Source organism: Stenotrophomonas sp. YJH_SMC_14-1, from assembly GCF_059372275.1.
In genome coordinates this window covers 57672-114271 of the sequence record NZ_JCAFVK010000008.1, presented here as the reverse complement: position 1 = coordinate 114271, position 56600 = coordinate 57672, and the positions used below count along the sequence as shown (strand labels likewise).

Annotated in this window: 52 protein-coding genes (2 of these 52 cut by a window edge); 14 read left to right on the top strand and 38 right to left on the bottom strand. The window is 67.9% G+C overall.

Annotated elements, in window-relative coordinates; all coding sequences use genetic code 11:
• Positions 1–643, top strand: the end of a protein-coding gene (locus AC5P9P_RS16665; RefSeq protein WP_024958519.1) for a methyl-accepting chemotaxis protein. The gene continues 1478 nt to the left of window position 1, outside the view; 643 of the gene's 2121 nt are visible here — the last part of the coding sequence; the start codon falls outside the window, past its left edge; it ends in the stop codon at positions 641–643.
• Positions 644–726: 83 nt separating this feature from the next.
• Here the strand turns inward: AC5P9P_RS16665 and AC5P9P_RS16660 are convergent, their stop codons facing one another.
• Positions 727–1629, bottom strand: a complete 903-nt coding sequence (locus AC5P9P_RS16660; protein WP_161771987.1) for a LysR family transcriptional regulator — start codon at positions 1627–1629, stop codon at positions 727–729.
• A 105-nt stretch (positions 1630–1734) separates the two neighbouring features.
• On the opposite strand from AC5P9P_RS16660, the gene AC5P9P_RS16655 reads away from it, so the two are divergent.
• Both AC5P9P_RS16655 and dkgB read left to right on the top strand, forming a co-directional pair.
• Positions 1735–2949, top strand: a complete 1215-nt coding sequence (locus tag AC5P9P_RS16655) for an MFS transporter (protein WP_005411585.1) — start codon at positions 1735–1737, stop codon at positions 2947–2949.
• Between the two features lie 114 nt (positions 2950–3063).
• Positions 3064–3873 (top strand): 2,5-didehydrogluconate reductase DkgB, encoded by an 810-nt coding sequence (gene dkgB, locus AC5P9P_RS16650; RefSeq protein WP_012481584.1) that lies wholly within the window; start codon positions 3064–3066, stop codon positions 3871–3873.
• A gap of 119 nt (positions 3874–3992) precedes the next feature.
• Here the strand turns inward: dkgB and AC5P9P_RS16645 are convergent, their stop codons facing one another.
• A complete protein-coding gene (locus AC5P9P_RS16645; RefSeq protein WP_033833843.1) occupies positions 3993–4694 on the bottom strand; it encodes an alpha/beta fold hydrolase in 702 nt (233 codons plus the stop codon).
• 131 nt (positions 4695–4825) lie between these two features.
• On the opposite strand from AC5P9P_RS16645, the gene AC5P9P_RS16640 reads away from it, so the two are divergent.
• Entirely contained in the window at positions 4826–5206 is a 381-nt protein-coding gene (locus AC5P9P_RS16640; protein WP_033833807.1) for a YbjQ family protein, read from the top strand.
• Between the two features lie 62 nt (positions 5207–5268).
• On the opposite strand, the gene AC5P9P_RS16635 is transcribed toward AC5P9P_RS16640, so the two are convergent.
• Together AC5P9P_RS16635 and mgtE are read right to left on the bottom strand one after the other, a co-directional pair.
• Entirely contained in the window at positions 5269–7989 is a 2721-nt protein-coding gene (locus tag AC5P9P_RS16635) for a bifunctional acetate--CoA ligase family protein/GNAT family N-acetyltransferase (protein ID WP_495232971.1), read from the bottom strand.
• 178 nt (positions 7990–8167) lie between these two features.
• A complete protein-coding gene (mgtE, locus tag AC5P9P_RS16630; RefSeq protein ID WP_049403655.1) occupies positions 8168–9538 on the bottom strand; it encodes a magnesium transporter in 1371 nt (456 codons plus the stop codon).
• A 345-nt stretch (positions 9539–9883) separates the two neighbouring features.
• Here mgtE and AC5P9P_RS16625 point away from each other — a divergent pair, with 345 nt between their 5' ends.
• Positions 9884–11662 (top strand): monovalent cation:proton antiporter-2 (CPA2) family protein, encoded by a 1779-nt coding sequence (locus AC5P9P_RS16625; protein ID WP_033833810.1) that lies wholly within the window; start codon positions 9884–9886, stop codon positions 11660–11662.
• Positions 11663–11879: 217 nt separating this feature from the next.
• Here AC5P9P_RS16625 and AC5P9P_RS16620 read toward each other — a convergent pair whose 3' ends face one another.
• From AC5P9P_RS16620 to AC5P9P_RS16495, 26 genes are all read right to left on the bottom strand, one after another.
• On the bottom strand, positions 11880–15218 hold the full coding sequence (locus AC5P9P_RS16620; protein WP_033833811.1) for an ankyrin repeat domain-containing protein: 3339 nt from the start codon (positions 15216–15218) through the stop codon (positions 11880–11882).
• The gene (locus AC5P9P_RS16615; protein WP_005411593.1) at positions 15211–15471 is read right to left on the bottom strand and encodes a YcgL domain-containing protein; all 261 of its coding nucleotides are present in this window, start codon (positions 15469–15471) and stop codon (positions 15211–15213) included. The genes AC5P9P_RS16620 and AC5P9P_RS16615 overlap by 8 nt, the downstream gene beginning before the upstream one ends.
• A 160-nt stretch (positions 15472–15631) precedes the next feature.
• Positions 15632–16072 carry a hypothetical protein gene (locus tag AC5P9P_RS16610; protein WP_005411594.1) on the bottom strand — a complete coding sequence of 147 codons (441 nt, stop codon included), beginning with the start codon at positions 16070–16072 and terminating at the stop codon, positions 15632–15634.
• A 62-nt stretch (positions 16073–16134) separates the two neighbouring features.
• Complete coding sequence (locus tag AC5P9P_RS16605; protein WP_049454941.1) at positions 16135–17373, bottom strand: beta-ketoacyl-ACP synthase; 1239 nt, start codon at positions 17371–17373, stop codon at positions 16135–16137.
• The gene (locus tag AC5P9P_RS16600) at positions 17373–18104 is read right to left on the bottom strand and encodes a 3-ketoacyl-ACP reductase FabG2 (RefSeq protein ID WP_033833812.1); all 732 of its coding nucleotides are present in this window, start codon (positions 18102–18104) and stop codon (positions 17373–17375) included. The genes AC5P9P_RS16605 and AC5P9P_RS16600 overlap by 1 nt, the downstream gene beginning before the upstream one ends.
• Positions 18101–18556, bottom strand: coding sequence for a hotdog family protein (locus tag AC5P9P_RS16595; protein ID WP_005411597.1), 456 nt, complete (start codon positions 18554–18556; stop codon positions 18101–18103). The genes AC5P9P_RS16600 and AC5P9P_RS16595 overlap by 4 nt, the downstream gene beginning before the upstream one ends.
• Positions 18553–19737: a beta-ketoacyl-[acyl-carrier-protein] synthase family protein gene (locus tag AC5P9P_RS16590; RefSeq protein WP_005411598.1), complete on the bottom strand. Its 1185-nt coding sequence runs from the start codon at positions 19735–19737 to the stop codon at positions 18553–18555. Before AC5P9P_RS16590 ends, AC5P9P_RS16595 begins: the two co-directional genes overlap by 4 nt.
• Positions 19734–20291: a DUF3261 domain-containing protein gene (locus AC5P9P_RS16585; protein WP_005414865.1), complete on the bottom strand. Its 558-nt coding sequence runs from the start codon at positions 20289–20291 to the stop codon at positions 19734–19736. Before AC5P9P_RS16585 ends, AC5P9P_RS16590 begins: the two co-directional genes overlap by 4 nt.
• Complete coding sequence (locus tag AC5P9P_RS16580; RefSeq protein WP_495232970.1) at positions 20279–21529, bottom strand: NAD(P)/FAD-dependent oxidoreductase; 1251 nt, start codon at positions 21527–21529, stop codon at positions 20279–20281. The genes AC5P9P_RS16585 and AC5P9P_RS16580 overlap by 13 nt, the downstream gene beginning before the upstream one ends.
• A 52-nt stretch (positions 21530–21581) precedes the next feature.
• Positions 21582–23957 (bottom strand): MMPL family transporter, encoded by a 2376-nt coding sequence (locus tag AC5P9P_RS16575; protein WP_495232969.1) that lies wholly within the window; start codon positions 23955–23957, stop codon positions 21582–21584.
• Complete coding sequence (locus tag AC5P9P_RS16570; protein WP_495232968.1) at positions 23929–24558, bottom strand: outer membrane lipoprotein carrier protein LolA; 630 nt, start codon at positions 24556–24558, stop codon at positions 23929–23931. Before AC5P9P_RS16570 ends, AC5P9P_RS16575 begins: the two co-directional genes overlap by 29 nt.
• On the bottom strand, positions 24555–24986 hold the full coding sequence (locus tag AC5P9P_RS16565) for an acyl-CoA thioesterase (protein ID WP_005411603.1): 432 nt from the start codon (positions 24984–24986) through the stop codon (positions 24555–24557). The genes AC5P9P_RS16570 and AC5P9P_RS16565 overlap by 4 nt, the downstream gene beginning before the upstream one ends.
• On the bottom strand, positions 24973–26523 hold the full coding sequence (locus AC5P9P_RS16560; RefSeq protein WP_495232967.1) for an HAL/PAL/TAL family ammonia-lyase: 1551 nt from the start codon (positions 26521–26523) through the stop codon (positions 24973–24975). The genes AC5P9P_RS16565 and AC5P9P_RS16560 overlap by 14 nt, the downstream gene beginning before the upstream one ends.
• Positions 26513–27454 carry a lysophospholipid acyltransferase family protein gene (locus AC5P9P_RS16555; RefSeq protein WP_033833818.1) on the bottom strand — a complete coding sequence of 314 codons (942 nt, stop codon included), beginning with the start codon at positions 27452–27454 and terminating at the stop codon, positions 26513–26515. Before AC5P9P_RS16555 ends, AC5P9P_RS16560 begins: the two co-directional genes overlap by 11 nt.
• A gap of 1 nt (position 27455) precedes the next feature.
• Positions 27456–28226 (bottom strand): glycosyltransferase family 2 protein, encoded by a 771-nt coding sequence (locus AC5P9P_RS16550; protein ID WP_111109179.1) that lies wholly within the window; start codon positions 28224–28226, stop codon positions 27456–27458.
• Positions 28216–29901 (bottom strand): ApeI family dehydratase, encoded by a 1686-nt coding sequence (locus AC5P9P_RS16545; RefSeq protein WP_329772527.1) that lies wholly within the window; start codon positions 29899–29901, stop codon positions 28216–28218. The genes AC5P9P_RS16550 and AC5P9P_RS16545 overlap by 11 nt, the downstream gene beginning before the upstream one ends.
• The gene (locus AC5P9P_RS16540) at positions 29894–30445 is read right to left on the bottom strand and encodes a COG4648 family protein (RefSeq protein WP_005414874.1); all 552 of its coding nucleotides are present in this window, start codon (positions 30443–30445) and stop codon (positions 29894–29896) included. The genes AC5P9P_RS16545 and AC5P9P_RS16540 overlap by 8 nt, the downstream gene beginning before the upstream one ends.
• 22 nt (positions 30446–30467) lie before the next feature.
• Positions 30468–30725 (bottom strand): acyl carrier protein, encoded by a 258-nt coding sequence (locus AC5P9P_RS16535; protein WP_005411609.1) that lies wholly within the window; start codon positions 30723–30725, stop codon positions 30468–30470.
• 17 nt (positions 30726–30742) lie between these two features.
• Complete coding sequence (locus AC5P9P_RS16530) at positions 30743–31000, bottom strand: phosphopantetheine-binding protein (RefSeq protein WP_005411610.1); 258 nt, start codon at positions 30998–31000, stop codon at positions 30743–30745.
• Positions 30987–31784 carry a lysophospholipid acyltransferase family protein gene (locus AC5P9P_RS16525; RefSeq protein ID WP_005414875.1) on the bottom strand — a complete coding sequence of 266 codons (798 nt, stop codon included), beginning with the start codon at positions 31782–31784 and terminating at the stop codon, positions 30987–30989. The genes AC5P9P_RS16530 and AC5P9P_RS16525 overlap by 14 nt, the downstream gene beginning before the upstream one ends.
• Complete coding sequence (locus AC5P9P_RS16520; RefSeq protein WP_043034440.1) at positions 31777–32520, bottom strand: beta-ketoacyl synthase chain length factor; 744 nt, start codon at positions 32518–32520, stop codon at positions 31777–31779. The genes AC5P9P_RS16525 and AC5P9P_RS16520 overlap by 8 nt, the downstream gene beginning before the upstream one ends.
• A 217-nt stretch (positions 32521–32737) precedes the next feature.
• Positions 32738–33751, bottom strand: coding sequence for a cytochrome d ubiquinol oxidase subunit II (gene cydB / locus AC5P9P_RS16515; protein WP_005414876.1), 1014 nt, complete (start codon positions 33749–33751; stop codon positions 32738–32740).
• Between the two features lies 1 nt (position 33752).
• Positions 33753–35150 (bottom strand): cytochrome ubiquinol oxidase subunit I, encoded by a 1398-nt coding sequence (locus AC5P9P_RS16510; protein WP_288418896.1) that lies wholly within the window; start codon positions 35148–35150, stop codon positions 33753–33755.
• 213 nt (positions 35151–35363) lie between these two features.
• A complete protein-coding gene (locus AC5P9P_RS16505; protein WP_049433077.1) occupies positions 35364–35579 on the bottom strand; it encodes a hypothetical protein in 216 nt (71 codons plus the stop codon).
• Positions 35576–36229: an RNA polymerase sigma factor gene (locus AC5P9P_RS16500; protein ID WP_049403641.1), complete on the bottom strand. Its 654-nt coding sequence runs from the start codon at positions 36227–36229 to the stop codon at positions 35576–35578. Before AC5P9P_RS16500 ends, AC5P9P_RS16505 begins: the two co-directional genes overlap by 4 nt.
• A 36-nt stretch (positions 36230–36265) precedes the next feature.
• The gene (locus tag AC5P9P_RS16495) at positions 36266–36595 is read right to left on the bottom strand and encodes a hypothetical protein (RefSeq protein WP_005411618.1); all 330 of its coding nucleotides are present in this window, start codon (positions 36593–36595) and stop codon (positions 36266–36268) included.
• A gap of 168 nt (positions 36596–36763) precedes the next feature.
• On the opposite strand from AC5P9P_RS16495, the gene AC5P9P_RS16490 reads away from it, so the two are divergent.
• The 7 genes from AC5P9P_RS16490 (at position 36764) to AC5P9P_RS16460 (ending at position 45176) form a co-directional block, all read left to right on the top strand.
• Positions 36764–39136, top strand: a complete 2373-nt coding sequence (locus AC5P9P_RS16490) for a S9 family peptidase (RefSeq protein WP_033833827.1) — start codon at positions 36764–36766, stop codon at positions 39134–39136.
• Entirely contained in the window at positions 39133–39552 is a 420-nt protein-coding gene (locus AC5P9P_RS16485; protein ID WP_495232966.1) for an NUDIX hydrolase, read from the top strand. The genes AC5P9P_RS16490 and AC5P9P_RS16485 overlap by 4 nt, the downstream gene beginning before the upstream one ends.
• 30 nt (positions 39553–39582) lie before the next feature.
• Positions 39583–40143 (top strand): hypothetical protein, encoded by a 561-nt coding sequence (locus AC5P9P_RS16480; protein WP_049448203.1) that lies wholly within the window; start codon positions 39583–39585, stop codon positions 40141–40143.
• A gap of 35 nt (positions 40144–40178) precedes the next feature.
• The gene (locus AC5P9P_RS16475; RefSeq protein ID WP_495232965.1) at positions 40179–41315 is read left to right on the top strand and encodes a hypothetical protein; all 1137 of its coding nucleotides are present in this window, start codon (positions 40179–40181) and stop codon (positions 41313–41315) included.
• A 37-nt stretch (positions 41316–41352) separates the two neighbouring features.
• The gene (locus tag AC5P9P_RS16470; protein ID WP_111109177.1) at positions 41353–42966 is read left to right on the top strand and encodes a hypothetical protein; all 1614 of its coding nucleotides are present in this window, start codon (positions 41353–41355) and stop codon (positions 42964–42966) included.
• Positions 42967–43020: 54 nt separating this feature from the next.
• A complete protein-coding gene (gene hemF / locus AC5P9P_RS16465) occupies positions 43021–43917 on the top strand; it encodes an oxygen-dependent coproporphyrinogen oxidase (protein ID WP_049454926.1) in 897 nt (298 codons plus the stop codon).
• 95 nt (positions 43918–44012) lie between these two features.
• Positions 44013–45176 (top strand): hypothetical protein, encoded by a 1164-nt coding sequence (locus AC5P9P_RS16460; protein WP_495232964.1) that lies wholly within the window; start codon positions 44013–44015, stop codon positions 45174–45176.
• A gap of 42 nt (positions 45177–45218) precedes the next feature.
• Here the strand turns inward: AC5P9P_RS16460 and AC5P9P_RS16455 are convergent, their stop codons facing one another.
• Together AC5P9P_RS16455 and polA are read right to left on the bottom strand one after the other, a co-directional pair.
• Positions 45219–45698 carry a DUF421 domain-containing protein gene (locus tag AC5P9P_RS16455; protein ID WP_024957711.1) on the bottom strand — a complete coding sequence of 160 codons (480 nt, stop codon included), beginning with the start codon at positions 45696–45698 and terminating at the stop codon, positions 45219–45221.
• A 340-nt stretch (positions 45699–46038) separates the two neighbouring features.
• Entirely contained in the window at positions 46039–48813 is a 2775-nt protein-coding gene (gene polA / locus AC5P9P_RS16450; RefSeq protein ID WP_033833834.1) for a DNA polymerase I, read from the bottom strand.
• A 98-nt stretch (positions 48814–48911) separates the two neighbouring features.
• Between polA and AC5P9P_RS16445 the strand changes: the two genes are divergently transcribed.
• Positions 48912–49196 carry a DUF2782 domain-containing protein gene (locus AC5P9P_RS16445; RefSeq protein ID WP_005411628.1) on the top strand — a complete coding sequence of 95 codons (285 nt, stop codon included), beginning with the start codon at positions 48912–48914 and terminating at the stop codon, positions 49194–49196.
• A gap of 169 nt (positions 49197–49365) precedes the next feature.
• Here AC5P9P_RS16445 and AC5P9P_RS16440 read toward each other — a convergent pair whose 3' ends face one another.
• From AC5P9P_RS16440 to AC5P9P_RS16430, 3 genes are all read right to left on the bottom strand, one after another.
• Positions 49366–49812: a universal stress protein gene (locus tag AC5P9P_RS16440; RefSeq protein ID WP_005411629.1), complete on the bottom strand. Its 447-nt coding sequence runs from the start codon at positions 49810–49812 to the stop codon at positions 49366–49368.
• 229 nt (positions 49813–50041) lie between these two features.
• Positions 50042–50596, bottom strand: coding sequence for a hypothetical protein (locus AC5P9P_RS16435; protein ID WP_033833835.1), 555 nt, complete (start codon positions 50594–50596; stop codon positions 50042–50044).
• 88 nt (positions 50597–50684) lie between these two features.
• Positions 50685–51011, bottom strand: a complete 327-nt coding sequence (locus tag AC5P9P_RS16430) for a low molecular weight protein tyrosine phosphatase family protein (protein WP_033833837.1) — start codon at positions 51009–51011, stop codon at positions 50685–50687.
• Between the two features lie 138 nt (positions 51012–51149).
• Between AC5P9P_RS16430 and AC5P9P_RS16425 the strand changes: the two genes are divergently transcribed.
• Positions 51150–51860, top strand: a complete 711-nt coding sequence (locus AC5P9P_RS16425; protein ID WP_033833844.1) for a hypothetical protein — start codon at positions 51150–51152, stop codon at positions 51858–51860.
• Between the two features lie 176 nt (positions 51861–52036).
• Here the strand turns inward: AC5P9P_RS16425 and uvrD are convergent, their stop codons facing one another.
• The 3 genes in view from uvrD to cls are tightly spaced (at most 45 nt apart) and all read right to left on the bottom strand, a layout consistent with a single transcriptional unit that may run on beyond the window.
• Positions 52037–54229, bottom strand: coding sequence for a DNA helicase II (uvrD, locus tag AC5P9P_RS16420; protein WP_049454917.1), 2193 nt, complete (start codon positions 54227–54229; stop codon positions 52037–52039).
• Between the two features lie 9 nt (positions 54230–54238).
• On the bottom strand, positions 54239–55660 hold the full coding sequence (locus AC5P9P_RS16415) for an FAD/NAD(P)-binding protein (RefSeq protein WP_495232963.1): 1422 nt from the start codon (positions 55658–55660) through the stop codon (positions 54239–54241).
• 45 nt (positions 55661–55705) lie between these two features.
• On the bottom strand, positions 55706–56600 hold the 3' portion of the coding sequence (gene cls / locus AC5P9P_RS16410; RefSeq protein ID WP_005414897.1) for a cardiolipin synthase. 524 nt of this gene lie beyond the right edge of the window; 895 of the gene's 1419 nt are visible here — the last part of the coding sequence; its start codon lies beyond the right edge, outside the window; the stop codon is at positions 55706–55708.

Sequence of the window (56600 nt, the reverse complement as noted above, 5' to 3'; positions counted from 1 at the left end):
GAACGCCGAGCATGCGCGCCAGGCCAACCAGCTGGCGATCGGCGCGCACACCGTTGCCTCTCACGGCGGCAGCGTGGTCGGCCAGGTGGTGACGACGATGGGCGCGATCGAAACCTCGTCGCGGCAGATCGCCGAGATCATCAGCGTGATCGACGGGATCGCCTTCCAGACCAACATCCTGGCGCTGAACGCCGCGGTGGAAGCGGCACGCGCCGGCGAGCAGGGCCGCGGCTTCGCGGTGGTTGCCAGCGAAGTGCGCACCCTGGCACAGCGTTCGGCGGCAGCCGCGAAGGAGATCAAGGCGTTGATCGAAGCGTCGGTGGAACAGGTCGGCCACGGTGCACGGCGCGTGCGCGAGGCCGGTGACACCATGGCCGAGATCGTGGCGTCGGTGCAGCGCGTCACCGACATCATGGCCGAGATCTCCGCCGCATCGCAGGAGCAGAGCGCGGGCATCGAACAGGTCAGCCAGACCGTGATCCAGATGGACGGCACCACCCAGCAGAATGCCGCGTTGGTGGAGGAAGCCAGCGCCGCCGCGCGCAGCCTGGAGCAGCAGGCGAACCGGTTGATCGACGCGGTGGATGTGTTCGATCTGTCGACCACCGCCGCAGCGAAGGACGCGCTGGCGCGCGCGGCCTGATTGATCCGGTTGCCGGCCAGCGGCCGGCACTACCCCGCGATGAACGGTAGTGCCGGCCGCTGCCCGGCAACCCCACCACGACCTCAGCGCAGGTAATCGCTCCGCGCCATCGCTTCAGCCAGGTAATCCAGGAACGAGCTGATCCGCGCCGACACCGCCGTGTTGCGGTAATACACCGCGTGGATCGGCTGGTACACATCCAGCGTCTGCGTCGCCAGCACCGGCACCAGAGTGCCGGCGGCGCGGTCGCGGTCGGTCACGAAGTCGGACAGGCAGGTGATGCCCACGCCTTCCACCGCCAGTCGGCGTAGTGTTTCGCCGCTGGACACCGCGATATCCGGACGCACCCGCAGCAGGCCATCGGCATCGCCCGGCAGCGGCCAGTGATTCAACGATTCCGGTTCGTTGAAGCTGAGCAGGGTGTGCTGGCCCAGCGCGGCGACGCTGGCCGGTTCGCCGTGTGCCGCCAGGTAGGCCGGACTGGCCACCAGCCGCAGCTGGCAGCGACCCAACGGCCGCGCATGCAGGGTGGAGTCGGCCAGCGGCCCGATCCGGATCGCCAGGTCGGTGCGCCGTTCCAGCAGGTCGATGTAGCGCTCGGAGCTGTTCAACTCCAGCTGCACCTCCGGGTAGCGCGCGCGGTACCCGGCCACCAGCGGCGCGATCACGTGCAGCACGAACGGCATCGCCGCATCCACGCGCAGGCGCCCGGCCGGGCGCTCGCGGCGGGCGGCCATCTGTTCCTCGGCGGACTCCACCGCATCGATGATCGCCCGTGCATGGCGCAGATAGGCCTCGCCCTCTGCGGTCAGGTGCAGGCGGCGGGTGGTACGGGTCAACAGGGTGGTGCCGAGCTTGTCTTCCAGACGCCCCAGCGCCCGGCTCACGCCCGACGGCGTCTGCCCCAGCTGTTCGGCGGCAGCACTGATCGACCCGCTGTCTATCACCGCGAGGAAGGCCTGCATTTCATCGAGAGTGGTCTTCATGCCGCCATTATTGACTGGACGGCAATAGTGATTGGCGTGAAGACCGGTTTTTCGGCAAAGGTGCGCCGCGCACACTGCGCGCCTTCCTTCCCTCCGGAGCCGGTCATGATCCGTGGCATTCCCCTCGCCCTGCTGGCGCTGACCCTCGGTGCCTTCGCCATCGGCACCACCGAGTTCGTCATCGTCGGCCTGATTCCCACCATTGCCGCCGACCTTCAGGTCAGCCTGCCCTCGGCCGGCCTGCTGGTCTCGCTGTATGCCCTCGGCGTGGCCATCGGTGCGCCGGTGCTGACCGCGCTCACCGGCCGCGTACCGCGCAAGTCGCTGCTGGTGGCGCTGATGGTGCTGTTCACCCTCGGCAACGTCATCGCCTTCCTGGCGCCGGGCTACACCTCGCTGATCGTCGCCCGCATCCTCACCGGCCTCGCCCACGGTGTGTTCTTCTCGATCGGTTCGATCATCGCCACCGCGGTGGTGCCGAAGGAGAAGGCCGCCAGCGCGATCGCCATCATGTTCACCGGCCTCACCGTGGCGCTGGTGACCGGTGTACCGCTGGGCACCTTCATCGGCCAGCACCTGGGCTGGCGCGCCACCTTCCTGGCGGTGGCCGCGCTGGGCGTGATCGCCCTGCTCGGCGCGCTGCTGTTCGTGCCGCGCAGCGTGCCGCAGAGTGCGCCGGCCAGCTTCCGCCAGCAGCTGGCCGTACTCGCCCAACCCCGCCTGCTGCTGGTCTATGCGATGACCGCGCTGGGCTACGGCGGCACCTTCCTGGCCTTCACCTATCTGGCGCCGATCCTGCAGGACGTCACTGGTTTCTCGGCAAACGCAGTCAGCCTGGTGCTGCTGGTGTACGGCGTGTCGGTGGCGATCGGCAACCTGTGGGGCGGGCGCATGGCCGACCGCATGGGCCCGGTGCCCGCACTGAAGCGCATCTTCGCCCTGTTGGCCGTCGTGCTGTTCGTGCTCACCTTCACCGCCTACAACACCTGGCTGATGCTGCTGACGGTACTGGCACTGGGTGCGGTGGCGTTCGGCAACGTGCCCGGCCTGCAGGTGTATGTGGTCAAGCAGGCTCAGCGCTATGCGCCGCAGGCCACCGACGTCGCATCGGGGCTGAACATCGCCGCCTTCAACATCGGCATCGCGCTGGGCGCCTCGCTCGGCGGCCTGGTGGTGGAGAACATCGGCCTGATGCACACGCCGTGGCTGGGCGCGCTGGTGGTGGTGGGTGCGTATGCATTGACCGTGCTCAGCGGCCGCCTGGACCGCCGCGACGGCATCGATGACCGCGCCGATGGCATCGCCGTGGCCACGCATTGAGATAGGTCATGCCCTGCCGGTACGGTGGTGCAATGCACCGTTGCCGGCACGCATGCGGCCACTGGCCTACCCTTTGCTGGATATTCGCATCCCTCCCCTCTGCTGGAGCTCCCCATGACTGTCCCCGCCTTCGGTCTCGGCACCTTCCGCCTGAAAGACCAGACCGTGATCGACTCGGTGCGCAATGCGCTGGATGTCGGCTACCGCGCCATCGATACCGCGCAGATCTACGGCAATGAAGCCGAGGTCGGCCAGGCCATCGCCGATTCCGGCGTGCCGCGCGAAGAGATCTACCTGACCACCAAGGTCTGGATCACCGCGTTCAAGCGCGAAGCGCTGCTGGCCAGCCTGCGTACCAGTCTGGAAAAGCTGCGCACCGATCATGTGGACCTGACGCTGATCCACTGGCCGTCGCCGAACGACAAGGTCGACGTGCCGATGGAGGAGTACCTGCCGGCGCTGGCCGAGGCCAAGGCACAGGGCCTGACGAAGGCGATCGGCATCTCCAACTTCACCATCGCCCAGACCCGCAAGGCCATCGAGATCCTTGGCGCCGATGCCATCGCCACCAACCAGATCGAGATCCATCCCTACCTGCAGAACCGCCTGCTGGTGAAGTTCCTGCAGGACAACGGCATCCACGTCACCGCCTACATGAGCCTGGCCTATGGCGAGGTGATCAAGGACCCGGTGATCCAGGCCATTGCCGGCCGCCACCAGGCCACTCCGGCGCAGATCGCGCTGGCCTGGGCGCTGCAGCAGGGCTTCTCGGTGATCCCGTCGTCGACCAAGCGCGAGAACCTGTCGAGCAACCTGGAAGCGGCAGCGATCCGCCTGACCGACGAAGACATGGCGCAGATCGCCAAGCTGGACCGTGGCCATCGCCTGGCGAATCCGGAAGGGATTGCACCCGCCTGGGATTGATCCCGACCGCGGTTGCGGATCGGAATCGGTAGGTGCCGCCCTTGGTCGGCACTGACCTCTGATGGATCATTGAAACACCGTGCGGACCAAGGTCCGCACCCACCAGAAGCGGCTTTGGCCTAGCCCTGCAGCAACCACCCGCGCATCGCCACACTGACCTCGTCCGGCTTCTCCATCGGGGCCAGGTGCCCGCAGTCCGGCACCACCACCAGCTGCGAGTGCGGCACCAGGGCGTGCATTTCCTCGCTGACCGCGAGTGGCGTAATGCGGTCGTTGGCCCCGCAGATGATCAACAGCGGATCGCGGTAGCCAGCCAGCACGTCATGGCCGTCACGGCGTTCCAGCGCACTCTGGCGCAGGAACACGTCCGCGCCCAGGCGGGCGGTCATGTCACGCACACGTTGCACCAGCACGTAATCATCCAGCCGCGAGGCATCGATGTAGCTGCGCATCAGCACATCGCCGAAGCCATGGAACTTGCCGGGCAGGCGCACGCTGGCGCGCTGGCTGCGGCGCTGTTCGGCACGTTCCGGTGAATCGGCGTGGATCGAGGTATCGACCAGCGCCAGCTGCAGCACGCGTTCCGGCGCGATGCGCAGGATCTGCTGGGCGACGAAGCCACCCAGCGAGAAACCGGCGAGGGCGAAGCGTTCCGGCGCCTGCGCCAGCACGTCCTCGGCCACCGCCTGCAGGGTCTCGCCGCGAGTCTGGTCGCCTACCGTGCAATCGGCGATGTCGGCCAGATCGGCCAACTGCGCGCGCCACAGTTCGGCATCGTTGAGCAGGCCAGGCAGCAGCAGCAGGGGGATACGGTCGGTCATGCGGGTATTGTCGCGCCGGTGCGGTGGCAAGGACATGCCGTGGCTGGCCCTGTGCGTTGCAGAACCGGCCCAGCAGCGCGACGACACGCTAGGATGCAGCCCTCGACCCTACCCGTTCCAAGGATGCGGCCATGGCAGACCCTTACAACAGCGGCAACCCGACGACCTCGCTGACACGTTTCGACGATTCACTGGTCACCACCGCCTTCGAGTTGCCCGGCCATCGCGTGGTGCGCAACCTGGGCGTGGTGCGCGGCATCACCGTGCGCTCGCGCTCGATCGTCGGCAATTTCCTCGGCGGCATCCAGACCCTGTTCGGTGGCAACATCACCATCTACACCGAGCTGTGCGAACAGGCCCGCGAGGAAACCTACCGCGACATGGTCAAGCACGCGCGGCAGCTGGGCGCCAACGCGATCATCGGCATGCGCTACGACGCCACCGATGTGATGACCGGGCTGACCGAAGTGCTGTGCTACGGCACGGCAGTGGTGGTGGAACCGATGCGGTAGCCTGGTCGTAGAGTCGAGCTTGCTCGACTGCTTTCGATGGCAACAGTCGAGCGAGCTCGACTCTACAGCGGTGCCGCCGGCACCTCGACCTGCTGCACCGGCAGGGTCACCATCATCACCGTCGGGTCATCCGGGTCCAGCTTCGTCTTGAAGCCCAGGCTCTGGCACATCGCCAGCATGGTGCTGTTCTCGCGCAGTACCTGGCCCTCGACCACGTCCAGGCCCAGCCACTTGGCGTACTCGATCATGATCGCCATCAGCCGCCAGCCGATGCCGTGCCCCTTCAGGTCCGAGCGGATCAGGATGCCGTACTCGCCACGGTGGTAATCGGCATCGGCGTGCAGGCGCACCGCGCCGAGCATTTCGCCACTGCGCGGTTCGATCGCCACCAGTGCGATCGAGCGTGCGTAATCGAGCTGGGTCAGGCGCGCGATGAACTCGTGGCTGAAGTGCTTCACCGACTGGAAGAAGCGCAGGCGCAGGTCCTCGTCGCTGACGCGGGCGAAGAACGCACGGAACAACGCGTCATCCTCCGGCCGCACCGGACGCACGAAGGCGCGGCCGCCATCGGACAGTTCGATGGTGCGCTCCCACTCCTTCGGGTACGGGAACACCGAAAAACGCGGATGACCACGGCCCTTGTGCAGGATGCGCGACGGCGCCACCGCCACGCGTGCGTCGAGGGCGAGGATGCCCTTGCCGTCGACCAGCAGCGGATTGATGTCCAGCGTACGCACTTCGGGAATGTCGGCGGCCAGCTGCGCCAGCTTGACCAGCGCCAACGCCAGTGCGCGCTCGTCGGCGGCAGGCACATCGCCATAGGCCTTGAGGATGCGCGAGGCGCGGGTCTGGCCGATCAGCTCGTGGGCCAGGCGCAGGTCCAGCGGCGGCAGCGCCAACGCCTTGTCATTGATCACTTCAACCGCGGTACCGCCACGGCCGACCACGATCACCGGGCCGAACGTCGCGTCATCGGCAATGCCGACGATCAACTCGCGCGCCTTCGGGCGAACGATGGTCGGCTGCACCAGCAGGCCATCGATGCGCGCATCCGGCCGCAGCTGGCGTGCGCGCGACAGGATCGCGTTGGCCGCGCTCTGCACCGCCGGCAGCGTGGACAGGTTCAGGCGCACGCCGTCCACTTCCGACTTGTGCGGAATGTCCGGGGACAGGATCTTCAGCGCCACGCTGGCGCCACGCTCCAGCAACGGCTGCGCCAGGTCCATTGCCTCGTGCGCATCGCGCGCGTGCATCACCGGCGCGGAGGGAATGCCGTAGGCCTTGAGCAGTTCGTGGGTGGCCAACGGGTCCAGCCATTGCTGGCCGTTGGCCAATGCCGCATCGACCAGCGCGCGTGCGGCCGCAGCGTCGACACTGAAGTCCTGCGGCAGGCTGGGTGGTGTTTCCATCAGGGCGTTCTGCGCTTCGCGGTAACGCACCAGATGCTGGAAGCCGCGCACCGCTTCGGCCTCGGTCGGATAGGTCGGCACCCGTGCCGCGTTGAGCGTGGCGGTGGCCTGGTCATCGTTGCCCAGCCACACCGCGAATACCGGCTTGTCGCGGTGATGGCGCGGGCGCAGTCCGAGCGTGCGGGTAAGCGCCTGTGCGGCGTCTGCGGATGAAGTGAATGCGGTCGGCACGTTGACCACCATCACCGCATCATTCTCGTTGTCAGCCAGCAGCGCCTCGATGGCGGCGGCATAGCGGTCACCATCGGCGTCGACCACGATGTCGACCGGGTTGCTGCGCGACCAGCCCTGCGGCAGCACGGCGTCGAGTTTCTCGACCGTGCTGTCGGACAGGTTGGCCAGCGTGCCACGCAGTGCAATGAGCTGGTCCACGGCCAGGCGGCCGACACCGCCACCATTGCTGAGAATGGCCAGGCGACGACCGGGGAAGGTCCCCAACCGGCCCAGCGATTCGGCGGCCGTGAACAGTTCGTCCAGCGCGCCCACGCGCAGCAGGCCGGCGCGGTTGAACGCGGCGCCATACACGTCGTCGGCGCGGGCCAGGGCCTGCACATGGGTATCGCGGCTGCCCGGCTGCACGCGCTCGGCGCGGCCGGACTTCACCACCACCACCGGCTTGGCGCGGGCGGCGGCACGCGCGGCCGACATGAACTTGCGCGCATCCTTGATCTGCTCGACGTAGAGCAGGATGGCGCGGGTGCGGTAGTCGGTGGCGAAGTAGTCGAGCAGGTCACCGAAGTCGACGTCCATCGTGTCGCCCAGCGAGACCACCGCGGAAAACCCGACCGAGCGGGCCACGCCCCACTCCACCAGCGCGGCGGCAATGGCCGAGGATTCGGAGATCAACGCAAGATCACCGGCCTGCGGGAAGTGCGCGGCGATGCTGGCATTGAGCCGTGCGTGCGGTGCAATCACACCCAGGCAGTGTGGGCCGAGGATGCGCAGGCCATGCTTGCGCGCCACCGCCTCCACCTGCGCCGACAGCGAGCTCGGGCCTTCACCCAGGTGCGCGGTGAGGATGATTGCCGCCTGCACGCCGCGTTCGGCAGCGGTGCGCACCACCTGCGGCACGATCGACGCCGGCGCAGTGATCACCACCAGATCCGGCACCCAGTCCAGGTCCTTCAGCCGCTTCACGGTGCGGATGCCATCGATTTCGGCATGCCGCGGGTTGATCCACGCCACCTTGCCGGGGAAGCCGGTGCCGCGCAGGTTGCGCATCACCGCACGTCCGGCCGAGCGCTGACGTGGGCTGCCGCCGATCACCGCGACCGACTGCGGACGGAACACGGACTGCAGGTGGTAGGTACTCATGCGCCTACGGTAACCAAATTCCATGGCGATGGGGTCAGATCCCTTTCCCCAGGAAAGGGATCTGACCCTTGCGTGACCCTTGCGTGTCGACCAAGGTCGGCAACTACCGGAGCACGCTGCTTCAGGGGTCCGAGCCCTTCGCTGCGCGAAGGGATCCGACCCAGTAAACGACCCCGGCCTACAACAGCGTGCCGTGCAGGATCATCGCGGCGATGCTGAAATAGATCACCAGCCCGGTCACGTCCACCAGCGTGGCCACGAACGGGGCCGAGGCACTGGCCGGGTCGAAGCCGAGCCGCTTCAGGATGAACGGCAGCATCGATCCGGACAGCGAGCCGAACGTGACGATGCCGACCAGCGCCGCACCGATGGTGATCGCCAGCAGGATCCAGTGCTCGCCGTAGTCATGCAGGCCACCCAGCTGCCAGATGACGATGCGCACGATGGCCAGGCAGCCGAGGATCGCGCCCAGCACCATGCCGGTGGGCACTTCGCGCAGGGCCACCTTCCACCAGTCGCGCAGGCGCAGTTCGCGCAGCGCCAGGCTGCGGATCAGCAGCGAGGTGGCCTGCGAACCGGAGTTGCCGCCCGAACTCATGATGAGCGGAATGAACAGGGTCAGCACCACCGCGCGCGCCAGTTCGTCTTCATAGTGCTGCATCGCGCTGGCGGTCAGCATCTCGCCCAGGAACAGCACGCTCAGCCAGCCGGCGCGCTTGCGCAGCATCTCGAAGAAGCCGATCTGCATGTACGGCTTGTCCAGTGCTTCCATGCCGCCGAACTTGTGCGCGTCCTCGGTGGATTCCTCGATCAGCGCATCGAGCACGTCGTCCACGGTGACGATGCCGAGCATCTGCTGCTGCGCATCGACCACCGGGATCGCCAGCAGGTCGTGGCGACGGATCAGCCGTGCCACTTCTTCCTGGTCCATCAGTGCGTCCACCGTCACCGGTGGATTGACCTGGGCCACGTCCAGGATCGACTCCTCCGGCAGGCCGGTGATCAGCCGGCGCATGGTCACCACCTGCTGCAGCTGCTGGCTGTCCGGGTCCAGCACGTAGATCGCGTACACCGTTTCACGGGTGCGCTCGACCTGGCGGATGTGCTGCAGGGTCTGCGCCACGGTCCAGCTGGCGGGTACCGCCACGTACTCGGTGGTCATCAGCGCGCCGGCGGTGTTCGGCGGGTAGCTGAGCAGCTTCTGGATGGCCTGGCGGGCGTCGGTGCCCAGCAGCGGGATCAACCGCGCGCGTTCTTCCTCATCCAGCTCATGGACGATGTCGGTGGCGCGGTCGTCGGCCATCAAGCCGAGCAGGGCGGCAGCGCGCGCCGGCGGCAGCGCAGCCACCAGTTCGCCGCTGCGGTGCAGTTCCGGCGCTTCCAGCATTTTCACTGCACGCGGCAACGGCAGCGCAGCCAGCGTTTCCGCGGCGCGGGTCAATTCCAGCGTGTTGAGGAATTCCACCGCATCGGCGGTGTTGAAGTTCGCCAGCGGCGCGGCCAGTGCGGCGGCATCGGCCACCGGGCGCAGCAATTGCTTCTGGTTCATCGGGTTTGCCTTGTGGGGTGCGACCTCGCGCAACGCCAACGCAGGCAAACCGTCCCGATGTCAGGCGGTGGCCATCGCTGGCGTCGAACGAGGTCGACTTCTACTGTCGCTGGACATGGGTTGGGGACTCCGGGATGCGTGTGCCGACGGACGCGCCGCCAGCGGCGGGCAGTCTGGACCCGTGGACCATGCAGGTCAACCCGGCCGCTGTGCGCAGGGCGCCTGCCCGGCAGGTTGTTCTCGTGCATACACAGGCCGGCGCGCATAATGACGCGGTGGCACTCGCCACCCCTTCCCCCACCCGAATGGACGCACAGCGGGCTCCGCCGATGACCAGGTATTCCCATGCATAGCGGTGGTCTGGAACTGGCCCTGGTGCTGCTGCTGGCGGCGGTCATCGCCGTGCCGGTGTTCAAGAAGTTCGGCTTCGGCGCGGTACTGGGCTACCTGGCGGCGGGCGTGGTGCTCGGCCCGGACGGGCTGGGCTTCGTGCAGGACGCCGACCGCATCCTCGGCGCCGCCGAGATCGGCGTGGTGATGCTGCTGTTCGTGATCGGCCTGGAGCTGTCGCCGGCACGCCTGAAGGTGATGCGGCGCTCGGTGTTCGGTGCCGGTGCGGCGCAGGTGGCGCTGTCCGGGCTGGTGCTGGGCGGCCTGCTGCTGCTCGACCACTTCCAGTGGAAGAGCGCGCTGGTGGTAGGCGTGGCGCTGGCGCTGTCATCCACGGCGGTGGGCCTGCAGCTGCTGTCCGAGCACAAGGCGATCAACAGCGACCACGGCCGGTTGGGCTTTGCCATCCTGCTGTTCCAGGACCTGATCGCGATCCCGCTGCTGGCGGCCATCCCGCTGCTGGGCGGGGTCAAGAACGAGACCCTGCGCTGGGAAGATGCGGCCGTGGCGCTGGGTGCGCTGTCGGTGGTGATCCTGTGCGGACGACCGGTGCTGCGCAAGGTGTTCAGCATCATTGCGCGCACCCGCAGCCCGGAAGTATTCACTGCCACCGCCCTGCTGGTGGTGCTGGGCACCGCCTGGTTCATGCAGGAAGCCGGCCTCAGCCCCAGCCTCGGCGCGTTCCTGGCCGGCGTGCTGCTGTCCGATTCGGAGTTCCGGCATGAGCTGGAAGCGCAGATCGAGCCGTTCAAGGGGCTGCTGCTGGGCCTGTTCTTCATCGCGGTGGGCATGGGCATCGACCTGGACCGCATCGCCGCCGAGCCGTGGCTGATCGCCGCAGGTGTCGGCATCCTGCTGGTGGTCAAGTTCAGCCTGCTCTACGCGGTTGGACGTGTCGCCCGGCTCAGCTCGCGGCAATCGCTGCTGCTGGGCAGCGTCCTGTGGCTGGGCGGTGAGTTCGCCTTCGTGGTGTTCAACGAGGCACAGCGCGCGCACCTGCTGGGCAACGCCAACCACGACCGGCTGGTGGCGATCGTCGGCCTGTCAATGGCGATCACGCCGCTGTTGATGATCGCGCTGCTGAAACTGCTCGGCCAGGAGAAAGCCACTCCGCGCGAGCCGGCCGAGGCCGACAAGGTGGCGCCGGACAACCGGCCCAAGGTGCTGATCGCCGGCATGGGCCGCTTCGGCCAGGTGATCGCGCGCCTGCTGACCGCGCAGAAGGTGCCGTTCGTGGCGCTGGAGGCGAACCCGGATACCGTGGCCGACCTGCGCCGATTCGGCAACCAGCTGTATTACGGCGACCCGACCCGGCCGGAGATGCTGCGCGCGGCCGGGGGCGAGCACATCGATGTGTTCGTGATCACCGTGGATGACCCGGAAACCAACCTGCGCGCGGTGCGCATGGTGCGCCGGCTGTACCCGGACGCGACGGTGCTGGCGCGTGCACGCAACCGCCAGCATGCGTGGCGCCTGATGGACATGTCGGCCGAGCCGTTCCGCGAAGTGTTCGGCACCAGCCTGGAGATGAGCGGCCGCGTGCTGACCGCGCTGGGCGTGGCACCGGACGTGGCCGAGCGCCACGTGCAGCGCTTCCGCGAGCACGATGAGCAGCTGCTGCGCGACCAGTACCTGGTGTACGACGACGAGGCAGCGGTGATCCAGACCTCGCGCGACGCACGCAACGACCTGATGCATCTGTTCGAGGCCGACGCGGAAAGCGACGGCAAGTAGGCGTGCCGACCAACGGTCGGCACCCACCCGATGGCTGATGGACCCGGTAGTGCCGGCCGCTGGCCGGCAGCCTCGTGATCCCGAAGGTTTCAGGAGGTTGCCGGCCAGCGGCCGGCACTACCCACTGCGGATTCCAGCAGTGGATCCACGCCATGCGTGGATGACGCGATGCCGGGGTCAGAGCCCTTTCCGTGGGAAAGGGATCCGACCCCGGTGCTCAACCGTTGTCGCGCAGGAACCGCGCCATCGACGAGACACCCGGCACGCGCGGTTCGAACTCGCCGGCCACGTCGATGAAGCCACGCATCACCGCGATCTCGCGTGGGCTGCGGTTGAGGCTGTCGCGCGCCTCCGGATCGGCACCAGCGCGCAGCAGGCGCTGCACCAGCAGCGGCAGGCCGTGCAGGGCCGCGAGGTGCAGCGGTCCGAAGCCGCGCGGATCACGCACCTCAAGGCTCACGTCTTCGTCCAGCAGACGTTCCACCGCAGCCATCACCACCTGTTCGTCGCAGGCGGTGCCGGGCTCGGCGCGTGCGCCCAGCAGCAGCAGCAGCGGCGTGACCGCACCGGCCGCGGCCTGGTCCGGTTCGGCACCGGCCAGCAGCAGGGTGTCGAGCAGGGCGAGCAGGCGCGAGCGGTCGCGGGCACTGAAGCCATACAGCGCGGCACAGTGCAGAGGGCCCAGCTGCTGGGCGTCACCGGCGTGCACGTCGGCACCGGCGGTGAGCAGGCGCGCAACGATGTCCGGCAGGCCCAGCGCGGACGCCAGCATCAGCACGGTCACGCCGCCCGGCAGGCGGTGTTCCAGCTTGGCGCCAGCGTCGAGCAGGGCCGAGACGATGTCCACCTGGCGCATGCTGACCGCCGCCGACAGCGGCGTGGCACCACTGGCCGCTGCATGCTGCGGATCAGCGCCACGCGCCAGCAACAGGTCGGTCACCGCCAGATGGCCACCGCCGGCGGCGCGCAGCAGCGCGGTGCAGCCCTGCGCATCAACCGCATCGACGGCGAAGCCCAGATCGATCAGGCGGCGTACCGCATCCACGTCACCGGCCATTGCGGCGGCCGGCAGATCGGACTCGCGCAGGGTGCGGCGCGGCAACGGCCACACCCGCCAGTCCAGCCAGTCGGCCAGATCGCGGCGACCAATCGACAGCGCCACGCCCAGCGGCGTCTGGCCATCGGCGGCGCGTGCTTCCGGCGAGGCACCGTGCTGCACCAGCAGCTTCAGCGCGCCTTCGCGGGCCAATGCGGTGGCCAGATGCAATGCGGTCATGCCATGGCTGTCGCGCGCTTCACGATCGACGCCCGCCTTGAGCAGCGCCTGCTGCAGGCGCAGCCAGCCCAGGCGCACCGCCAGTGACAACGGCGGATCACCGGCCGGCGAAGCCGCGAACGGATCGGCGCCACGCTCCAGCAATTCCAGCGCCAGCTGTTCCAGGCCACGGGCGGCCTGGTCGTGCTGCGCACAGGCCGCCAGGAAGCGCGCCAGGCCACCGCGTCCGGCCGGCGACAAGCCACGCTGCAACATCACCTGCAACGCCGGCACCGCATCAATGCCGCGCGACAGCAACGCGAACATGGGGGTATCGGAACAGGCGTCGCGCACGTAGGGATCGGCGCCGTGGCCCAGCAGCCAATCCACCGCGCGCGGCTCCAGCGCCAGCTCGGGGTCGAGCAGCAGGCCGCCCAGTTCTTCCGGCTGGCACAGCTTGGCCAGCGCGGCCATGCCTTCGGTGTTGCCGAAGCCCAGCGCTTCGCGCAGCAGGGTCAGCGGCGGGCGGTCCGGCAGCAGGCCGCTGGCACTGGCGGCTTCGCCACGCTCGGCCAGGCCGTCACTGACCGCGGCCGGCAATGGATAGGACGGATCCAGCAACGCGACAATCGCCCAGCGCCCGGCTTCGGCAGCGTAGTCCACTGCACGGCGACCGACCGGATCGGTCGCGTCGGCGGCGATGCCCAGCTCCACCAGGCGCTTGACCAGCAACGGCGAGACATCCTCTGCCATCACCGCCAGCTGCACTGCGTTGCGCCCTTCGCCGTCGACGGCAACCAGGTCCGGCTTGTGCGGCAGCAAGTGTTCGACCACCGCGGCACGCCCGGCACGGGCGGCTTCCAGCCAGGGCGTACGCCCCAGTGCATCGCGTGCTTCCAGGTTGGCACCGGCGGCCAGCAGCACGCCGATGATTTCAACGTGGCCGGCCAGCGCCGCCTCGTGCAGCGCGCTGCGGCGCTGGCGATCACGCGCGTCGGCACGCGCCTTGTGCTTGAGCAGCAGCTGCACGCCAGCCGGATCGTCGTCTTCGGTGGCGGCGGCGGCCAGCAGCACCGGAGTGCCCTCTGCCGGTTCGCTGCGCGCACCGCGTTCGAGCAGGAAGCGGGCCAGGCGCCAGTTGCCGACCTGGCAGGCCACGGCCAGCGGCGACCAGCCCTCGTTGTTCAGCGCATCGACTTCGGCGGCGGCATCGCGCAGCAGCGCGGCCACGCCTGGGTCGGAACTGCGCGCGGCATGGTGCAGCGGGGTGTTGCCATCGCTGTCGGTGGCACGCGAATCGGCACCGTTGGCGAGCAGGGTCATCACGGCTTCGGGGCGGCCATGCCAGCTGTCGCGGGTGGCGGCCAGCAGCGGGGTCATGCCCCGGTGCGGCGCGTTCACGTCAACGCCGCGGGCAATCAGTTCGCGCAGCAGGCGCAGGTCCGGCAGCACCGCCGCCAGCACCGCCAGGCTGCGCTGGTCGCGCCAGTTCGGGTCGGGCAGCGCATACGGATCGGCGCCGGCCTGCAGCAGCTGCAGGCCGCGGTCGATGCGGCCGTGGCGGGCGGCTTCATACAGGGCCGGGGTCAGCTCCTGCGGTGCCATCGCCTCCAGCGGCGCGGTCTCGGCCGCGGCAGCGAACATCGGTTCGTGTTCTGCGCAGGACGTCGCCATCGGGCTGGGTCGCAACGACACCAGCGGCGCCGGCGCGACCCGCTGCAGCAGCAGGTGCAGCACGGGAGACACCACCACCACGGCCAGCGCAGCGGGCCAGCGCGCGCTCTCCGGCAGCAGTCCGGGCCAGGCCGGCAGCACCACCAGCGCGGCCAGCGCGATCACCAGCGCCGCCACGCCGAGACCGCGCCAGGCGGTCAGGTCGCGACCGGCCAGCGCCTGCCAATGATGGGCCAGGCGGCCATCAAGCCGTTCGACATCGTTCCACAACGGCCAGGTGCGCCAGGCAGCGAGCAGGCCGGCACTGACCAGCACGCTCAGGCCCAGCACCGCCGCAAGGCTGCCGCTGTCACGCAGCGCCGCCAGCGGCCAGGCCAGCAGCAGCGCCAGCAGCAGCGGTGCGGCCGCCCACAGTGCCAGCAGCGCCGGCAGGTCCTGGCGTGCAACCACCTTCAGCGGCAGCAGCGCACGGCTGCGCCGCCACCACGATACGCCCAGCGCGAACGCCGGTTGCGCCAGGGCGGCGAGGATGGCACCGGCAACGCCGCCCACGGCAGCACCCAGTGCCAGCAAGGCGCCCACGGCGAAGGCGATCGACAGGGCGCGCGGACGGGAGACGTCAGTCATAGTGGCGCGGCATCAGGCTGGCCACCGACGGCGGCACCTGCAGGTAGAACCCGCGCTCGCTCATGTCACTGCGAACCTTGTCCGGGTCGGCCTGGGCCAGGCGACGCTGGGCATCCAGGGCCACGTCCAGGACGAAGGTGAGCGCACCCAGCGAGGTGAGCAGCGGCGCAGGCAGCGCGCTGAAATCATCGCGTCGGGGAACGTAGACGTAGGTGTCAGGCTTGAGTTGGCTTTTATAGACGTAGGCGTGCATGTCCGCGGGACGATAACCCGGGAAGAGCCATGATTGTGTCGGAAAGCCGACACCGGGGAAAGCCGTCGGCCGACGATGGCGGCGTGATCGACGGCGTTTCCCCGACGGGGTTCAGCAATGTGGCGGCGGCGTTCAGGCAACGCCGCTGCCCTGCGGTCGCTTACTTGACCTTGGCGTAGGTGCCCTTCAGCGCCACGCCAGCGAGGATCGTACCGGCATAGCATTCGTAGTTGGTGCTGCTCTTGAACTCGTTCTTCTTGTAGTAGCTGACGATGTCGACCACCGCGTTGGCACCGCGCGACTTGGCGCCGTCCTGCAGTGCGCGCAGCGCAGACAGCGCGACCCAGCGGCAGGCCTCGGCATCGCTCTTGTTGGCGGCGTTGGTCTTCTTGTTGGTCACGTCCTCGCCCAGGCGCTGCTGCACGCTGACCGGCTGGCCGGCCAGGTAGAAGCGCACGCTGCCGTCGATGCCGGCGTCCCGGGCGGCCTGCGAGGTGACCAGCTCCTGCAGGGACTGCTCAACGCGGGTGTCGCGGGCGGAGGCGGTGGAGGTCAGGGCCAGCAGTGCAGTGGCCGTGGCGATCATCAGGGTGCGGCGCATCGGAACATCTCCTTGTCGGTGGTGCGGGTGGGTTGAGGAAAAAGGCGGGATGGGACGGTGGATCATTCGCTCCAGCGGCGGAACACCAGCGAGGTGTTGATGCCGCCGAAGGCGAAGTTGTTGCTCATCACGTACTCGGCCTGCAATTCGCGGCCCTGCCCGGTGATGAAGTCGAGCTGGCCGCAGCGCGGGTCAACCTCGGCCAGGTTCAGCGTGGGGGCGAACCAGCCGGCACGCATCATCTCGATGCTCAGCCAGGCCTCGAACGCACCGCAGGCACCGAGCATGTGGCCGACGTAGCTCTTCAGCGAGCTGATCGGTACGCGGCTGCCGAACACCTGCGCGGTGGCCTGGGTCTCGGCGATGTCGCCGTGATCGGTGGCGGTGCCGTGGGCGTTGACGTAGTCGATCTGCGCCGCCTCCAGGCCCGCATCATCCAGCGCCAGGCGCATGGCCTGGGCCATGGTGTCGGCGCTGGGCTGGGTGACGTGCTGGCCGTCGCTGTTGGTGCCGTAGCCGACCACCTCGGCAAGGATGGTGGCACCGCGCGCCTGCGCGTGCTCCAGGTCTTCCAGGATCAGCGTGCAGGCACCCTCGCCCAGCACCAGGCCATCGCGGCCGGCATCGAACGGGCGCGGCGTGGTCTGCGGCGCGTCGTTGCGCACGCTGGTGGCGAACAGAGTATCGAACACCGCCGCAGCGGTAGCGTCGAGCTGCTCGGCACCACCTGCGACCATCACCGTCTGCTTGCCGCTGCGGATCGCTTCATAGGCCGCGCCCACGCCCTGGCTGCCCGAGGTGCAGGCGCTGGAGGTGGTGTAGACACGCCCGGACAGGCCGAAGAACACGCCGATGTTGACCGGCGCGGTATGGCTCATCATCTTCAGGTAGGTGGTGGCGCTGATGCCTTCGGTGGTGAACTCGTTGAGCATGCGCCCGAACTCGCCGGTGGCTTCGTGGCTGCCCGACGAGGAACCATAGGCCACGCCGGTGCGACCGCTGCGCAGCACCGGGTGCTCGTGCAGGCCAGCTTCGCGCAGCGCCACTTCGGTGGCACGCACCGACATGATCGCGACCTTGCCCATGGAGCGGGTGGTCTTGCGGTTGTAGTTCGGCGGCAGCGCGAAGTCCTGCGCCGGCGCAGCCAGCTTGGTGTTCAGCCCGGCATAGACATCCCACTCGGGCATCGCGCGCACCGCGTTGCGGCAGCTGCGCAGGTGCGCCTCGATGGTCGGCCAGTCATGGCCGAGCGGACTGATCGCGGACGCACCGGTCACCACGACGCGACGATCGGTGGCCATCAGAGCATGCCCCCGTTCACCGAGATCACCTGGCGGGTGATGTAGCCGGCCGGTTCGGACAGCAGGAACGCCACCGTGGCCGCCACTTCGTCGGGACGGCCGACGCGGCCGGCGGGAATCAGCTTGAGCGCGTGTTCGATCACTTCATCGTTGAGCATTTCGGTCTCGATCAGGCCCGGGGCCACGCAGTTGACGGTGATCTGGCGGCTGGCCAGTTCCAGCGCCAGGGCCTTGGTGGCACCGATGATGCCGGCCTTGGCGGCACTGTAATTGACCTGCCCGCGGTTGCCGGCCAGTCCGGACACCGACGACAGGGTGACGATGCGGCCCGGCTTGCGCCGACGCACCATCGGCATGATCAGCGGATGCAGCACGTTGTAGAAGCCATCCAGGTTGGTGTGGATGACCTGGTCCCAATCCTCCGCCGACAGTGCCGGGAAGGCGCCGTCGCGGGCGATGCCGGCATTGCAGACCACGCCGTAGTACGCGCCGTGCGCTTCGACATCGGCCTCCAGCGCGGCGCGTGCGGCCTCGCGGTCGGCCACGTCGAACATCAGTACACGGGCCTGCTGGCCCAACGCGTGGATCTCGGCCACCACGGCCTGTGCCTCATCCAGGCGGCTGCGGCAATGCACCACCACCTCGAAGCCATCGCGCGCGATGCGCAGCGCGATGGCCCGGCCGATGCCCCGGCTGGCGCCGGTCACCAGCACGCTTCGATTCCCTGTCATGCCTGTCCACTCTCCAGATAGGCCATCGCATCGGCCGGTTCGAACACCGACACGTTGGCTGTCGCCCATTCGTCCTCGCCCGCCAGGATGCGGCAGGCGAACATCCCCAATCCATTGTCACCCAACAGCTCGCAGCGCGCCTGTACGCGCAGCCGCGAGCCGCTGGGGAAGCTGCAGCGCGCGCTGTTGTAGCGGCGGCTGCCGAGCAGGAAGCCCAGCTGCGGCGGCTTGCCCGCTGCACGCGCACGGCAGCCGGCCCAGGCCGCGATGGCCTGTGCCATGTATTCGATGCCCACCCAGGCCGGCACTTCGTGGTTTTCCACGAACAGGCCGGCCTCGGGCACCACCAGTTCCGCCTCGATGGTGTCCTGGTCCCAGTGCGTGATGCGCTCCAGCAGGCACATGTCCTGGCGGTGCGGTACCACCTCTTCAATTGCATACAGCATGTTCATCGACGCTCCAGCGCCAGCACGGCATTGCTGCCGCCGAAGGCGAACGAATTGCTCAGCACCCGCCGCGGTGCCTGCGCCAGGCGGGTGGCCGGTGCGACCAGCGGCAGTGCCGGCAGCGCGGGGTCTGCCACGCCGTCCCACCAGTGCGGTGGCAGTTGCTGCTGCGGGTTCTCGGCCAGCACGATCCAGCACAATGCAGCTTCGATCGCGCCTGACGCACCCAGCGTATGGCCGGTCAGGGGCTTGGTCGAACTGGCCCGAATGCCGTTGCCCAGCACCTGCGAAACCGCCAGGCTTTCCATCGCATCGTTGTGCCCGGTGGCGGTGCCATGCAGGTTCACGTAGTCCACTTCATCGGCCGCCCAGCCGGCGCGCTGCAGCGCCTGCTGCAGGGCATCGATGGCACCCAGGCCCTGTGGATCGGGGGCGGACATATGGTGAGCGTCGGCCGATTCGCCCCACCCGGCCAGGCACACCGGGCCCGGCTCGCGGGTGAGCAGGAACAGCGCGGCGCCCTCGCCGATGTTGATACCGGCGCGGTGCTGCGAGAACGGATTGCAGCGCAGGGCCGACACCGATTCCAGCGCACTGAAACCGGCCACGGTGAAGCGGCACAGCGAGTCCGCGCCGCCTGCGATCACGGCGTCGACGATACCGGCTCGCAGCATGCGTGCAGCCGACATCAATGCCTTGGCACTGGACGAGCAGGCGGTGGACAGGGTCCACGCGGGCCCCTGAGCGCCGCTGCGCTGGCGCACGAACTGCGCGGCAGTACCCATTTCCTGCTGGGCGTAATCGAAGCCCTGCGGCCACTGGCCCTGTTCGGCGTGGGTGCGCAGGGCCTGCTCGGACTCACCAATGCCCGAGGTGCTGGTGCCCAGCACCACCGCCACGCGCTCGGCGCCATGGCGGGTGATCGCGGCGGCCACCGCTGGAGCGATCTGCGCCAGTGCCACGTCCAGCAGGGCGTTGTTGCGCCCGCGCAGGGCCACCGGCAGTTCCTCCAGCGCCGGCAGTGGCGTGCGTACTTCTCCCAGCGCCAGGGTGCGCCCCGGCAACAGGCTGTCGTTGTCACTGAGCCCGCCCGGCACGTCGGCGAACATCGCCGACGCGACAGCGGCGCGGCCATCGCCGAGCGCGCAGACCACGCCCAGGTCGTTCAGGTAGATCGGTGCACTCATCGGTCCTGTCCGGCCATGTCGATCGATTCGATGCGCAGCGCATAGCCTTCGGCACGGTTGTCCAGCTGCACGCTGCCATCGTCCAGGCGCTGCAGTTGCAGCCACACCGTGCCATCGCGCGACAGGCTGCGCTGCTGGCCGTCGTCGCTGACCTGCCAGTCGGCCGGCAGCGCGGCGGCGATGGCCGCGGTCGGCCACAGCGCGAACTGCAGGTCATCCAGCACACGCTCGGCACGTACCTGCGGCGGCAGCCACGGCGCGCGCTGCTGGGTCAGCTGCTGGCCGTCCCACTGCAGGCGCACGCCGGTCTGGCCCATCGCCTGCACCGCCAGCTGCACCTGCTGCGCGTCGGCCTCCAGCAGCGCGTCGAGGTCGCGCTCATGGCTGCCGAAGCGGAAATGCAGCTGCTGCTGCAGGGCCAGCGGCGCCGGCAGGCTGGCCGGCGACAGCCGCAGCGGCGGCAGCTCCACCTGGGGCTTGGGCATGCGCCCGGCACAGGCGGCCAGCAGCAGGCACAGCAGCAGGGCCGCAGTACGGAAGATCAGGCGCTGCACAATTCCTCCAGCACGCGCATGCGGCGACCACTTTCATCGGCCACATACGGATTCTTGGTGTCCCAGGCGTAACCGGCCAGGATGGAGCTGATCATGTCGCGCACTTCGGGCTGCTGCTGCGGGTGGTAGATGATCTTCTGGAAGCCGCCCTGGTACCAGCTTTCCACGAAGCGGCGGAAGGTCTTCACGCCGGCGCGCAGCGGGATCGAGAATTCAGCTTCCCAGTCGACGGTTTGGCCGGCATAACGGCGCTTGAGGCACTCGCTGGCCAGCTGCGCGGACTTGAAGGCAATGGTCACACCGGACGAGAACACCGGGTCGAGGAACTCGCCGGCGTTGCCCAGCAACGCGTAGCCGGGTCCCCACAGCGAGCTGACATTGGCCGAGTAACCCGTGATGCGGCGCACCGGCAGCACCGCCCATTCGGCATTGGCCAGCAGGCGGGTCAGGTTGGGGTCCTCGCCGACGATGGCCTGCAGCTTCTGCAGGTCGTCGCCTTCGTAGTGCTCGAAGAACGACGGCTCGGCGACCACGCCCAGCGAGCAGCAGCCGTTGGAGAATGGAATCGTCCAGTACCAGACGTCGATGTGTTCGGGATGGGTGGTGATCAGGATCTTGTTGCGGTCGAAGTCGGCTTCGGCCGGAATGTTGTCGCGCACGTGGCAGAAGATCGCGCCGCGCACCGGGAAATTGGATGGCGATTCCAGCTGCAGCAGGCGCGGCAGCAGGCGCGCGAAGCCCGATGCGTCGAGGATGAAATCGGCCTCGATGCGGTACTCGCTGCCATCCGGGCGGCGCACGCTCACCGCAGGCTGTTCACCGGGTTCGACCGACAGCACTTCATCACCGAAACGCAGCGTGGTTCCCATGCGCTCGGCGCCGCGTGCCAACACGTTGTCGAAGTCGGCGCGCTGCACCTGGTAGGTGGTACCCCAGCCCGGCGAGAACTTCTTCCGGAAGTCGAAGGCAGTACGCGCTTCACCGTGCACGAAGGCCGCGCCGTTCTTGTACTGGAAGCCAGCCTCGACCACATCCTGCAGCAGCCCGGCTGCTTCGATGTACTCCATGCTCTGTGGCAGCAGGCTTTCGCCGATGGAGAAGCGCGGGAACTGCTGGCGCTCCAGCATCAGCACCTGTCGGCCCTGCTGGCGCAGCATCGCCGCGGCCACGGAGCCGGCCGGGCCTGCGCCGATGATCAGGATTTCAGTGCGTTCGACAGCATCCACAGCAGTACTCATCGGGGCGTCCTTGTTGCTCGATCAGGGGAAAGAAGAAAAGCGGAAGGCGGACTCAGGCCGGCGGCAGGTCATGCGGTGGCGGCCGGAACAGTGGCGAGATCAGCCAGACCAGGCCGATGCCGAACAGCAGGGTCAGGCCGAACGCGCGCAGCGCCGGGGTCTGCGACAGGCCCAGCAGGCCGAACGACAGCCAGGTGCTGGCCGCACCCACGCAGACCGCCAGCCATGCGCTGGCATCGCCACGGTGTTCGATCAGGAAGATGCCGTAGTCGATGCCCATGCCCAGCAGCAGCATCAGCGCCAGCACGTTGAACAGCTGCAGCGGCTGGCCGAACAGGCCCAGCAGGCCCAGGGTCAGTGCGCCGGCAATCAGGGTGGGGGCAAATACGCGCCAGGCCTGGCGGCGGTAGCGCAGCCACAGCGCACCGAACACCAGTGCGATGCCGACCAGCAGCAGCCCGCCCATCAGCTTGCGGTAGTGGCCCAGCAGCTTGGAGAAATCGGAGGTGCGGTCTACCCAGCGAACGCCGGGCAGGCCTTCGGCGGCACCCTCCAGCGTGGCCAGGGCATCGGCGCGCGACAGGTCATCGACCATCACCACGCTGATCATCTGCCCACCGACTTCACCCACCCACAGGTGGCGGAACGGCTGCGAGGCCGGCGAGGCCAGGAAGGCTTCGGCGGTGAGCGGCGCGGCGGCGAACTGCGGTCGCTGCAGCGGCTCGCCCACCGCCTCGGACACGGCCGACAGCACGCCGGGTTCCACCTTCGCGGTCAGCGCGGCATCGGCCTGCTGGCGCGCCGGCGACGGCAGCCAATCGCTGATCGCGCGATAGCCACCAATGCGCTTGTCGGTGGCCAATACACGCAGGCGCTCGGTCAGTGCTTCCTCGCGCTGCAGCAGCTGCGCGGCATCGGCACCCTGCACCAGGTAGAACTGCGCCGGGCTGGGCATGCCCAGCAACTGGCTCAGGCGGATCTGCTGCGCCATCAACGCCGGCGGTGACGACTGCAGGCTGCGCAGGTCGTCGTTGCTCTGCAGGCGCGCGATGCCGATGGCAGACAGCGCCAGCGTGATCACCACGAACATCGTCACCGCGCGGCGGCCATGCAGGCGCGGGAAGCGCTCCAGCGTATTGCCCAGCCACTGCGAGAAGCGGGTCTGGCGGATCTCGCCACCGTCGAGCCACGGGAACCAGAAGATCACCGTGAGGAAAGCTGCGGCCAGGCCCACCACCGAGAACAGCGCCATCTGGCGCAGGCCGGGGAACGGGGCCAGGCCCAATGCCAGGTAGGCCAGCGCACTGGTCAACAGGGCCAGCCACAGGCCGGGCAGCAGATGCCGCAGCAGTTTCCAGCGACGATCGGCCGGTTCGGCCTGGCGCGAGGCGAACCAGTGAATGCCGTAATCCTCGGCCACACCCACCAGCGACGCACCAAACACCAGGGTCAGCACGTGCACCTTGCCGAACACCAGCACGGTCACCGCCAGCGCCACGCCACAGCCGATCAGCAGCGAGGCGGCCACCAGCAGGATCGGGCGCAGCGAGCGGAATGCCAGCCACACGAGCAGCAGCACCGCCGCCAGCGACCCCCAACCGATGGTGTTGATCTCCTGGTTGGCCTGCACCGCGGCGGCCTCGGCATGCAGCGGCACGCCGGCATGCAGGATTTCAAGCTCAGGCGCCGCCGCCGTGGCGGCCTGCCCGGCACGTTCCAGCAGGCCATCGAGGTGGCGCTCGCCATCCAGCTGGAACGCCGAGCCGGGCGTATCGAACTGCAGCACGGCCCAATGCCTGCCCTCGGCTTCAAGCAGGCCGTCATCGCCCAACCGCAGGCCCGAACCCTGCGCCTGCTGCTGCCACCACTGCGGCCACAGCGACAACGGATCCTGGCGCCATTCAGTCAATCGCGGCGCGCCCATCGGGCCATACAGCGCAGCCAGCGCCTGCTCGGCCAACACGCCCGGTTCGCTGCCCTCCAACTGCTCGCGCTGGGCCGGTGTCAGCAGGCGGTCGCGGTACGGCGCGTAGAACACGCGCGCCTCGTCAAACCAGCCTTCGATCGAGCCGCTGGGTACCAGCAAGGCGTGGTCGGCATCCTTGGCCATGGCCGCCGCAAAGGCCGCCTGCGCGCGCTTGGCAGCCGCGCTGTCCTTGCTGCCGAGCAGCACCACGACCTGCCGCGAACTGCCATCGGCAATGCGCCGGGTGACGTCGCTCAACAGGCGGTCGTGCGCATCCTGCGGCAGCAGGGCGAGGATGTCGGTGTCGATCCGCGATTGCTGGCTCCACAGCTGCCACTGCTGTGCGCCCAGCGCCAGCAGCACCAGCAGCCAGGCAATGCCCAGCCAGTGCCACCAGCGCCGCAACCGGTCCGGTGCGTTCGATGCCACGGCCTCACTCAAAGCGGCGGGCCTCGTCGGCATTGAGCGTCGCCGGCGCCTCGCTCAACGCGCTGAACTGGATCTGCGTGCGGTCCTTGTTGGCCTCGACGATCTCGACCTGGCGCACGTAGCGGTCGCCCTGCAGGGTCAGCGATTCGAAGGCCTTGGCCAGCATCGCCGACTTCGGCGTCAGGCGCAGCCGCCAGCCCTGCCCTTCACGGCTGGCCGCCACGTTGAACTGGCTGGACAGTGCCTGCACGTCGCCACTCATCAACGCGAACATGATCGCATTCACTGAACGCATCGCCGGCTGCTGCCGCGCGTCCAGTTCGACGCGGGTGCTGCCATCACGCTGCCGGCTGAGGATGCGGTCGGCGGTGACCACTACTTCCGAGGGGAACGGCTTGAGCGTGGTCCAGATCACGCCGTGCTGGCGCGCGACCACGAACCGGCCCTGCGAGCGCAGCGAGTTCCTGAAGCCACTCACCTGCTTTTCCTGGCTGAACTGGCCACGCAGCACATCCGGCCGCGCCACCGCCTGGGTAATCGCATCGACGGCGGGGTCGGCCGCCTGCACCAGTGGTGCGGCCACCAGCAGCAGCGCGCACAGCAGCGCACGCGCGAAACGGTTCGCTCGGTTCATGGCGCAGGCACTCCCAGGCGTTCCCACAGTACCGGCGGGCACTGGTACAGCATTTCCTTGCTGGCCGCGTCCACCGCGACCTGAATGGTCATCGCCCGGGTCAGCACCTGGCCGCTTTCCGCATCGAGGATTTCGTACTCGATCTTCAGCCGGTTCTCCCATTCAACGATGCGCGCGACCACGCGCAGCGCCTGGTTGAACAGCAGCGGGCGCACGTACTTCACCCGCGCATCGACCACCGGCCACAGGTAGCCTGATTCGAGCATCTGCGGGTAGTCGTAGTCGTAGCGGCCGAGCAGCGCGCAGCGCGCGATCTCGAAGTACTTGAAGTAGTTGCCATGCCAGACCACGTTCATCGGATCGCAGTCATGGAAGGCGGGGGTCAACGCAATCTCGCCAACCCGTTCAATGGCCTCATTCACCGGCATACAGCTCCCAACGTTGCGCGCGGATCTCCACCAGCAGTTCCCGCAGTTCGCGATCCAGCGCGCGGTCTTCCTCGACCAGGGCGATGCGTTGCCCCAGGTCGGCGTACATGTCGGCCAGACTGCCATGCAGCTGCGCATTCAGGCCAACCCGTTCACGCAGGGCCAGGCCCTGGCGCGCGGTGATCAGCATTGCCGCCACCACCTGTTCGGTCAGCTCGATCACGCGCAGGCAGTCGCGCGCGGCGATGGTGCCCATGCTGACCTTGTCCTGGTTGTGGCACTCGGTGGAACGCGAGAACACGCTGGCCGGCATGGTCTGCTTCAGCGCTTCGGCAGTCCAGGCCGACACGCTGATCTGCAGTGCCTTCAGCCCATGGTTGATGGCCGCGCGCGGACCGGTGGCCGCCGACAGGTTGGCCGGCAGGCCATGGTTGTAACGGGCGTCCACCACCAGCGCCAGCTGCCGGTCGAGCAGATCGGCAACGTTGGCCACGGTGTTCTTCAGGGTGTCCATCGCCAGCGCGATGTGGCCCCCGTAGAAGTGGCCACCATGCAGGATGCGCTCGCCGTCGGCGTCGATCAGCGGGTTGTCGTTGGCGCTGTTCAGTTCGGTCTCGATCAGCTGGCGCAGGAACGGCAGGCTGTCCTCCAGCACGCCGATCACATGCGGTGCGCAGCGCAGCGAGTAGCGATCCTGCAGGCGCTGTTCATTGCGCGGCTGGCGCTCGCTGTGCAGGTCGCTGCGCAGGCGCGCGGCGATGCGGCCCTGGCCCGGGTGCGGCTTGGCGGCGAACAGGGTTTCGTCGAAGTGGTGCGCGTTGCCGTCGCTGGCCAGCACGTTGAACGCGGTCAGGCGCGTAGCCATGCGTGCCAGGTAGTCGGCGCGCTGCCAGGCCAGGCAGGCCAGGCCGGTCATCACCGCGGTGCCGTTCATGATCGCCAGGCCTTCCTTCGGCCGCAGCTTCAGCGGGGTCATGCCGATCTTCGCCAGCACGTCCGCCGCCGGCTGCACGCGGCCGTCGTGCAGCACCTCGCGCTCGCCGCACAGCACCGCCGCCACGTAGGACAGCGGCGTCAGGTCGCCACTGGCACCGACCGAGCCTTCGGCCGGAATCATCGGCAGCACGTTGTGCTGCAGCAGCGTGGCCAGGCCTTCCAGCAGCGGCAGGCTTACACCGGACATGCCGCGCACCAGAGAGGCCAGGCGCGCCGCAAGCACCGCACGGGTCTCGACCGGGTCCAGGTAACGGCCCAGGCCGCAGCCATGATAGGTGTACAGGTGGTGCGGCAGTTCAGCCACCAGTGCCGGTGGGATGTTCACCGTGCACGAATCGCCATAGCCGGTGGTCACACCGTAGATCACGCCATCCTCGCGCAGCAGGCGGTCGAGGAAGTCGGCACCACGCTGGATGTGGGCGCGGAATGCCGGCGCGTCGCTCAGTGCGGCCTCGCACTGGCGCTGGGCCAGGGAAACCACGTCTTCGATGGTCAACGGTGCATCGCCAAAGCGGCACACGGGTACGGCGTCAGTCGTCATGCGGAGCCTGATCCCAGAAAGGGAAGAAATTGAACCAGTCCAACGGGGACTGGATGACCTGGAGTTCCAGCCAGCGCGCGAAGCGCTGTGCCTGTTCGGCCAGTGCCGCATCGCGTGAGCCGCGCGGCAGCACGATGCGTTCGGCGAACTGTTCGAATGCCACGCGGTAGCCCTCGCCCTGGTGCAGGCAGGCCATGGTGTAGACCGGGCAGCCCAGTGCGGCGGCGAGCACATAGGCACCGATCGGGAACGGGGCGCGGTGGCCAAGGAAATCGGCGGTGACGCTGCGTCCGCCCTGCACCGGCGTGCGGTCGCCGACGATGGCGACGAAGCCCCCCGCCGCGACGCGCTCGGCCAGCATCACTGCCGTGGCCGGGCCCATTTCGGTTACCTGCACCAGTTCCACCGCCGCCAGCGGGTCCAGCCGTTGCAGCAGGCGGTTGAAGCGCTGCGCATGCGCGGTGTGCACCAGCACGGTGATGCGGAACCCCGGCACCTGTTCGGCCAGCACCTGGCACAGTTCCAGGCAGCCGATGTGCGCGGTCAGGATCAGCCCGCCTTCGCGGCGCGCTATCTTCTGCAGTACCAGGTCGCGATGCAAGTGGATGCGTTCGGCGGGGTAGCGCCCGCCGAGGCCGAGGATCTTGTCCAGCATCGTGTCGGCGAAGGCGAAGAAATGGCGCAGGCTGTCGCGCCGGGTCGGCGCACGGCCGAGCACGCCGCTGTGTGCCTGCAGGCGCTGCAGGTACTGCATCGAGGCCTGGCGGCCGACACGGTTGCCCAACCAATGGCAGGCCACCACCGGCCACACGCACAGGCGGAATGGCCAGCGCCCGAACCAGCGGTGCACCCAGCACAGGAACAGCACGCCGGCAACCGACGTGGATTCGCCGATGTCGGCCCAGTGCGGAGCGTGCGGTCCGGTCGCCATCTCAACCCTGCCCGCGCAGGCGGCGCCACAGCAGGCGCGGCGCGCGCCAGAGCATGCCGAAGAACAGGCGGGTGTGCATGCGGCTGATGCGCACGTTGTCGCGCCACACATCGAAGTGCGACACGCCATCGGCAGGATAGGTCACGCGCGTGGCCAGGTGCTCGACCGGCAGCTGCCGCCAGTACAGGCGCACCATCACCTCGGTATCGAAATCCATGCGGCGGCCGATGGTCTCTTCACCGACCAGGCGCAGCACCGGCGGCAGCGGATACACGCGGAAGCCGCACATGGTGTCGCGCAGGTGCAGCGACAGCGTGTTGATCCAGACCCAGATGTGGGTCGCGTAGCGGCCATACAGGCGCGCCTTGGGAACACTGGCGTCGTAGGCCGGAATGCCGCAGATCACCGCACCCGGGTGCGCACGCGCCGCCTCGACGAAACGCGGCAGGTCGGCGGTATCGTGCTGGCCGTCGGCATCGATCTGCAGCACGTGGCTGTAGCCACGCGCAGCGGCCTCGGCAAAGCCGGCCAGCATCGCCCCACCCTTGCCCTGGTTGATGTTCAGGCGCAGCAGGTCGACGCCCTGGCGCTGTGCCAGCGAACGCAGCACCGTCGCGCACGCTTCATGCGAGCCATCGTCGACCAGCAGGCACGGCAGCCCGGCGGCCTGCACGCCTTCGACCACCGCCGCGATGGCGTGCTCGTGGTCATAGACGGGAATCACCACCAGTGGCGCGAACGCGGCACCGGCAACGGCCGGGTCAGTCCGCATCGGCGAAAACCACCTTGCCGCTGGCATGCACGCCGTGGCTGGAGGTGTAGCGGAAGGCCAGCACATTGCGCGTGGCATCCCAGTCCAGCTGCAGGGTCAGCTCATCGCCCGGGCGGGCCACGTGCTGGAACTTCACCGCATCCATGCGCAGGAATCCGGCCGGCATGCTGAACGCCTGGCGGCCAAAACGCACGGCCCAGTCCAGCTGCGCCACGCCGGGCAGGATCGCCGCCTGCGGGAAGTGGCCCTGGAACGGCCGCAGCGCCGGGTCGAGGGTCATGCGCAACGTAGCGCTGGCAGCATCGCGGTGATCCCAGACCGGCACCGGCATGAGCGGCTGGAACAGCGCCGCCAGTGCCGCCTGGGTGACCTTGCCCTGTGCATTGATCGGCAGCGCCTTCACCAGGCGCCAGCGGCGCGGCCGGGTGACCGCGTCATGCGCCTGTGCCAGGCGCGCGCCAAGGCGCTGGCCCAGCGCGCGGCGCGCGGCGTCACCGCCCTCCAGCAGCGCCAGGTTGGCCGGTACCACCACCGCTGCCAGCTGCTCACGCTGTCCCGGCAGGACCAGTACTCTCACATCGTCCACTTCGGTGTCTTCGCGCAGCGCGCGTTCCAGCGCATCCAGCGAAACGCGGCGCTCCTCGATCTTGACGATGCGGTCGGCACGGCCCAGCAGGCGGAAGCGGCCATCGGCCAACGCTTCCACGCGGTCCTGGGTGCGCCACCAGTCGAGGGTTTCCAGATGCGCCGAGGCGACGGCCAGGCAGCCATCCTCGATGCGCCACTGCACGCCCGGCAACGGCTGCCACGGCGGCAGGTCGGTATCCCAGCGGCGCCAGGCGATACCCCCGGTTTCGCTGCTGCCGTAAACCTCGGTCGGTGCCACGCCCAGCCATTGCCGTACCTGGCGTGCGGCTTCTTCGGGCAGCGGGCCACCGGAGGAGAACACCGCGCGCAGGCGGCCGTGCAGGCCGGCCCAGTCGAGCTGCTCGGGCAGGCGCTTGAGGTGGGCTGGCGTCGCCACCAGCACCGTGTCGGTACCGGCCAGCGCGCCCACCAGGTCTTCGTGGAAGAACCGGCGCGGATGGATCAGGCGGCCGGCGGCCAGCGGCCACAGCACCCGGAACAGCAGGCCGTAGATGTGCTGGTGGGACACCGTGCCATGCACCTGCACGCCTTCCAGCTGCGCGCCGAACGCAGCCTGCAGCGCATCCACCTCGCGCGCCAGCTGGTCCACGCGCTTGTTGATCGCACTGGGCTGGCCCGTGCTGCCGGAGGTGAACACGCACAGCTCGCAGGCGCGCTCGTCCAGCACCTGCAGTTCGCCGTCCACGCCAACGGTGGGGGCAACCAGCGCTCGGTAGTCGGCGGAAACATCGCCGGCGAAACCGCTCACCTGTGGCTGCAGCGCCTGCAGCGTGGCCGGCAGGTTGTCGGCAGCCAGAAACACCCGCTTGCCGGCATGCCAGGCGCCGAACAGCGCAGCAGCGAAGGCCACCGCATCATCGAAGTACAGGGCCCAGTCACGGCCATCGGCAGCAGCAAAGGCCGCACGCCAGGCCAGTACCCGCTGGCGGAAGCGGGCATGGTCGATCACCTCGCCATCGCACACGCCGATGCTGCGCTGCGGCTGCGGGTCCACCAGCAGCCGGTCCAGGGCAATCCACTCAGCCATGCGCGTGCGCTGCCTTGACCCGACGCCGCACCAGCCACTCACCTGCAAACAACACGCCCATCATCACGTACGCCAACAATCCGTTGTAGAGCATCCAGACCCGGTCCGACGCGTAAAGCGCGGTCAGCAGGGCCAGGCTGCCGTTGAGAACGAAGAAGCCACACCACACCTGGGTGACGCGGCGGGTATAGGCCACCGCGAACGCCGGCAGGTCCGGCTCCTGCAACCGCGCCAGGCGTTCCACCAGCGGCGGGCCGAAGCGCAGGCTGGTGCCGAACACCGCCAGCATCACCATGTTGACCAGCGCCGGATACAGCTTCAGCGGCAGGGCCTGGTTCAGCACGGTGGCCAACACGGCCAGCAGGCCGGTTCCCGCAGCGGCGGCCCACCACAGCGGCTGGCGCGTACTCAGCGCACGCAGCAGGGCCAGGGTGAACAGCAGCAGCGACAGCCAGCGTGGCTCGAAACGGCCCATCGCCAGGTACACCAGCACCGGGTAGGCCAGCGAGATCGCGGCCACCACGACCGTGCGTGCGCGTGCCATGGCGGAGCCGCCGGCGCTGCGGTCAGGCGGCTGCCTGGTCCGGCAGCAACCCATGCACGACATCGACGATGTCCTGCACGGTGCGCACGGCCTTGAACGCTTCCGGCTGCAGGTTGCGGCCCAGCAGCGGCTTGAGCTGCACGATCAGGTCGACCGCATCGATGCTGTCGATATCCAGGTCGTCGTACAGGCGTGCCTCGGGGGTGATCCGGGCGGTTTCGATCTCGAAGCTGTCGGTCAGGATGCTGACGATGCGTTCGAACAGTTCATTCTTGGTCATGGCAATTCCTGGCGCCGTTACGACTGGCGGGCGGCGACGAACTCGCCGAGCGCGCGCACGCTGGAGAAATGGCGACGGGTTTCTTCCGAATCGGCCGAGAGGCTGACACCGTACTTCTTCTGCAGCGCCAGGCCCAACTCCAGCGCGTCGATCGAATCCAGGCCGAGGCCCTCGACGAACAGCGGCGCGGTCGGATCGATGTCCTCCGGCGTGATGTCCTCCAGCGAAAGGGAGGAAATGATCAATTCCTTGATCTCGTGCTCAAGTGCTTGCACGGGGCGGCTCTCCAGACAGGTCGAAATAACGAGAAAGGTGCTCGGTAACGCGGCGTGCCGCCAAGGCATCCCCCCTTGGCGAGTCGTCTTCGGCCAAGAAAGGCGCGATCGGGATATCTTCGCCGATCTGCAGCCGAACGTGAAAGCGACGTGAGGGGACACGATACCACTTCTGTCCCTTGGTCAGGGTTGGCGGGCTGCAGGTGATCCGCACCGGGGTGACGTCGATGCGGCCCCGTACGGCGATGTTGGCGGCCCCGCGCTGCAGGCGCGGCGGCTGCCCGGGCACGCTGCGGGTGCCCTCCGGGAAGATGACCAGGGTGCCGCCGGCATGCACCGCGGCCACGCAGTCATCGACCAGGCCGGCGCCATCGTCATTGGAGATGTAGCCGGCGGCCCGTACCGGACCGCGCATGAACGGGTTGCAGGCCACGGCCCGCTTGACCACGCAGTCGGCGTTGGGAAGCAGCGAGATCAGGCAGACCACGTCGATCAGGGTCGGGTGGTTGGCCAGCACCAGCAGGCCGTCACGCTGCAGGCGTTCACCACCCTCGATCTCGTAGGTCATCACCCCAAGCCCGCGCATCAGCCGCAGATGGCTGGCGAACGCGACCTGGACCACGCGCCGGGCGCGCCGGCGACGGGCCACCGGGTCCCGCATCAGCAGCAGTACCGGCATCACCAGGACGCCGAGCAGCAGCCCGCCCAGGCCAAACGCAACAAAGCTCAGGCCGGTGCCAAACACCCGCCAGGCGTGGTCGAGGCGGCGCGGCAGCTCACTCACGGCGGCCCCAGCGCCAGCGCTGGCCATGGGCCACGTGCTCCAGCGCTGGCGCGCCGGACAACAGGAAGCGATGCAGGTCCAGCGCGTGCGGCAGCAGGCCGGGTACAGTGCTGGCCTGGCCGTCGGCCGGCTGCCACTGCAGCGCCAGCGTCGGCCGGCCCCCTGCTGGCGCGGTCAAACGCCAGCACCAGGCGAAGAACGGGTCGGGTTCGTCGGCGAACGTCGCGTAAACCTCCGGGAGCGGCGACTCGTAGACCACCACCCGTACCTCGCGGGCGCCATCGGCAAGCAGGCCGACGGCCTCCAGGCACGCGGCTTCGACCGTTGCCTGGCCAGCCGCCAATGCCAGGTAGTTGCCGCGATGGCCGCGGGCGATTGAATACAGCGCGGCGATCGCGTTGTGCACCGACAGACCAAATCCGGTGGGCGACAACGGCTGGTCGCCGACCAGCGCCCCCAGCAGGTCCATCGAACGTGCGACGTCGCCATGGCGGCTGGCGAACACCAGCGGCACGTCGCTGTCGGCCCCCTGCCCGTCCTCGCACCAGCACGCGGTCTGGATCGCCATGCGGCCCAACCGCTCGATGCGACGGCGTTGCATTGCCGGAACCTCTGCCAGTGCCGGCGTATCCCCGCCGTGCGGCAGGTACGGCGCTTCGGCCCAGCCCAGCCACTGGCTACGCTCGCTCAGGCCGGGCGCCCACGCGGCCCAGTCGACGATGGAGAATTCAATCATTTAGCGTTGGTGCTTCAACGGGAGAACGATAGGCACGAGCCATTACGGCGACGCGCGGCGGCCCCCCATTCCTGCAGCCGTGCGTCCGTCCAGGACGTCGCCGGCTGCCCCCCTGGCTGCCGGAAAGGAGCGCACGCTAGCACGTCCCGCCCGGGGTGTGCAGGTTTCACATTCCCCAACACGGGGCCCGGCACCGGCGGGCCCCGCCTTCAACCCATCAGTGGTAACCGGTGTCGGCGTGCACCTTGCCGCGGAACACCCGGTACGACCACGCCGTATAGCCCAGGATGACCGGCAGCAGAATGACCAGCCCGACCAGGGTGAAGCCCAGCGAGGAGGCCGGCGCGGCGGCCTGCCACAGGGTCATCGACGGCGGCAGCAGGTACGGCCACATGCCCAGCACCAGGCCAAGGAAACCAAGCACGAACAGCGCCAGGCTGAGCAGGAACGGCGGCAGGTCGCGGCGCGGATGGGTCGCACTGCGCCACAGCGCGGCGGCCACCGCCAGGGTCAACAGCGGCACCGGCGACAGCCACCAGAAGTTGCCGTCGCTGAACCAGCGGGCCATCAGCCGCGAATCGAGGAACGGCAGCCAGCTGCTGACCAGGCCCATCGCTGCGATCACCGCCACCACCAGCGGCCGGGTCATCTGCCGTGCCAGCGCCTGCACGCGGCCTTCGGTCTTCAGGATCAGCCAGGTGCTGCCCAGCAGTGCATAGCCGGCCACCAGCGCAGCACCGGTCAGCATCGCGAACGGGCTGAACCAGGCGAACGGCCCGCCCTGATAGACACCGTCCACCAGCGGGATGCCCTGCACCAGGGTGCCCAGGATCACGCCCTGGGCAAACGTGGCCAGCAGCGAACCGAGTCCGAACGCCACGCTCCACAGCCGGCGCGACCGGTGTGCCTTGAAGCGGAACTCGAACGCCACGCCGCGGAACACCAGCGCCACCACCAGCAGCAGCACCGGCAGGTACAGCGCCGACAACAACACCGCATAGGCCTTCGGGAACGCCGCCAGCAGCCCGGCGCCGCCCAGTACCAGCCAGGTCTCGTTGCCGTCCCAGATCGGCGCGGCGGTGTTCATCATCAGGTCCAGCTGCTCCTCGTCCTCGGCGAACGGGGCCAGGATGCCGATACCGAGCACGAAGCCATCCAGCACCACATACATCAGCACGCCGAAGCCGATCACCGCAAACCACGCCACCGGCAGCCAGGTCATCAGGTCCATGTCAGCGCTCCTCCAGCGGTTCGTCGGCCGCCGACAGCGGGCGTGCCGGGGTGTGGCTGCCGTGGTCCAGCGACGGCCCATCATCATGTGGCCGCGGTCCGTGGCGCAGGATCTTCACCAGGTACCAGATGCCCCAGCCGAACACGAAGGCGTAGCCAACGACGTAGACCGCCAGCGACAGCGCGGTCATCCACGCGCTCTGCGGGCCGACCGCATCAGCAGTGCGCAGCACGCCATACACCACCCACGGCTGGCGGCCCATCTCGGTGACGAACCACCCGGACAGCAGCGCGATGAAGCCGCTGGGCAGCAGCCAGTTCCAGCCGCGCAGCAGCCACGGCGAATCGAGCAGCTTCTTCCGCCACAGCTGGAACGCCGACACCCAGGCCAGCAGCAGCATCAGCGTGCCCAGCCCGACCATGATCCGGAAGGCGAAGAACACCGGCGTCACCGGCGGCCGCTCGCTGGAGGGTACCGAGGTCAGCGGGTCGAAGGTACCGTCCAGGCTGTGGGTGAGGATCACGCTGCCCAGCTTCGGAATGGCAACTTCGAAATCATTCCGCTCTTCCTTCTCGTTCGGCAGCGCGAACACCACCAGCGGTACGCCCTCGCCCTCCTTGGTTTCATGCCAGTGCGCTTCCATCGCCGCGATCTTCATCGGCTGGTGCTTGAGCGTGTTCAGGCCATGCATGTCGCCGACGAAAATCTGCACCGGCACGGTCAGTGCCGCGAACGCCACCGCTGCCACCAGCATGCGCCGGCCCGCTTCCACATGCGTGCCCTTGCGCAGGTACCACGCACCGACGCCACCGATCACGAAACAGGTGGTGATGAACGAACCCAGCGCCATGTGCGCCAGGCGATAGGGGAACGAGGGGTTGAACACCACCTGCCACCAGTCCACCGGATGCACCACGCCGTTGACCATCTCGTAGCCGGCCGGCGTATGCAGCCAGCTGTTGGACGACAGGATCCAGAACGTGGAGAACAGCGTGCCCAGCGCCACCATGCAGGTGGACAGGAAATGCAGGCGCGGCGAGACGCGGCCCCAGCCGAACATCATCACGCCGAGGAAGCTGGCTTCCAGGAAGAACGCGGTCAGCACTTCGTAGGTCAGCAACGGGCCGATGACCGTGCCGGCCACCTCGCTCAGCCGTGGCCAGTTGGTTCCGAACTGGAAGGCCATGACGATGCCGCTGACCACGCCCATGCCGAACGACACCGCGAAGATCTTCTGCCAGAAGAAATACAGCTCGCGCCACACGGGCAACTTCGTGCGCAGCCAGCGCCATTCGATGAAGGCCAGCCAGCTGGCCGTGCCAATGGTGAAGGCGGGGAACAGCACATGGAAACTGATGACGAATCCGAACTGGATCCGGGACAACAACAACGCGTCCAAGGGACGCCTCCTGCCTGTGACCGGTGGGATACCGGACCACTTTAGGAGGATTTCGTTAAGACGGGATGCGACCGGGTGACGCGCTGCTTCACTTTGTCGCAGGGGTCAACCGTTCTGGTAGCTGCCAACCTTGGTTGGCACACACGCCCAAACGCCGACCCAGGTCGGCATCTACCAACGGCGACTGGAACGGCCCACCGCCCGGAGGGCGCCTCAGTGCCAGAAATACCAGGCCGCTGCAGCCAGCAGCGCGCCAAACAACAGCACCTGCACCAGCACATAGACCACACCACTATCGCGCGACTCAGCGGCAATGCGCTTCTGCAGCGCCTCGCTCACATCCGGCGCGTCTTCCTGCTGCGCCTGCTCACGCAACGCCTGGGCCAGCGCGCGCTCTTCCGCATCGCGGGGGTCGGTGGGTAGGTTCACAGCAGTTCTCCAGCGGAGGCGCGCCGCGTCAGTTCCTGCTTCAGGACCTGGCGCGCGCGGTGCAGGTGGCTCTTGATGGTACCGCGCGCCAGCCCGGTCACCTGCTCGATCTCGGCCAGATCGAAATCCTCCAGGTAGTGCAACCCGACGATCAGCCGCTGCGGCGCACTCAGCCGTTCCAGTGCTGCGCCCAGCTGGCGCCCGGCCTGCAGCACCTCGCTCAGTTCCGCCGGGCCCGGGCCTTCATCACCGATGCCAAGTTCTTCCGGCACCTCCACCGCTACCATCCATTGCGCTTCCAGGCGTCGCCGTCGCAGGTGCTGCAGCGCAGTGGTGTAGGCCACCCGCGAAACCCAGGTACGCAACGAAGATTCAAAGCGGAACCGGTGCAGCTGGCGGAACACGGCCAGGAAGGTTTCCTGCAGCAGGTCGGCCACCTGATCGCGGTCGCCCACCATGCGTCCGATCACATGCGCGCAGGTGCGCTGGTGGGCTTCAACCAGTTGCGCGAAGGCCGCCTGCGAGCCATCGATGATGGCCCGCACCAGGGCCTGGTCCGCATCCAGCGGTGCAGCGGGTGCCGCCGTCGCCGCTGTATCGTGGCGGCGACGGCCCCGCAGTGCCGACAGTGCTTCGCCGAGCAGGCTCATCTACGGGGCGCCCCCTGTGCCCGTGGCACGCCTGCCTCAGCCCTTGCGTGCAGCAGGGCGGGTGAAGTGCCAGGCCAGCAGCTGGCCGAGGCCGGCGCTACCGACCAGTGCGGCGGCGGCGCCGAAGGTCAGGTCACGGGCACCCATCGCTTCCAGCAGGGCCATGGCCAGCGCCAGGCAGACCAGGCTGATGCCCCAGCGCAGCGCGCCCTGGCGGCGGCGCTCTTCTTCCAGCACCGCCAGCGAGCGGATCACTTCCTCCGGCACGTGCGGGGCCACCAGCTTGCTGCGCGCGCGCGCATCGGCAATGGCATGGATCGCGTAGGCGATGCAGATGAAGAGGGTGATCGGGATGAGTTCCTGCATGGTCGGGCTCCTGTTCGATGGATGATGCGGGTTCAGGAGAATGGATGCGCGAGGCCGGCCAGCGGTTGCACTACTTTGCCAATCCCGCTGCCATGACCTGTGGCCCCTGCCCCCGGCCCGTGCGGCTGCTACGCTTGGCCGGTTTTCCTCTACTGGTGCCGTCCGCCCATGTCCCGAGTGCTGCCCCTGTCCCTCCTGCTGTCGGCCGTGCTGGCCGCACCGGCTGCGCATGCCGCGCCGACGCCGATCACCATCGAACAGGCCATGGCCGACCCGGACTGGATCGGTCCGCCGGTCGAGAAGGCCTGGTGGTCGTGGAACAGCCAGCAGGTGGAGTACCAGCTCAAGCGCAACGGCAGCCCGGTGCGCGATACCTTCCGCCAGCCGGTGGCCGGTGGCGTGGCCGCGCAGGTGGCCGATGACCAGCGCGGCACCCTGGACGTGGCCGAGCCGGTCTACGACCGCAGCCGCAGCCGCAGCGCCTTCGTCCGCAACGGCGATGTGTTCGTGCGCGACCTGCGCAGCGGCGCGCTGACCCAGCTCACCCGCAGCAACGAGCGCGCGGGCAACGTGAACTTCGCCGCCGACAATGGCGTGATCTGGCGCGTCGGCCAGAACTGGTTCCACTGGACCGCCGCCAGCGGCGTGCAGCAGGTGGCCAGCCTGAAGGCCGAAAAGGACCCGCGTACGCCGCCGAAGGCCGACGTGCTGCGCGACCAGCAGCTGCGCACGCTGGAAACCCTTCGCCGCGACCGTGACCAGCGCGAAGCACTGAAGGACCAGGACCAGCGCTGGCGCCAGGCCGACCCGACCCGCGCGCCGGGCCCGGTGTACCTGGGCGCCGACGTGGAGATCGCCGACAGCGTGCTGTCGCCTGACCTGACCCACCTGATCGTCGTGACCAAGCCGAAGGACTTCGATGACGGCCGTGGCGGCAAGATGCCGCTGTACGTAACCGAGTCGGGCTACGAGGAAACCGAGGACACCCGCACCCGCGTCGGCCGTAACGGCTTCGAGCCGCACACGCTGTGGTACGTGGACGTGCGCACCGGCAAGGCCGAGAAAGTCTCGCTGGCCGGCCTGCCGGGCATCAGCACCGATCCGCTGGCCGAGCTGCGCCGCAAGGCCGGCAAGGACGCGCTGAAGGGCGAGCGCAGCCTGCAGGTGATGAGCGACTTCATGGGCGGTGGCATCCGCTGGAGCCCCGATGGCCAGCAGGCCGCGGTGATGCTGCGTGCCAACGACAACAAGGACCGCTGGATCATCAGTGTCAACGCCGCCGACGGCCGCGTGCAGAACCGCCATCGCCTGACCGACAATGCCTGGATCAACTGGGGCTTCAATGATTTCGGCTGGATGGCCGATGGCCGCACGCTGTGGCTGCTGTCGGAGGAATCAGGCTTCTCGCACCTGTACACCCAGGCCGGCACGGCCAAGCCGCAGGCGCTGACCAGCGGCAAGTGGGAAACCTCGGCGCCGGTGCTGTCGGCCGACGGCAAGGGTTTCTACTTCCTGTGCAACCAGCAGGCGCCGCATGACTACGAAGTCTGCGCGGTCGACACCGGCAGCCGCCAGGTGCGCGAGCTGACCAGCCTCAACGGCGTGGAAGACTTCTCGCTGTCCCCAGACGGCCAGCAGCTGCTGGTGCGCTACTCCGGCGCCTACCTGCCGGCGCAGCTGGCCGTGGTACCGAGCACCGGCGCAGGCCAGGCCCGCGTGCTGACCGACACCCGCACTGCCGAGTTCAAGGCGCGCCAGTGGATCCAGCCGAAGCTGGTGGCGGTGCCGTCCAAGCATGGCGCCGGCGTGGTCTGGGCCAAGTACTACGAGCCCGAAAACAAGGAACCGGGGAAGAAGTATCCGATCGTGATGTTCGTGCACGGCGCCGGCTACCTGCAGAACGTGCACCAGCGCTACCCGGCCTACTTCCGCGAGCAGATGTTCCACAACCTGCTGGTGCAGAAGGGCTACATCGTGCTGGACATGGATTACCGCGGCAGCGAGGGCTACGGCCGCGACTGGCGTACGGCGATCTATCGCAACATGGGCCACCCGGAACTGGAAGACTACAAGGACGGCCTGGACTGGCTGGTCGACACCCAGCAGGGTGACCGCGACCATGCCGGCATCTACGGTGGTTCCTACGGCGGCTTCATGACCTTCATGGCCCTGTTCCGCTCGCCGGGCACGTTCAAGGCCGGCGCCGCGCTGCGCCCGGTGGTGGATTGGCACCAGTACAACCACGGCTATACCAGCAACATCCTCAATACCCCGGACATCGATCCGGAGGCGTACCGCGTGTCCTCGCCGATCGAATACGCGCAGAACCTGCAGGACAACCTGCTGATCGCCCACGGCATGATGGATGACAACGTGTTCTTCCAGGACTCGGTGAACCTCACCCAGCGCCTGATCGAACTGCACAAGGACAACTGGTCGATCGCACCGTACCCGCTGGAGCGCCACGGCTATGTGCGCGCCGATTCCTGGCTGGACCAGTACAAGCGCATCCTCAAGCTGTTCGAGCAGAACCTGAAGTGAGCAACGCCGCGGCCACGATCCACATCGTGGCCGCGGTCATCCTGGATGACCGCGGCCGGGCGCTGGTGGTGCGCAAGCACGGCGCCAGCCGCTTCATCCAGCCGGGCGGCAAGCCCGAACCCGGCGAAGCGCCGCTGCAGGCGCTGGCCCGCGAACTGGACGAAGAACTCGGTGTGCAGCTGTGCGCCGAAACCGCCATCGCGCTGGGCACCTTCGAGGATTGGGCGGTGAACGAACCCGGCCATCGGGTGCAGGCACAGGCCTGGTGGGTGCGGGTGGACGGCACGCCACAGGCATTTGCCGAGATCGCCGAACTGGCCTGGGTGCCACTGCAGCCGCCGCATGGCCAGCCCTTGGCACCGTTGAGCGAACACCATATCCTGCCGGCCGTCGCCACCCGGGTGACGGCCCGCTGATCGCGCGGGCACCGATTGCAAGGACACCGGATGTCAATGTCGATCCCGCCGATTCCCTCGCTGGTCCAGCCGACCTATCACGCCTGGGTGCGCCCGATCGCACACGCTTCGTTCTGGCTGTCGCTGCTGCTCACGGTGTACTTCGTGATGCAGGGGCTGCTGCTGTGGCCGCTGCACAACCTTCCGATCTGGCATCTGGTTGAGAGGGAAGTACAAGACCAGCACCTGCACAGCCTGATCTGGCTTCTGGCGCATCCGGTGGCCGCGTCGATGATTGCCGCGCTGCTGTGCCTGGCCTCGACGCTGGCCAGCTGGGGCCTGCTGCGCGAGCGCAGCTGGGGCCTGTGGAGTTTTGTGGTGATCCTGCTGCTGAGCGCATTGGCCAACTTTGCGATCGCCGGCTGGTTGGACGTGTTCATGCGTGATGTCATCCCGTTTCTCTCCGACGACGCCGTCCTGCAGCAGGAACTCCATCTGAAACGCTGGTTGATCACGCTGACCGTAGTGGCCATGTCATTGGTGCTCCTCGGCCTTCAGGGCTGGCTGGCCTGGCGCCTGTTGCGGCCGGACATCCGCTCGCGCTTCCACTGAGCCACACCCCTTTCCCGCATGACAAGGACCGTCGCTTGCGCTTGCTGCCCCTTCTCCCCGCATTGCTGCTGTTGACTGCGCTGCCTGCCGGCGCCGATGCGCTGCAATGTGGCGAGTACCGCAGCGCCGATGGCGGCATGGCGCTGGTGTTCACCACTCCCGGCAGCGGCTACCACCACGATGATGGCAGCGAGCCGCAGCCGCTGTGGGTTGATCGCGGTGCGGCACAGACGCGGTTGGTCATGCTCGACGATGGCGTGGCGCAGCCGATCCGGATCAGCGCCGATGGGCAGCGCATCGAGCACGACCGGGTGGTGCTCTACACCCTGCGCCAGCCCCGCGCCTGCGCCAGCGAGCCCAGCGCGATGGATGGCAGCTGCCGCGCCGCTGGCAGCCACTGCGTTGCACGGCTGCCCACGGCCTCACCCGGCCAGGCCCAGCGTGCGTGCAGCGAAGGCGTTGGCGCGGGCTGCTCGGCGCTGCTGCGCCAGCTTCGCGATGGAACAACTGTAGCCGGCAGCGATGACACCAGCCCCGCGCGCTTCGAACGCCCGCCCATCTGCCGCGAACACACGCCCGGCCATGACCCGCAGGCCTGCGAGACGCTGACCGGCGATGCGCTGGCCGCCGCCATGCAGAAGGTCGGTGAACGCCTGCAACAGGAAGACGAAGACATGCCGGATTCACCGCTTCCGGCCGCTGCACGCGATCGCCTGCAGCAGTTGTGCCTGCAGCACCGCAGTGGCCGCTTCTGCGTCGAAGTAGCCGCACAGCAACTGATCGCGCTGGAGCCCGCATTGGCGGTGCAGGCGCTGCAGGTGGTCTGCGATGCCGGCCGCACCAGCGGCTGCGAACGCATCGCACCGCTGCGCGGTCCCGGCACCGACCTGCGCCTCGTCCCGGCCCAGCAGGTGCCCTGCGGCCGCTACCAGGCCGATGGAGGCGTGATCGACAGGCTCGACTTCGGCGATGGCACCCGGGCCCGCCTGCAGAACGGCGCCATCCACCTGCAGCAGAACGGCGAAACCCTTGTGCTGCGCCAGCTCGGCAACGGGGATCTGCTCGGCATGGATGCACAGACCGCCTACCAGCGTTACCAGCCCGTGCCCGGCACGGCACGGCACGGCACGGCAGAATGTACGCCCCCGCGCGAGGGCCGTGGTTCGCCGTAGCGCCTGGAGTTTCCCGTTCGATCGTCAAGGAGACGACATGCATTCACCCGCACCGCGCCAGCGCTGGCTGGCCTGGGCGTTGCTGCTGGCCGCACCGATGGCCGCCGCACAGTCACCGCAATGCGGCCTGTTCAAGGCTGACGAAGGCAGCAGCACGCTGCGCATCAGCTCACCCAACCGTGGCGAACAGAAGCACTTCGGCAGTGCGCCGTCTCCGGTCGCATTCCAGCAGATCGACGGAAAGCTGCAACTGGTGAATCTGGAACATGGCCTGCCCAGCGCGCTGCAGGTGCGCGACCGTGGTCGCACGGTCGAGGTGGATGGCACGACCTACATCCTGCTGACCCCCGAACAGTGCGCCGCCGCAGCCACGCCGGCTGAAGGCAGCTGCCTGGCCAATGCCGTGGCCTGCCTGGACAACCGTCACGAAGCCACTCCGGCCGCGCTGGAAGCAGGGTGTCGGGAAGGCGTGCCCGGCATGTGCCTGCAACTGGCTGATCGCTGGCGTGATGAAGCCAAGCCTAAGGTGAAGGCCGATCCTGTCCAGCAGAAGGCGGCCCTCGACGCCGCCCTGTCCGGCATCAAGCTCCCCGCTGCTTGTGACAACGGGGGCTTCGAACAGGAAACCCCGGCATGTGCCGCCGCGCTCGAGGCCGACCCCGCAGTGCAGGCGCAGCTGGTCAAGGCCGCGATGACGGCAGCCATGACCGAAGCCATGGTGACGATGACGGCGCCGACCGTGCCGGTGATCATTCCGGCTGAGCGGCGGCAACAGTTGCTGCGGCTGTGCCGCGAGGTAGCGCATGGCGGCTTCTGCGAGCGGGTGGCCGAACTGTCCTGGGACGCGGGAGATCCCCTGCTGGCGGTGCAGGCGCTGGCTGCGGCCTGTACACCGGGCAACGACACCGCCACCTGCGAGCGTCTGCCGGCGTTGCAGGCGCTGGGCGCATCATTGCAACCGCAACCGGCAACGGCCCTGCCCTGCGGCAACTACCGGGCCGATGGCGGTCTGATGGACACGCTGGACTTCGGTGACAACGGCCTGGTCGGCGTTGGCTGGAACAGTCATCTCCGCGCCCGCGTCGAAGAGGGCGACATCCGCATCCGCCACGACAGGGGCGGCGACTTCGTGCTGCGTCCGCTGCCTGGCGGCCAACTGCTGGGCCTGGATACCTGGACCCGCTTCCAGGTGTTCACCCCCACTGGCGATGGCCCGGGCCGCTGCAGTGCACCGAAGCAGTACACCGTGCTGCCGCTACCCCAGGATTGCCCGCAGGCGCTCGCTGCCGGCGGGGCGGAAGCCTGCTGCGCGCAGGGCAAGCTGCAGGGCTGCAACGTACTCGGCAACCGCCTTGCGCTGTCCGGGCACTGGCTGCAGGCCGCCGAGCACTACACCACGGTCTGCCGCGCCGGCGTCCGCGAGGGCTGCGAGAACCTGGTCACGGCCCAGGGCAACGATGCCGAGGTGGATGCACATGCACTGCTGGACCGGCTGTGCAAGGCCGACCGCAGTGGCCTGCACGTGGCCTGCGACGTCCTCGGCACCCAGAACTGGGAACTGATCGATCTGGGCCGCGCGCTGCAGAAGGCGGCCGATGACGCGGCATCAGACGACACCCCGCCGCCACGCCATTCCAACCGCAAGCGCTGAGCCAGCCAGGGCCTGTCCGCAGCTTCGGGCGGGCCCTGCGGTAAAGTACGCGCCATGAACGAATTCGAGCGCGTGCGCGCCTACCTCACCGACCTGCAGGACCGCATCTGTGCGGCGATCGAGGCCGTCGATGGCCGGGCCCGCTTCCAGGAAGACCTGTGGCAGCGTGCCGAGGGCGGCGGTGGGCGCACCCGCGTGCTGCGCGACGGCGCGGTGTTTGAGCAGGCCGGTATCGGCTTTTCCGATGTGTCCGGCAGCCGCCTGCCGCCGTCGGCCTCGGCCAACCGCCCGGAACTGGCCGGCGCCTCCTGGCGCGCCACCGGCGTGTCGCTGGTGTTCCACCCGCTCAACCCCTACGTGCCGACCACCCATGCCAACGTGCGCTTCTTCCAGGCACAGCGCGACGGTGAAGTGGTGGCCAGCTGGTTCGGCGGCGGCTTCGACCTGACCCCGTTCTATCCGTTCGACGAGGACGTGCAGCATTGGCACGAGGTGGCACGCGACCTGTGTGCTCCGTTCGGCGACGAACGCTATGCCGCGCACAAGCGCTGGTGTGATGAGTACTTCTTCCTGCGCCACCGCAATGAAACGCGCGGCGTCGGCGGGCTGTTCTTCGACGACCTGCACGGCGACTTCGAGCGCGACTTCGCTTATCTGCGTGCGGTCGGCGATGGTTTCCTCGACGCCTACCTGCCGATCGTGCAGCAGCGCAAGGACACCGCGCATGGCGAGCGCGAGCGCGAATTCCAGCTGTACCGCCGCGGCCGCTACGTGGAGTTCAACCTGGTCTACGACCGCGGCACGCTGTTCGGCCTGCAGAGCGGCGGCCGCAGCGAGAGCATCCTGATGAGCCTGCCGCCGCGGGTGCGCTGGGAGTACGGCTTCGCCCCGGAAGCGGGCAGCGCCGAGGCGCGCCTGGCCGACTATCTGGTGCCGCGCGACTGGCTGTGATCTTCCGGCGCCACGCCTGACCCGTGGCGCCCTCTCCTGCCTGTGGTGCGCCCCGCACCGGACAGGCCCTGCTCACTTCCTTCAAGGATGACCCCATGCCCGCTGCTGTTTCCCCCCGCCCTCGCGCTGCGGGCTGGCGCTCCCTGCTGTTGCTTGCATTGGCCTCGGCCAGCCTGCCGGCCGCCGCTCAGTCGATGGCCTGCGGCACCTACAAGGACAGCAGCGGCAACACCACGCTGACCCTGGAGAGCGAAGGCCACGGCTTCCTGTCCGGCCCCTACCAGGCCACCGAGGAGCTGCGCATCGCCCGCCAGGAAGACGTGCTCGGTACCGGCAACCTGTCCACGGGCCAGCTGGAAAACTGGTACTTCTCGGACAACGACCGCACGATCAGCACGCCCTATCGCGAGTTCACCCGTGAGCACGCCGCCGCCTGCAAGACAATGCCGCAGCCCGTCGAGGGCGGTTGCGTGATGAACACCTCCGAGTGCCTGGAGGCGCTGCCAGAGGCCGCACCCGTGAAACTGCACGCCTGGTGCGCCGAGGGCGTGGGCGCAGCCTGCATGCGCCTACTGGAGACCTACCAGCAGCAGGCCAAGGACGCAGCGCCCAGAAAGGAAGAGCCGCCGATTCCCGAGATCTGCAGGGAGGAGCTGCCCTCGTTCGACGCCGAGGGTTGCATGACGGCAGCCAAGGAGATTGCCTCGGAAATGATGGGCAAGGCCCTGCTCGGCCTGCAGCATTCCGTGGATGCGCCTCTGCCACCTGCACAGCTTGATGAACTGATCGACCTTTGCCGCGTGCAACAGGGCGAAACGTTCTGCGCCGACACCGCCGAAACCTTGTGGAGCAGTGGCCGCCTGCAGCAGGCCCGCGATGCGCTGCAGCGATCCTGTGCACAGCGCGCGGATGCCCCGGCCTGCGGTCCGGCCAACGACCTTGCCGTTCTCGCCAGCGCCCCCGCGGCAGCGCTCACGCCGGTGCCGGCCGCCGCACTGCCCTGTGGCAGCTTTGAAGCCGAGCGCAGCGTGCTGTCGCAGCTGCGTTTCCTCGAGGGTGGTGTAGTTGAGGCCGGTGGCCGCGAACAGCCACTGCGGGCAAGCCTGCGCGATGGCCGCATCCTCATCCACCGCGATATCGGCAGCGACTTCGTGCTGCAGCTGCTGCAGAACGGCAACCTGATCGGTATCGACAGCGGCAATCAATTCGCCTATTACGAGCGCAAACCGGCGGCCGGCAATACCCGCTGCACACCGTGAATGATGCCCTGTAGCGCCGAGCCCATGCTCGGTGCTGCACGCTCAGGTGCCCTTCCGCGGAAGGATGGTGATGTGCCCGGTCGTCTCCAGCAGGGCGATCTGCACATCCTCGATCCGCAGGCCACCCTGCTGGCGCAACGCAGCATCGAAATCGGCCCGGCTGATCAGTTCGCGGCGGAGAACACCCTCCAAAAGCCGGCCATCGCGCGCGATTACGGTAGGTTCTCCTTCGATCATCCGCTCCATGCGTCGATTCCGGGTGGTCAGCCAGCCCACCCCATAGTTGAGCAGGATGAGGGTCGCGGCCAGCAGCAGGCCGCCGCCCAGCGAGGTATCGGTGCCCAGCAGCGCGTTCTGCACCGCATTGCCCAGCAGCACGATCAACAGCACGTCGAAGGGCGTGATCTGCCCTAGAGCCCGCTTGCCGCCAAGCCGGACCATGCCCAGCACCACGACATAGACCACCACCGCGCGCAGGATGAACTCCCACCAGGGCATTGCCAGTGCAAACAGATCGGGCATGGTCTTCCCCTGTGGAACGGTAGCCCAGCCTAGCACCAAGGATCTGACCCCATCCCTGGTGCTGCGGCGGCACAAATAAAAAGCCCCGCTGACCAGGGGGAGGTCAACGGGGCCGGGGAACGGGCACTTGGGGAGGAGTCCCCGTTCCGAGATCTGCTCCAGGGGATGGGAGAGATCCACAACAGGCGTTGCGCCTGTCGAGAGTTATAGAAGCACTCCGAACACTAACGGTTCGTGAAGGGGCCCAATTTAATGAACCTCGATCAGGACAACATTCATGATCGAGTCAGAAACCTCTGACGAATGAACGAATTCACGTCGTTTTCGGCCTGAAATGCCCTCAGTGCGCTTCGTCCCAGTTGTTGCCGACGCCGGTATCGACCACCAGCGGCACCCGCAGTTTGGCCGCTTGCGACATGCGCTCCACCACCTGCAAACGCAAGTCTTCAACGAAACTGCTTTCGGTTTCGAACACCAGTTCATCGTGCACCTGCAGGATCATCCGTGCCGGTGCGCCGCTGTCACGCAGCCACTGGTCCACGTCCACCATCGCGCGTTTGATGATGTCGGCAGCGGTGCCCTGCATCGGCGCGTTGATCGCCGCGCGTTCGGCACCGGCGCGCAGGCCCTGGTTACGTGCATGAATGTCGTTCAGGTACAGGCGACGACCAAACAGGGTTTCCACATAGCCCTGGTCGCGGGCCTGCTGGCGCATCCGCTCCATGAAGTCGCGCACGCCGGGGTAGCGGCTGAAGTACAGGGCCACGTAGTCCTGCGCCTGGCCACGGTCGATGCCCAGGTTGCGGGCCAGGCCGAAGGCGCTCATGCCGTACATCAGCCCGAAGTTGATCGCCTTGGCGGCGCGGCGCTCGTTCGGGGTCACGTCCTCCAGCGTGCGCCCGAACACCTCGGCGGCGGTGGCACGGTGCACGTCGGCGCCCTGCTCGAAGGCACGCACCAGGCCCGGGTCCTCGGACAGGTGGGCCATGATCCGCAGTTCGATCTGCGAATAGTCGGCCGCCAGCAGCTGGAAGCCCTCCGGCGCCACGAACGCGCGGCGGATGCGACGGCCGTCCTCGGTGCGGATCGGGATGTTCTGCAGGTTCGGATCCGACGAGGACAGGCGGCCGGTGGCGGCACCGGACTGGTGGTAGCTGGTATGCACGCGGCCGGTGTCCGGGTTGACCATCTCCGGCAGCTTGTCGGTGTAGGTGCTGCGAAGCTTGGCCAGCCCGCGGTACTCCAGGATCACGCGCGGCAGCTCGTGCTGGTCGGCAATCGCCTCCAGCGCCTCTTCATTGGTGCTGGGCTGGCCCTTGGGGGTCTTCACCACCGCCGGCAGCTTCAACTCGTCGAACAGCACCGCCTGCAGCTGCTTGGGCGAATCCAGGTTGAAGCTGCGCCCGGCCAGCTCGGTGGCTTTCTGCTGCGCGGCCAGCATGCGCGAAGACAGGTCCTGGCTCTGCCGGCGCAGTTCGTCGGTGTCGACCCGCACGCCGTTGGCTTCGATGCTGGCCAGCACCGGCACCAGCGGCATCTCGATGCCGCGGTAAACGCTGTCCAGCGCCGGCTCGGCCAGCAGCTGCGGCTGCAGCGCGTGGTGCAGGCGCAGGGTGATGTCGGCGTCCTCGGCGGCGTAGCGGCTGGCCTCGTCGATGCCCACCTGCGAGAACGGAATCTGCTTGGCGCCCTTGCCGGCCACGTCCTCGAACTTGATGGTGCTGTAGCCCAGGTAGCGCAGCGCCAGCGAATCCATGTCGTGGCGGGTGGCGGTGGAATTGAGCACGAAGCTCTCGAGCATGGTGTCGTCGTGGTAGCCCTGCACCTGCACGCCATGGCGGCGCAGCACGTGCAGGTCGTACTTGCCGTGCTGGCCCAGCTTCTTCTTCGCCGGGTCCTGCATCACCGGGCGCAGTGCGTCCAGCACCTGCTGCATCGGCAGCTGGGCCGGCGCACCCGGGTAATCGTGGCCGACCGGAATGTACGCCGCCCTGCCCGGCTCGACGGCCAGGCTGATGCCCACCAGCCGCGCACGCATCGCGTCCAGCGCATCGGTTTCGGTATCGAAGCTGATCAGGTCGGCCTGCTGCAGGCGTTCGACCCAGGCCTGCAGCTGCTCGGCGCTCAGCACGGTCTCGTATTCACCCGGCGCGGACAGTGCCGGATCCAGCGTGCCGGCGGCGGGCGCCTCGACGCTGCCACGCGCGAAGCCCGCCGCAGTGCCGCGCAGGCTCGGGGTCGCCTCGCTGGCGGCCACCGGTGCCGGCACCGGCGCACCCAGCTCCTTCAGCGCCTGGGTGAAGCCGTAGCGCGCATACAGCTCGGTCAGCTCCGGCACATCCTGCTCGCGCAGGGCCAGCGTGGTCGGGCTGGCGTCCAGCTGCACGTCGGTACGGATGGTCACCAGCTCGCGGTTCAGCGGCAGGCGCTCCAGCGCCGCGCGCAGGTTTTCGCCGATCTTGCCCTTCATGGCCGGCGCGGCTGCCATCACGCCGTCCAGGTGCTGGTACTCGGCCAGCCACTTGGCGGCGGTCTTCGGCCCGCACTTCTCGACGCCCGGCACGTTGTCGACCGCGTCGCCCATCAGCGCCAGCAGGTCGATGATCTGGTCGGCGCGCACGCCGAATTTCTCCATCACCGCCGCATCCGAATCCATGCGGCTGCCGGTCATGGTGTTGACCAGCTCGATGCCCGGGCGCACCAGCTGGGCGAAGTCCTTGTCGCCGGTGGAAATGGTCACCTTCAGGTCCTGCGCCAGGCCCTGGAGGGCCAGCGTGCCGATCACATCGTCGGCTTCCACGCCGGGGACGCGCAGGATGCTGATGCCCAGCGCCTCGACGATGCGGCACATCGGCTCGACCTGGCTGCGCAGTTCATCGGGCATCGGCGGGCGGTTGGCCTTGTACTGGTCGTACAGGTCGTCACGGAAGGTCTTGCCGGGCGCATCGACCACGAACGCGACGTAGGCCGGGCGTTCCTTCAGCGTCGAACGCAGCATGTTGACCACGCCGAACAGTGCGCCAGTGGGTTCACCCTGTGCATTGGACAGGGGCGGCAGCGCGTGGAACGCGCGGTACAGGTAACTGGACCCGTCGATCAGGACTAATCTGCTCATGGGCCGATTCTACGCGCCCGTGCCTGCACCGCGACGACACGGCACGCACCTGGCGATGGGGCATAATCAGGGCTCTCTCCAGGCAAAGGCCCCCGCCGATGAAGACCCTGATGCTGGCTTCCCTGCTCCTGCTCGCTGGCTGCGCCAGCATGGGTGGCGCAGGTGCTCCCCCGGTGGACGTCAAGGGCGCCGATGTCTCCAAGCGCACCATGGACAACGGCGATGTCATCGAGGAATACCGTGTGTCCGGCCAGCTGCGCATGGTCAAGGTGACGCCATCGCGCGGTGCTCCGTTCTACATGTACGACAAGAACGGCGACGGCCGTTTCGACAACGACAAGGATGGCGTGTCGCCGGTGTACTGGAAGCTGTACAGCTGGTGAGATGACCGGGGTTGTGACCGGGGTCGGATCCCTTTCCACAGGAAAGGGCTCTGCCCCCCTCGGAGCCGTCGGCACCGCCCCCGATCCCTCACAAAAAACAACGCCGGCGCGCATCCTGCGGCCGGCGTCGGGTCCCCTCCCCGGGAACGCTTGAATCAGCGGGTGTGGATCAGCGGATGACCAGCACCGGCAGCGTGCTGCGTGCCAGCACCTCGGCGGTCTGGCTGCCCAGCAGCACGCGGGTCACGCCACGGCGGCCGTGCGAGGTCATCACGATCAGGTCGCTGTTGCGCTCGCCGGCGGTCTCGATGATGCCGTCAGCCGCGTAGCGGTCCAGCACGTGCACCGGATTGGCGGTGATGCCCTGCTCGGCGGCCTTTGCCAGCGCCGGCTGCAGCACCTTCTGCGCGCCTTCCTCGCGGTCGGCCTTGTACTCGGGGCTGTTCATGTAGCCCACGCTCCAGCCCATGGCATCGTACATGCCGACGGCCCACGGCTCGGAGACAGTCACGATATCGACCTCGGCATTGAGGTCCTTGGCCAGTTCCAGGCCCTTGGCCAGGCCTTTGTCGGCCAGCTCGGACCCGTCGGTGGCAATCAGGATGCGCTTGTACATGGTGGGGCTCCGTGGCGGTCTGCCAGATGGGAACGACACCATTGCACACCGGATGTGGAGGCGGCGCCTTGAGCAGGATCAATCCGGCGTCGCGCAGCGGCCTGTGCGCATCGTCACGTGGTCCTGGGGACAGGCCCGGCCCGCCCTTCTCTGTAGAGCCGAGCCCGTGCTCGGCTGCTTCTGGCGGGAAAGGCAGCCGAGCATGGGCTCGGCTCTACAACAACGTCGCTCAGGCGATCTGCACGATGCGCGCGTTCTGACACAGCGGGTAGCTGGCCACGAATCCGGCGATCGCATCGCGCATCGCCTCGAACGATTGGCCGTACATGTACAGCGCGGTCTCGGTCGGGCCCTGCCACCAGCTGCAGATCTCGCCCAGGCCGTCGATGCTCTCCGACAGCTGCTCGAACACGTGGTTGGAATCGCACTGCTCGTAGACGTCGTCCGGCAGGTTCAGGCCATCCAGGTAGATGCCCAGGCCCTCGGTCACGCCGAAGCTGCGGTCGGCCTCGCCTGCGCCGTGGATCTTCGAGCCCTTCGGTGCACCCAACTGCTCCAGCAGGTCGATCAGCTTCGGTACGCCACCCGCATCGACCAGCGCCACTTCGATGTCGCCGTATTCGACCTCACCCAGATCGGACATCGCAGTGCCGCCGCCCGTCAGCTCGCCCACCTGGGCCGCCTGCAACAACGCGTCAAGCGGATCCTCGAACAGTTCATGGCGATGTTCGGGTTGCAGCTTGGCATTCAACGTCACGGTGACGTGCAGCGTGGGTTCGGTCATGGGGGCGTTCCTGGAAGAAGTGCCGCCTATTGTAGATACCGTGTCGCCCTTGCCTAGGCGAGGGCGACACGGTATCTACAACAGCCCGTCAACGCAGGAACGGGGTCACCTTGCACTTGAGCAGCTCCACCAGCACCGGGTCCATGTGGTCGTAGTCGTCCGGGATATCCAGGCAGATCACCCGCTTGCCGTTCAACCAGGCCTTGTAGCGGCTGGACAGCCGATTGCGGTGGGCGCGCACCATCACGAACACCAGGTCCGCCCACTGCAGCAGCTCAGGGCTGAGCACTTCCTCGGCGTCGGCCAGCAGCCCGGCCGAGGCGGTCTCGATGCCCGGCCAATCGGCAGATACCTGCTCGGCCGTAGGGCTGCGCAGGCGGTTCTGGCTGCAGAGGAAGAGCACGTTGCGGGTCATGAGCGCAGCCTAATCGGGGTCGAATCCCTTTTCCAACGGAAAAGGGCTCTGACACCAACAGGGTGCTTTCAGACAAATTGCATGGTCGGATGACCGTTCAAGGGGCCACCATGTGCTTTTGCCACCGTCCAGATGTCCATGATCACCAAGGATGACCTGTTAACGTCGTTCGGAGAGGTGGCCGAAGTCCACGGCTGCTACTTCAGCAAGTACGTAGTCGCGACGTACGTACTCTATTGCTGCGTGAGGAATGCCAAGAGACATGACCTCGCGATCGCGTCCAAGAATGTCGATGATCCGGAATTCGCCACCAGCGTTGTGCTGAACGCACCGCACCATCTTTCACATGATGGGCCAACGATCTTCGAGATTCCTTCCAACGCCTATGGGTTCACTCATGCGATGGCGGTTCCCAGCACCTATCACGGGCTTCTGAATCGGATCGAGAAGCGCACGGGGCTGTTCCTATGCCTGCCGATCTTCCGGTGTGAGTTCAACGGCAACGAATCAGCAGAGGATTTCAGGTGGTCCACACATCACATCGTTGACGTCAACAACTGGCATAGGACCAGGCAGCCGAAGATATGCGTGTACTTCGACAATCCCCGCACTGGCGGCGGAACGGACAAGGACGGCGCCATCGTGAGCCTGGAGACGTTAATGGCCGAGATCGACAACCTCAACGGAGTGAGCAGCGGCTTCATCGAGATCACCAACTATCGCAATGAGGTGATCGAGGTGTTGTCGCCGGAGGAAGGCCACTACGTATTGATCCGCAACCGCCAGGATGAAGAAGCAATGGACCGCGCCGGGTTGGTGGCAGCCGTGGAGACATTCACCATCAGCTGATAGCCGACCGCTGTTGTAGAGCCGAAGGTAGCGGCAGGAGCCGCTGCCAACGTCGCTTGCGACGGCCCGAAGGGTGCCGGTCAGGACGACCGGCATAGCCATGCTCGGCTGCTCTTTCCCGCCAGAAGCAGCCGAGCATGGCTCGGCTCTACAGGAATTCCCGCCTCTGACGGTGATCAGATCACCGTCAGGTTGGCATACGCCATCACCAGCCACTTGCTGCCGGCGTCGGCGAACTCGACCTGCACGCGGGCGTGGGCGCCACTACCTTCGTAGTCGGTCACCATGCCTTCGCCGAACTTGGGATGGGTGACCAGCGCACCGAGCTTGATCGGCGGTGCCTCGATCGAGGCATGGCCCATCACCCGGCTGGCGCCCATAGAGGCCGGTCGCGAGACCTGCACCTTGGGGCGCACTTCGTGCAGCAGCTCGCGCGGAATCTCGCGCAGGAAGCGCGACGGCAGGCTGTAGTTGTCCTGGCCATGGATGCGGCGCGATTCGGCATAGCTCAGCACCAGCTTCTGGCGCGCGCGGGTGATGCCGACGTAGGCCAGGCGGCGCTCTTCTTCCAGCCGCCCGCTTTCCTCCAGCGAACGCGCGCTGGGGAACAGGCCTTCTTCCAGGCCGGCCAGGAACACCAGCGGGAATTCCAGGCCCTTGGCCGAGTGCAGGGTCATCAGCTGCACGCCGTCCTCGCCGGCCTGCGCCTGGCCTTCACCGGCCTCCAGCGCGGCGTAGGCCAGGAACGCGACCAGCTCGTCCATGTCCTCGCCCACTTCCTCGATGTCGTCGGCGCGGCGCACGAAGCGCGAAGCGACCGAGACCAGTTCGTCGAGGTTGTCGGTGCGCGATTCCGAATCCAGCGAATTGCGGCTTTCTTTGCTCCAGTGCTCGCGCAGCTGCGAGCGGGCCAACACGTGGTCCACGCGCTCGGCCAGGGTCATGTGCACGGTCTGCGCCTGCAGCTCGTTGACCAGCCCCAGGAAGCCGGCCAGTGCATTGCGCGCGCGTGCGGCCAGCGCGTTGCCCTGGGTGACCAGCATCGTTGCTTCCCACAGCGAGATGCCCTGCGCGCGCGCCTCGCGGCGCACTTCGTCCAGCGTGCGGTCGCCGATGCCCCGGGTAGGCGTGTTGACCGCGCGCTCGAAGGCGGCGTCATCGTTGCGGTTGGACAGCAGGCGCAGGTAAGCCAGCGCGTCCTTGATTTCGGCACGTTCGAAGAAGCGCATGCCGCCGTACACGCGATAGGGCACCTGTTCGCTCAGCAGCGCCTCTTCAAGCGCGCGCGACTGTGCGTTGCTGCGGTAGAGCACGGCCACTTCGGTATAGCTGCCACCATCGCGTACCCACTGGCGGGCACGCTCGACGATGTAGCGCGCCTCGTCCATCTCGTTGTACGCCGCGTACAGGTCGATCGGTTCTCCGTCGCCACTGTCGGTCCACAGCTGCTTGCCGATGCGATCCGGGTTGTGCGCGATCACCGCATTGGCAGCGCCGAGGATGTTGGCAGTGGAGCGATAGTTCTGTTCCAGGCGGATGGTCTGCGCACCTGGGAAATCACGCAGGAAGCCCTGCACGTTCTCGACCTTGGCGCCGCGCCAGCCGTAGATGGCCTGGTCATCGTCACCAACAACGAACACGTGGCCGGAATCACCGGCCAGCACGCGCACGAAGGCGTACTGGATGGCGTTGGTGTCCTGGAACTCGTCCACCAGGATCTCGCGGAAGCGGGCACGGTAGTGCGCCAGCAGCGCAGGGTTGTCGCGCAGCAGTTCATGGGCGCGCAGCAGCAGCTCGGCGAAGTCGACCAGGCCGGCGCGGTCGCAGCGTGCCTGGTATTCGATATAGGCCTGGCGCATGGTTTCCAGCCACGCATCATGCGGCTCGGGCTGGATGTGCTGCGGGCGGCGACCCTCATCCTTCTGTTCGTTGATCCACCAGGCGATCTGCTTGGCCGGGTACTTGCCGTCGTCCAGTTCCAGCGCCTGCACCACGCGCTTGACCAGCCGCAGCTGATCATCTGAATCCATCACCTGGAAGCCTTCGGGCAGCTTCGCGTCCTGCCAGTGCAGGCGCAGCAGGCGGTTGGCCAGGCCGTGGAAGGTGCCGATCCACATGCCACGGCTGCCGTTGGGCAGCTGTGCGTCGATGCGGTGGCGCATTTCGCCGGCCGCCTTGTTGGTGAAAGTCACCGCGAAAATGCCGTGGGTCGGCACGCCGTCGACTTCATGCAGCCAGGCGATGCGGTGGGTAAGTACGCGGGTCTTGCCGGAACCGGCACCGGCCAGCACCAGGTGGTGGCCGGGGGGAGCGGAGACGGCTTCGCGCTGGGCCGGGTTCAGGCCATCAAGCAGGTGGGAGACATCCATACCCCCATTTTACGGCATCGCCGTCGCGGCTCCTGCGACCACCTGGGTGGCCAGTGCCTGCGCCTGCTGACGCAGTTCAGGCACCGCCAGGCTTTCCCACAGGCTTCCGATGCGCAGGCTGCCGAGCACGCCCAGCCGTGCCTGCGGCTGGCCCCCAGCGGCACACAGACGGTCGCCCGGCACCGTGCTGTCCAGGCCCAGCCCATGCGGGCCGGGGCGGGCCAGGCCATCGGCCTGCAGCTGCTGCAGCAGCGGATTGCGCAGCGCGCTGGCGCGGGTTTCCACACCGGTGGCGTTGATCACCCCGCTGATCGTCCACTGCTGATCCTTGCCGGAGGCATCGCGACCCGACAGCCGCAGGGCATCGCCTTCGCGGCCGACGCGTTGCAGGCGGGACCGGTGAATACGCAGTTGGCCGCTTTCGATCAGCGCCTGCAGCTGTGCGTCGACCTCTTCGGCGATGCGGTGGCGATGCACGTCCCAGTAGCGCACCACATGGCGCAGGAAACGGCGCTGGTCAGCCGCGTCGAGGCTGCACCACAGCGCCTGCCCGTGTGGACGGATGCGGTCCATCACGCCCTGCCACGGCAGGCCGTCGGCCTGCGCCTGCCGCGCGAACCCGCGCAATGCGTGCAGGCGCTGGCGCAGGTTCATCGGCAGCAGCGTCGCCGGATCGAACGTGGGCAGGCCGCCATGCGCATGCGGCAACGGCAGCAGCCCATGGCGCGAGATCACATGCAGCGGGCCGGTGTGGCCGGCTGCAACCAGCGCCAGCACGGTGTCGGCCATGCTCAGGCCGGAGCCGACGATGGCCACGGCCTGCTCGCCGGCCAGGGTGCGCACGCCGTCGTAGTCCCAGGCCTCGATCACGTCATCGGCGGGCAGCGCCTCGGCACCGGCTACCGGCAGCGGTCGCATGCTGTTGCCGGTGGCCAGCACCGCCTGCGCGGCGTGCAGCGTGCTGCCATCGCCGAGTGTCAGCTGGTAGCCATGGTCATCCGGCTGCAGGCCCAGCACCGGCTGCGCGATCACCTGCAGCTGTGCCGGGCTGGTCGCAGCGGCCTCCTGCAGGCGCTGCTGCAGGTAGGCAGCAAAGTAGTGGCGGCACACATAGCGCTCGCCCAGCACCTCGCGCGCCTCGCCCGGGTAGGCATTGGCGGCCATCAGGTAGTCGAGGAAATCGCCGGGCTGGTCGGCAAACGCACTCATCTTCCCCGCCGGCACGTTCAGCAGGTGCTCCGGCCACGGCGTGGCATAGGCGATACCCTGGGCCAGCTGCGAGGCGGGTTCGAAGATGGCCAGCGCCAGCGGCGCATTCGCCTGGCGCAATACCTGGATCGCCACCAGCACCCCGGCCGCACCACCACCGATGATCGCCAGGTCCAGTTCGCCATTACGCGGTGAATCAGTCATGTGCCGATTGTAGGCCATCGGCGATGACGGGCCGGATTGCCGGAATGGGCGGCCGGCATTGCTTCACATCAACGCATCGGCCAGCCGTGCAATACCTTCGCGGCTGCGCCGCCACGTAGGGCGGCTGCGCCACTGCTGCAGGTCCAGCTGCCGCGACTCGCGCAGGTAGCCATCCTCGATCGCGCACAGCTGCTGCACCAGCGCGCGGTCGTAGCAGATCAGGCCGATCTCGGCATTCAGCGCGAACGAGCGGATATCCATGTTGATGGAGCCGAGCACGGCGATGTCCTCATCCACGCTCATGTGCTTGGCGTGCAGGAACTGCGGCTCGTACAGCGCGATGCGCACGCCACAGCGCAGCAGTTCATCGTAGTACGCCTCCTGCGCCCACGACGTCAACCGCTGGTTGTTGCTGGCAGACAGGATCAGCTGCACCTGCACGCCGGACAATGCGGCGATACGCAGCGCACTCAGTGTGGCTTCGTCAGGTACGAAGTACGGGGTGACCATCACCAGCCGGCGTCGCGCCAGGTGGATCAGCGCGGCTACCGCGTCGCGCGCGTTGCTGTACGGGTAGGCCGGGCCGCTGGGCAGCAGCTGGGTGGCGATGTCGTCGCCGCATTCGGGCACATCGGTGATCACATCCAGGCGCTGGCCGGTCTCCATGTACCAGTCGCTGGCGAATACGGCTTCCAGGTGCGCCACCGCCGGGCCGCGCACGCGCGCCACCAGTTCGCGGTTCGGGTGGCCCGGCACGAACTGCGGGCCCGCCAGGTTCTGCGAACCGACATAGGCCACTTCGTTGTCGATCACCGCGATCTTGCGGTGGTTGCGCAGGTCCATGCGTCCGCTGCGACGCCAGCGCAGGCCACCGGGCAGCATTGCGCGCACTTCGATGTCGCGCGCCTGCAGGCGCTTGCGATAGGCGCGCAGGCCACGCTTGGCGCCCACCGCATCG

What these genes read in the sequence shown, in the direction of transcription:
- AC5P9P_RS16545 (WP_329772527.1), bottom strand. Translation starts at nt 29,901, where the DNA reads ATGGCTGAGTGGATTGCCCTGGACCGGCTGCTGGTGGACCCGCAGCCG.
- polA (WP_033833834.1), bottom strand. Translation starts at nt 48,813, where the DNA reads ATGAGCAGATTAGTCCTGATCGACGGGTCCAGTTACCTGTACCGCGCG.
- AC5P9P_RS16645 (WP_033833843.1), bottom strand. Translation starts at nt 4,694, where the DNA reads ATGACCGACCGTATCCCCCTGCTGCTGCTGCCTGGCCTGCTCAACGAT.
- AC5P9P_RS16430 (WP_033833837.1), bottom strand. Translation starts at nt 51,011, where the DNA reads ATGACCCGCAACGTGCTCTTCCTCTGCAGCCAGAACCGCCTGCGCAGC.
- hemF (WP_049454926.1), top strand. Translation starts at nt 43,021, where the DNA reads ATGAACGAATTCGAGCGCGTGCGCGCCTACCTCACCGACCTGCAGGAC.
- AC5P9P_RS16445 (WP_005411628.1), top strand. Translation starts at nt 48,912, where the DNA reads ATGAAGACCCTGATGCTGGCTTCCCTGCTCCTGCTCGCTGGCTGCGCC.
- dkgB (WP_012481584.1), top strand. Translation starts at nt 3,064, where the DNA reads ATGACTGTCCCCGCCTTCGGTCTCGGCACCTTCCGCCTGAAAGACCAG.
- AC5P9P_RS16580 (WP_495232970.1), bottom strand. Translation starts at nt 21,529, where the DNA reads ATGAGTACTGCTGTGGATGCTGTCGAACGCACTGAAATCCTGATCATC.
- AC5P9P_RS16425 (WP_033833844.1), top strand. Translation starts at nt 51,150, where the DNA reads ATGATCACCAAGGATGACCTGTTAACGTCGTTCGGAGAGGTGGCCGAA.
- AC5P9P_RS16435 (WP_033833835.1), bottom strand. Translation starts at nt 50,596, where the DNA reads ATGACCGAACCCACGCTGCACGTCACCGTGACGTTGAATGCCAAGCTG.
- AC5P9P_RS16590 (WP_005411598.1), bottom strand. Translation starts at nt 19,737, where the DNA reads ATGAGTGCACCGATCTACCTGAACGACCTGGGCGTGGTCTGCGCGCTC.
- AC5P9P_RS16520 (WP_043034440.1), bottom strand. Translation starts at nt 32,520, where the DNA reads ATGATTGAATTCTCCATCGTCGACTGGGCCGCGTGGGCGCCCGGCCTG.
- AC5P9P_RS16555 (WP_033833818.1), bottom strand. Translation starts at nt 27,454, where the DNA reads ATGGCGACCGGACCGCACGCTCCGCACTGGGCCGACATCGGCGAATCC.
- AC5P9P_RS16620 (WP_033833811.1), bottom strand. Translation starts at nt 15,218, where the DNA reads ATGACTGACGTCTCCCGTCCGCGCGCCCTGTCGATCGCCTTCGCCGTG.
- AC5P9P_RS16550 (WP_111109179.1), bottom strand. Translation starts at nt 28,226, where the DNA reads ATGCGGACTGACCCGGCCGTTGCCGGTGCCGCGTTCGCGCCACTGGTG.
- AC5P9P_RS16635 (WP_495232971.1), bottom strand. Translation starts at nt 7,989, where the DNA reads ATGAGTACCTACCACCTGCAGTCCGTGTTCCGTCCGCAGTCGGTCGCG.
- AC5P9P_RS16495 (WP_005411618.1), bottom strand. Translation starts at nt 36,595, where the DNA reads ATGCAGGAACTCATCCCGATCACCCTCTTCATCTGCATCGCCTACGCG.
- AC5P9P_RS16660 (WP_161771987.1), bottom strand. Translation starts at nt 1,629, where the DNA reads ATGAAGACCACTCTCGATGAAATGCAGGCCTTCCTCGCGGTGATAGAC.
- AC5P9P_RS16500 (WP_049403641.1), bottom strand. Translation starts at nt 36,229, where the DNA reads ATGAGCCTGCTCGGCGAAGCACTGTCGGCACTGCGGGGCCGTCGCCGC.
- AC5P9P_RS16455 (WP_024957711.1), bottom strand. Translation starts at nt 45,698, where the DNA reads ATGCCCGATCTGTTTGCACTGGCAATGCCCTGGTGGGAGTTCATCCTG.
- AC5P9P_RS16560 (WP_495232967.1), bottom strand. Translation starts at nt 26,523, where the DNA reads ATGACGACTGACGCCGTACCCGTGTGCCGCTTTGGCGATGCACCGTTG.
- AC5P9P_RS16575 (WP_495232969.1), bottom strand. Translation starts at nt 23,957, where the DNA reads ATGCCGACGAGGCCCGCCGCTTTGAGTGAGGCCGTGGCATCGAACGCA.
- AC5P9P_RS16535 (WP_005411609.1), bottom strand. Translation starts at nt 30,725, where the DNA reads ATGACCAAGAATGAACTGTTCGAACGCATCGTCAGCATCCTGACCGAC.
- AC5P9P_RS16415 (WP_495232963.1), bottom strand. Translation starts at nt 55,660, where the DNA reads ATGGCCTACAATCGGCACATGACTGATTCACCGCGTAATGGCGAACTG.
- AC5P9P_RS16625 (WP_033833810.1), top strand. Translation starts at nt 9,884, where the DNA reads ATGCATAGCGGTGGTCTGGAACTGGCCCTGGTGCTGCTGCTGGCGGCG.
- AC5P9P_RS16600 (WP_033833812.1), bottom strand. Translation starts at nt 18,104, where the DNA reads ATGACAGGGAATCGAAGCGTGCTGGTGACCGGCGCCAGCCGGGGCATC.
- AC5P9P_RS16470 (WP_111109177.1), top strand. Translation starts at nt 41,353, where the DNA reads ATGCATTCACCCGCACCGCGCCAGCGCTGGCTGGCCTGGGCGTTGCTG.
- AC5P9P_RS16655 (WP_005411585.1), top strand. Translation starts at nt 1,735, where the DNA reads ATGATCCGTGGCATTCCCCTCGCCCTGCTGGCGCTGACCCTCGGTGCC.
- AC5P9P_RS16570 (WP_495232968.1), bottom strand. Translation starts at nt 24,558, where the DNA reads ATGAACCGAGCGAACCGTTTCGCGCGTGCGCTGCTGTGCGCGCTGCTG.
- AC5P9P_RS16610 (WP_005411594.1), bottom strand. Translation starts at nt 16,072, where the DNA reads ATGCGCCGCACCCTGATGATCGCCACGGCCACTGCACTGCTGGCCCTG.
- AC5P9P_RS16480 (WP_049448203.1), top strand. Translation starts at nt 39,583, where the DNA reads ATGTCAATGTCGATCCCGCCGATTCCCTCGCTGGTCCAGCCGACCTAT.
- AC5P9P_RS16565 (WP_005411603.1), bottom strand. Translation starts at nt 24,986, where the DNA reads ATGCCGGTGAATGAGGCCATTGAACGGGTTGGCGAGATTGCGTTGACC.
- AC5P9P_RS16540 (WP_005414874.1), bottom strand. Translation starts at nt 30,445, where the DNA reads ATGGCACGCGCACGCACGGTCGTGGTGGCCGCGATCTCGCTGGCCTAC.
- AC5P9P_RS16615 (WP_005411593.1), bottom strand. Translation starts at nt 15,471, where the DNA reads ATGCACGCCTACGTCTATAAAAGCCAACTCAAGCCTGACACCTACGTC.
- AC5P9P_RS16605 (WP_049454941.1), bottom strand. Translation starts at nt 17,373, where the DNA reads ATGGCCACCGATCGTCGCGTCGTGGTGACCGGTGCGTCCGCGATCAGT.
- mgtE (WP_049403655.1), bottom strand. Translation starts at nt 9,538, where the DNA reads ATGAACCAGAAGCAATTGCTGCGCCCGGTGGCCGATGCCGCCGCACTG.
- AC5P9P_RS16460 (WP_495232964.1), top strand. Translation starts at nt 44,013, where the DNA reads ATGCCCGCTGCTGTTTCCCCCCGCCCTCGCGCTGCGGGCTGGCGCTCC.
- AC5P9P_RS16440 (WP_005411629.1), bottom strand. Translation starts at nt 49,812, where the DNA reads ATGTACAAGCGCATCCTGATTGCCACCGACGGGTCCGAGCTGGCCGAC.
- uvrD (WP_049454917.1), bottom strand. Translation starts at nt 54,229, where the DNA reads ATGGATGTCTCCCACCTGCTTGATGGCCTGAACCCGGCCCAGCGCGAA.
- cydB (WP_005414876.1), bottom strand. Translation starts at nt 33,751, where the DNA reads ATGGACCTGATGACCTGGCTGCCGGTGGCGTGGTTTGCGGTGATCGGC.
- AC5P9P_RS16640 (WP_033833807.1), top strand. Translation starts at nt 4,826, where the DNA reads ATGGCAGACCCTTACAACAGCGGCAACCCGACGACCTCGCTGACACGT.
- AC5P9P_RS16490 (WP_033833827.1), top strand. Translation starts at nt 36,764, where the DNA reads ATGTCCCGAGTGCTGCCCCTGTCCCTCCTGCTGTCGGCCGTGCTGGCC.
- AC5P9P_RS16595 (WP_005411597.1), bottom strand. Translation starts at nt 18,556, where the DNA reads ATGAACATGCTGTATGCAATTGAAGAGGTGGTACCGCACCGCCAGGAC.